50 protein-coding genes and 1 rRNA gene (1 of these 51 running past the window's edge) are annotated in these 57,671 nt (G+C 68.7%); 38 read left to right on the forward strand and 13 right to left on the reverse strand.

Going from position 1 to position 57,671, the window contains the following annotated elements; translation table 11 throughout:
- From rrf to recN, 7 genes are all read left to right on the forward strand, one after another.
- Positions 1–115 (forward strand): 5S ribosomal RNA (gene rrf / locus ACWPXK_RS19475); the annotation flags it as partial.
- 798 nt (positions 116–913) lie between these two features.
- Entirely contained in the window at positions 914–1,861 is a 948-nt protein-coding gene (locus tag ACWPXK_RS19480) for a tetratricopeptide repeat protein (RefSeq protein WP_454197582.1), read from the forward strand.
- Between the two features lie 824 nt (positions 1,862–2,685).
- A complete protein-coding gene (locus tag ACWPXK_RS19485) occupies positions 2,686–3,576 on the forward strand; it encodes an HAD-IIA family hydrolase (RefSeq protein ID WP_454197583.1) in 891 nt (296 codons plus the stop codon).
- Between the two features lie 13 nt (positions 3,577–3,589).
- Positions 3,590–3,892, forward strand: a complete 303-nt coding sequence (locus ACWPXK_RS19490; RefSeq protein ID WP_454197584.1) for a hypothetical protein — start codon at positions 3,590–3,592, stop codon at positions 3,890–3,892.
- A 1-nt stretch (position 3,893) separates the two neighbouring features.
- The gene (locus tag ACWPXK_RS19495) at positions 3,894–4,715 is read left to right on the forward strand and encodes a TlyA family RNA methyltransferase (protein WP_454197585.1); all 822 of its coding nucleotides are present in this window, start codon (positions 3,894–3,896) and stop codon (positions 4,713–4,715) included.
- Positions 4,712–5,671: an NAD kinase gene (locus ACWPXK_RS19500; RefSeq protein ID WP_454197586.1), complete on the forward strand. Its 960-nt coding sequence runs from the start codon at positions 4,712–4,714 to the stop codon at positions 5,669–5,671. Before ACWPXK_RS19495 ends, ACWPXK_RS19500 begins: the two co-directional genes overlap by 4 nt.
- Complete coding sequence (recN, locus tag ACWPXK_RS19505; RefSeq protein ID WP_454197587.1) at positions 5,649–7,433, forward strand: DNA repair protein RecN; 1,785 nt, start codon at positions 5,649–5,651, stop codon at positions 7,431–7,433. The genes ACWPXK_RS19500 and recN overlap by 23 nt, the downstream gene beginning before the upstream one ends.
- Before the next feature lie 3 nt (positions 7,434–7,436).
- Here the strand turns inward: recN and ACWPXK_RS19510 are convergent, their stop codons facing one another.
- Positions 7,437–7,856 (reverse strand): SRPBCC family protein, encoded by a 420-nt coding sequence (locus ACWPXK_RS19510; protein ID WP_454197588.1) that lies wholly within the window; start codon positions 7,854–7,856, stop codon positions 7,437–7,439.
- A 241-nt stretch (positions 7,857–8,097) separates the two neighbouring features.
- Here ACWPXK_RS19510 and steA point away from each other — a divergent pair, with 241 nt between their 5' ends.
- The 13 genes from steA to ACWPXK_RS19575 all read left to right on the forward strand — a co-directional run bounded on the left by steA (position 8,098) and on the right by ACWPXK_RS19575 (position 22,364).
- The gene (gene steA, locus ACWPXK_RS19515; protein WP_454197589.1) at positions 8,098–9,309 is read left to right on the forward strand and encodes a putative cytokinetic ring protein SteA; all 1,212 of its coding nucleotides are present in this window, start codon (positions 8,098–8,100) and stop codon (positions 9,307–9,309) included.
- A 13-nt stretch (positions 9,310–9,322) separates the two neighbouring features.
- Positions 9,323–10,267 carry a copper transporter gene (locus ACWPXK_RS19520; protein WP_454197590.1) on the forward strand — a complete coding sequence of 315 codons (945 nt, stop codon included), beginning with the start codon at positions 9,323–9,325 and terminating at the stop codon, positions 10,265–10,267.
- A gap of 231 nt (positions 10,268–10,498) precedes the next feature.
- Positions 10,499–12,220, forward strand: a complete 1,722-nt coding sequence (locus tag ACWPXK_RS19525; RefSeq protein WP_454197591.1) for a CTP synthase — start codon at positions 10,499–10,501, stop codon at positions 12,218–12,220.
- A 75-nt stretch (positions 12,221–12,295) separates the two neighbouring features.
- A complete protein-coding gene (locus tag ACWPXK_RS19530) occupies positions 12,296–12,973 on the forward strand; it encodes an NUDIX domain-containing protein (RefSeq protein WP_454197592.1) in 678 nt (225 codons plus the stop codon).
- 6 nt (positions 12,974–12,979) lie between these two features.
- Positions 12,980–13,933: a site-specific tyrosine recombinase XerD gene (xerD, locus tag ACWPXK_RS19535; RefSeq protein ID WP_454197593.1), complete on the forward strand. Its 954-nt coding sequence runs from the start codon at positions 12,980–12,982 to the stop codon at positions 13,931–13,933.
- Between the two features lie 330 nt (positions 13,934–14,263).
- Positions 14,264–14,728 (forward strand): cupin domain-containing protein, encoded by a 465-nt coding sequence (locus ACWPXK_RS19540; RefSeq protein ID WP_454197594.1) that lies wholly within the window; start codon positions 14,264–14,266, stop codon positions 14,726–14,728.
- A gap of 191 nt (positions 14,729–14,919) precedes the next feature.
- The gene (locus ACWPXK_RS19545) at positions 14,920–15,864 is read left to right on the forward strand and encodes a ParA family protein (RefSeq protein WP_454197976.1); all 945 of its coding nucleotides are present in this window, start codon (positions 14,920–14,922) and stop codon (positions 15,862–15,864) included.
- Positions 15,865–16,448: 584 nt separating this feature from the next.
- Entirely contained in the window at positions 16,449–17,369 is a 921-nt protein-coding gene (locus tag ACWPXK_RS19550; RefSeq protein ID WP_454197977.1) for a segregation and condensation protein A, read from the forward strand.
- A complete protein-coding gene (scpB, locus tag ACWPXK_RS19555; RefSeq protein WP_454197595.1) occupies positions 17,366–18,022 on the forward strand; it encodes an SMC-Scp complex subunit ScpB in 657 nt (218 codons plus the stop codon). Before ACWPXK_RS19550 ends, scpB begins: the two co-directional genes overlap by 4 nt.
- A gap of 9 nt (positions 18,023–18,031) precedes the next feature.
- On the forward strand, positions 18,032–19,105 hold the full coding sequence (locus tag ACWPXK_RS19560) for a pseudouridine synthase (protein ID WP_454197596.1): 1,074 nt from the start codon (positions 18,032–18,034) through the stop codon (positions 19,103–19,105).
- A 35-nt stretch (positions 19,106–19,140) separates the two neighbouring features.
- Complete coding sequence (cmk, locus tag ACWPXK_RS19565; RefSeq protein ID WP_454197978.1) at positions 19,141–19,848, forward strand: (d)CMP kinase; 708 nt, start codon at positions 19,141–19,143, stop codon at positions 19,846–19,848.
- On the forward strand, positions 19,845–21,263 hold the full coding sequence (gene der / locus ACWPXK_RS19570; protein ID WP_454197597.1) for a ribosome biogenesis GTPase Der: 1,419 nt from the start codon (positions 19,845–19,847) through the stop codon (positions 21,261–21,263). Before cmk ends, der begins: the two co-directional genes overlap by 4 nt.
- 342 nt (positions 21,264–21,605) lie before the next feature.
- On the forward strand, positions 21,606–22,364 hold the full coding sequence (locus tag ACWPXK_RS19575) for an acyl-[acyl-carrier-protein] thioesterase (protein WP_454197598.1): 759 nt from the start codon (positions 21,606–21,608) through the stop codon (positions 22,362–22,364).
- Between the two features lie 2 nt (positions 22,365–22,366).
- Here the strand turns inward: ACWPXK_RS19575 and ACWPXK_RS19580 are convergent, their stop codons facing one another.
- Positions 22,367–23,815, reverse strand: coding sequence for a mannitol dehydrogenase family protein (locus ACWPXK_RS19580; RefSeq protein ID WP_454197979.1), 1,449 nt, complete (start codon positions 23,813–23,815; stop codon positions 22,367–22,369).
- A gap of 222 nt (positions 23,816–24,037) precedes the next feature.
- A complete protein-coding gene (locus ACWPXK_RS19585) occupies positions 24,038–25,066 on the reverse strand; it encodes an NAD(P)/FAD-dependent oxidoreductase (protein WP_454197599.1) in 1,029 nt (342 codons plus the stop codon).
- A gap of 256 nt (positions 25,067–25,322) precedes the next feature.
- Here ACWPXK_RS19585 and ACWPXK_RS19590 point away from each other — a divergent pair, with 256 nt between their 5' ends.
- The 3 genes from ACWPXK_RS19590 to ACWPXK_RS19600 are packed head-to-tail and all read left to right on the forward strand — an operon-like array spanning position 25,323 to position 27,071.
- Entirely contained in the window at positions 25,323–25,802 is a 480-nt protein-coding gene (locus ACWPXK_RS19590; RefSeq protein ID WP_454197600.1) for a Dps family protein, read from the forward strand.
- Complete coding sequence (locus ACWPXK_RS19595) at positions 25,802–26,242, forward strand: anti-sigma factor (RefSeq protein WP_454197601.1); 441 nt, start codon at positions 25,802–25,804, stop codon at positions 26,240–26,242. The genes ACWPXK_RS19590 and ACWPXK_RS19595 overlap by 1 nt, the downstream gene beginning before the upstream one ends.
- Positions 26,232–27,071 (forward strand): RNA polymerase sigma factor SigF, encoded by an 840-nt coding sequence (locus ACWPXK_RS19600; RefSeq protein WP_454197602.1) that lies wholly within the window; start codon positions 26,232–26,234, stop codon positions 27,069–27,071. The genes ACWPXK_RS19595 and ACWPXK_RS19600 overlap by 11 nt, the downstream gene beginning before the upstream one ends.
- 2 nt (positions 27,072–27,073) lie before the next feature.
- Here ACWPXK_RS19600 and ACWPXK_RS19605 read toward each other — a convergent pair whose 3' ends face one another.
- Positions 27,074–27,313, reverse strand: coding sequence for a hypothetical protein (locus tag ACWPXK_RS19605; RefSeq protein WP_454197603.1), 240 nt, complete (start codon positions 27,311–27,313; stop codon positions 27,074–27,076).
- A gap of 295 nt (positions 27,314–27,608) precedes the next feature.
- On the opposite strand from ACWPXK_RS19605, the gene ACWPXK_RS19610 reads away from it, so the two are divergent.
- A complete protein-coding gene (locus ACWPXK_RS19610; RefSeq protein ID WP_454197604.1) occupies positions 27,609–29,723 on the forward strand; it encodes an AMP-binding protein in 2,115 nt (704 codons plus the stop codon).
- 77 nt (positions 29,724–29,800) lie between these two features.
- Here the strand turns inward: ACWPXK_RS19610 and ACWPXK_RS19615 are convergent, their stop codons facing one another.
- Both ACWPXK_RS19615 and ACWPXK_RS19620 read right to left on the reverse strand, forming a co-directional pair.
- Positions 29,801–31,165 (reverse strand): WS/DGAT/MGAT family O-acyltransferase, encoded by a 1,365-nt coding sequence (locus ACWPXK_RS19615; RefSeq protein WP_454197605.1) that lies wholly within the window; start codon positions 31,163–31,165, stop codon positions 29,801–29,803.
- 195 nt (positions 31,166–31,360) lie between these two features.
- The gene (locus ACWPXK_RS19620; protein WP_454197606.1) at positions 31,361–31,963 is read right to left on the reverse strand and encodes a DUF6968 family protein; all 603 of its coding nucleotides are present in this window, start codon (positions 31,961–31,963) and stop codon (positions 31,361–31,363) included.
- A 302-nt stretch (positions 31,964–32,265) separates the two neighbouring features.
- Between ACWPXK_RS19620 and ACWPXK_RS19625 the strand changes: the two genes are divergently transcribed.
- Positions 32,266–32,778, forward strand: a complete 513-nt coding sequence (locus tag ACWPXK_RS19625; RefSeq protein ID WP_454197607.1) for a hypothetical protein — start codon at positions 32,266–32,268, stop codon at positions 32,776–32,778.
- 54 nt (positions 32,779–32,832) lie between these two features.
- On the opposite strand, the gene ACWPXK_RS19630 is transcribed toward ACWPXK_RS19625, so the two are convergent.
- Together ACWPXK_RS19630 and ACWPXK_RS19635 are read right to left on the reverse strand one after the other, a co-directional pair.
- On the reverse strand, positions 32,833–33,594 hold the full coding sequence (locus ACWPXK_RS19630; protein WP_454197608.1) for a hypothetical protein: 762 nt from the start codon (positions 33,592–33,594) through the stop codon (positions 32,833–32,835).
- Between the two features lie 161 nt (positions 33,595–33,755).
- Complete coding sequence (locus tag ACWPXK_RS19635) at positions 33,756–34,130, reverse strand: helix-turn-helix domain-containing protein (protein ID WP_454197609.1); 375 nt, start codon at positions 34,128–34,130, stop codon at positions 33,756–33,758.
- A 348-nt stretch (positions 34,131–34,478) separates the two neighbouring features.
- On the opposite strand from ACWPXK_RS19635, the gene ACWPXK_RS19640 reads away from it, so the two are divergent.
- The 4 genes from ACWPXK_RS19640 to ACWPXK_RS19655 are packed head-to-tail and all read left to right on the forward strand — an operon-like array spanning position 34,479 to position 39,166.
- A complete protein-coding gene (locus ACWPXK_RS19640; protein WP_454197610.1) occupies positions 34,479–35,030 on the forward strand; it encodes a nuclear transport factor 2 family protein in 552 nt (183 codons plus the stop codon).
- A 5-nt stretch (positions 35,031–35,035) separates the two neighbouring features.
- The gene (locus ACWPXK_RS19645; RefSeq protein ID WP_454197611.1) at positions 35,036–36,310 is read left to right on the forward strand and encodes a hypothetical protein; all 1,275 of its coding nucleotides are present in this window, start codon (positions 35,036–35,038) and stop codon (positions 36,308–36,310) included.
- Between the two features lies 1 nt (position 36,311).
- Positions 36,312–37,937, forward strand: a complete 1,626-nt coding sequence (locus ACWPXK_RS19650; protein WP_454197612.1) for an acyl-CoA synthetase — start codon at positions 36,312–36,314, stop codon at positions 37,935–37,937.
- 2 nt (positions 37,938–37,939) lie between these two features.
- Entirely contained in the window at positions 37,940–39,166 is a 1,227-nt protein-coding gene (locus tag ACWPXK_RS19655) for a cytochrome P450 (RefSeq protein WP_454197613.1), read from the forward strand.
- A 50-nt stretch (positions 39,167–39,216) separates the two neighbouring features.
- Here ACWPXK_RS19655 and ACWPXK_RS19660 read toward each other — a convergent pair whose 3' ends face one another.
- The gene (locus ACWPXK_RS19660) at positions 39,217–40,578 is read right to left on the reverse strand and encodes a cytochrome P450 (RefSeq protein WP_454197980.1); all 1,362 of its coding nucleotides are present in this window, start codon (positions 40,576–40,578) and stop codon (positions 39,217–39,219) included.
- 226 nt (positions 40,579–40,804) lie between these two features.
- Between ACWPXK_RS19660 and ACWPXK_RS19665 the strand changes: the two genes are divergently transcribed.
- The gene (locus ACWPXK_RS19665; RefSeq protein WP_454197614.1) at positions 40,805–42,025 is read left to right on the forward strand and encodes an IS110 family transposase; all 1,221 of its coding nucleotides are present in this window, start codon (positions 40,805–40,807) and stop codon (positions 42,023–42,025) included.
- 241 nt (positions 42,026–42,266) lie between these two features.
- Positions 42,267–43,397 carry an MCE family protein gene (locus tag ACWPXK_RS19670; RefSeq protein ID WP_454197981.1) on the forward strand — a complete coding sequence of 377 codons (1,131 nt, stop codon included), beginning with the start codon at positions 42,267–42,269 and terminating at the stop codon, positions 43,395–43,397.
- A 63-nt stretch (positions 43,398–43,460) separates the two neighbouring features.
- Here the strand turns inward: ACWPXK_RS19670 and aztA are convergent, their stop codons facing one another.
- Positions 43,461–44,144, reverse strand: a complete 684-nt coding sequence (gene aztA / locus ACWPXK_RS19675) for a zinc ABC transporter ATP-binding protein AztA (protein WP_454197615.1) — start codon at positions 44,142–44,144, stop codon at positions 43,461–43,463.
- 56 nt (positions 44,145–44,200) lie between these two features.
- Between aztA and aztB the strand changes: the two genes are divergently transcribed.
- The 4 genes from aztB (at position 44,201) to ACWPXK_RS19695 (ending at position 50,265) form a co-directional block, all read left to right on the forward strand.
- Entirely contained in the window at positions 44,201–46,210 is a 2,010-nt protein-coding gene (gene aztB / locus ACWPXK_RS19680) for a zinc ABC transporter permease AztB (RefSeq protein ID WP_454197616.1), read from the forward strand.
- On the forward strand, positions 46,207–47,124 hold the full coding sequence (gene aztC, locus ACWPXK_RS19685) for a zinc ABC transporter substrate-binding protein AztC (protein ID WP_454197617.1): 918 nt from the start codon (positions 46,207–46,209) through the stop codon (positions 47,122–47,124). The genes aztB and aztC overlap by 4 nt, the downstream gene beginning before the upstream one ends.
- 24 nt (positions 47,125–47,148) lie before the next feature.
- Positions 47,149–48,309: a zinc metallochaperone AztD gene (aztD, locus tag ACWPXK_RS19690; RefSeq protein WP_454197618.1), complete on the forward strand. Its 1,161-nt coding sequence runs from the start codon at positions 47,149–47,151 to the stop codon at positions 48,307–48,309.
- 108 nt (positions 48,310–48,417) lie between these two features.
- On the forward strand, positions 48,418–50,265 hold the full coding sequence (locus ACWPXK_RS19695; RefSeq protein ID WP_454197619.1) for a hypothetical protein: 1,848 nt from the start codon (positions 48,418–48,420) through the stop codon (positions 50,263–50,265).
- Here ACWPXK_RS19695 and ACWPXK_RS19700 read toward each other — a convergent pair whose 3' ends face one another.
- The gene (locus ACWPXK_RS19700) at positions 50,266–51,213 is read right to left on the reverse strand and encodes a hypothetical protein (RefSeq protein WP_454197620.1); all 948 of its coding nucleotides are present in this window, start codon (positions 51,211–51,213) and stop codon (positions 50,266–50,268) included.
- A gap of 644 nt (positions 51,214–51,857) precedes the next feature.
- A complete protein-coding gene (locus ACWPXK_RS19705; protein WP_454197621.1) occupies positions 51,858–52,310 on the reverse strand; it encodes a MarR family winged helix-turn-helix transcriptional regulator in 453 nt (150 codons plus the stop codon).
- Between the two features lie 102 nt (positions 52,311–52,412).
- Between ACWPXK_RS19705 and ACWPXK_RS19710 the strand changes: the two genes are divergently transcribed.
- From ACWPXK_RS19710 to ACWPXK_RS19720, 3 genes are all read left to right on the forward strand, one after another.
- Positions 52,413–53,717: a Dyp-type peroxidase gene (locus ACWPXK_RS19710; RefSeq protein ID WP_454197622.1), complete on the forward strand. Its 1,305-nt coding sequence runs from the start codon at positions 52,413–52,415 to the stop codon at positions 53,715–53,717.
- 1,059 nt (positions 53,718–54,776) lie between these two features.
- Entirely contained in the window at positions 54,777–56,408 is a 1,632-nt protein-coding gene (locus tag ACWPXK_RS19715; RefSeq protein WP_454197623.1) for a sigma-54-dependent Fis family transcriptional regulator, read from the forward strand.
- Between the two features lie 153 nt (positions 56,409–56,561).
- Positions 56,562–56,771, forward strand: coding sequence for a hypothetical protein (locus ACWPXK_RS19720; protein ID WP_454197624.1), 210 nt, complete (start codon positions 56,562–56,564; stop codon positions 56,769–56,771).
- Between the two features lie 242 nt (positions 56,772–57,013).
- On the opposite strand, the gene ACWPXK_RS19725 is transcribed toward ACWPXK_RS19720, so the two are convergent.
- Positions 57,014–57,671: the 3' portion of an extracellular solute-binding protein gene (locus ACWPXK_RS19725; RefSeq protein ID WP_454197625.1), read on the reverse strand. The gene runs 614 nt beyond the window's last position; the window shows 658 of its 1,272 coding nt (coding positions 615–1,272); its start codon lies beyond the right edge, outside the window; it ends in the stop codon at positions 57,014–57,016.

Consider the following 57,671-nt stretch of genomic DNA (forward strand, 5'->3'; position numbering starts at 1 on the left):
CGGCGGCCATAGCGGCGGGGAAACGCCCGGTCCCATTCCGAACCCGGAAGCTAAGCCTGCCAGCGCCGATGGTACTGCACTCGACAGGGTGTGGGAGAGTAGGACACCGCCGGAACATCCTTCACGATAGGGGACCCAGAATCTGGGTCCCCTATCGTCGTTTGAGCACCGGATAGTGCTCGCACGAAATTGCCGTGCCCGCGTCCCACAGCAGGTACGTGATTGAATTTGTGGGTCCAACAGATTTTCCCGCGAAATCCAGAAAGGGAGCACCGTGCCGGAACAAAACGACGATCGGAAGCCCTTCCGGCGTGGCGCTCCCGACTCCGGGTCCGGCCGGCGAGGCGACAGCGACGATGCGAGCCGACGGGGCGGTGGATTCAAGCGCCGGGGCGATTCCGGTGACCGCGGCGGCTTCACACGACGAGGAGAGTCGGGCGGCTACGGTCGGCGCGACGATTCCTCCGACCGTGGTGGTTCCGAGCGACGCGACACCTCGGGCGGGTTCGACCGCCGGGGTGAGTCCGGTGAGCGCGGCCGCCATGACCAGCGCGGCAGCTCCTCCGGTGGATTCCGACGGCAGGGGCCCGGTGACCGTGGCGGTGAGGGCGGCGCCTACCGCCGCGGAGACGATGGGCCGAGGCGAGGCGGATTCGAGCGCCGCGACGATTCCGGTGCGCGGGGCGGCTTCACCGGCCGCGGCGGGTCAGGAGATCGTGGTGATTTCAAACGATCCGAGGACTCCGGAGAACGTGGCGGCTTCAAACGCCGGAGCGATTCCGGTGACCGGCGCGACGAGTCCCGCGGCGGCTTCCGCTCGGGTGAAAAGCCCAGTCCTCGTGGTGATTCCGATCGAGGTGAGGCTCGGGGTGGATTCCGCCGTCGCCGCGACGATACCGGCGACCGGAGCGATGTGCGCCGTGGCGAGCCCGGTGGAGGCGGACGCCGTGGTGCCTCCGATGCGTCCGGCGATGCCGGGCGGCGCGGCGAGTCGGGCTTCCGGCGTCGGGATGACGCGGATGATCGGCGCCGCCCGAGTACGGATCGGGGCGCCGATGCGCGCCGTAGTGGGGCCGATCGTGACGACTGGGCATCGCGCGGCGAGGGGTCGCAGGACCGTCGTCGTGGCGGCGAAGGCGCCCATGCCGGCGGCGGTCGGTCGTTCGACCGGCGTCCCCCGCGTCCGGAGGAACCCGATCTGCCGGACGACGTTCAGGCCGCCGATCTCGATCCGGCCGTCCGGCGTGACCTGCTCAGCCTGGACAAAGGCAATGCCGAGACGGTTGCACGCCATCTCGTGATGGCCGTACGACTCGTCGACGACGAGCCGGGTCTGGCGCTCGCGCACGCGCGGGCGGCCCGGCAGCGTGCCGGCCGGATCGCGGTGGTGCGCGAGACCGCGGGGGTCGTGGCCTACCACGCCGGTGAATGGGCGGAGGCGTTGTCGGAGTTGCGGACGGCCCGCCGGATGTCCGGTGGTTCCGGCCTGCTGGCCGTGATGGCCGACTGCGAACGCGGTCTCGGCCGACCGGAACGCGCGATCGAACTCGGCCGTAGCGACGAGGGGCGTGCCCTGCGCGGCGACGAGGCCACCGAACTGCGCATCGTCGTCGCGGGCGCACGGATGGACCTGGGCCAGTACGACCAAGCGGTCGTAACCTTGCAGACCTCGGACCTCGACCCGTCCCGCACCGGTTCGGCCGCGGCCCGCCTGTTCTACGCCTACGCCGACGCCCTGGTCGCCGCGGGACGGACGGATGAGGGCCTCACCTGGTTCCTCAACGCCGCATCGGCCGACTTGGACGGCGAAACCGACGCGGAAGAACGCGCCGCCGAACTCACCGGCGACATCGATCTCTGACCGACGAGCCGGGCAGCACGCCCGATCGCAGCGAGCATCGGTTCGCGTCGGCGGGCGGTCACGGCACCGCGGTACGACCACACCCGGGCGACCCGGCAAGGAACCAGCAGCACGGGTGCGGTCTGCGCGGTGCTCGGCGCCGCCCTGCTGGCCGATGATGAAGCCGCCGTCCGAGGTCAATTAGGAGCGGTCGGCTCTGGCCGCGTGCGCGATCCCGTGCTGCGGTCCGAACCGGTGTGCACGGTCGCGGCGTTGCCGGATGGACCCGGCAGCGGGCTGCCCACGACGCCGAGGTGACCCCAGCACGCTGCGGGCTGGCGTCGTGCTTGCCGTGGGGCTCGCCTCAGGCGCGCCTCGAATTGTGCTCGCTGTTGCGAGCGTTGGTGGCGACGGCGACGCCGTCTCGAGGATCGAGTCGGGTCCGCTGCGTCGCGCGATTTCCGCGGTCCGGGCGGTAGCGGTGGGCACGGTCGCGGCGGCCATCGGACGGATCCGGCAGTGGGCTGGCTGAACGGGGCCGTGCGACGGCCCGGACTCGCCGCAGCCGGCATCGCGAAGGTAGTGGCCGCGGCGATGAGGCTCGAGTTGGGCTGGCGTCAGCCAGCGGTGTGGCGCCAGCCCGGTGCCGCCCTCCGTGTGGTGTATGTGGATTGCGTGACGGCGCTGGGGATCCGGCTTGGCGAGTGGCTGACGCCACGTCATTCGGGTCAGCCGTCTGGCGTAATGTTCGAGTGTCTCGGACTCGCCGAGCGGCTGTGCTGCCGGAGAGCCCGGCGGAATGCGAGTCGGCACAGCGCCGATCGGTGACATGGAGTGAGAGTGGTGTGAAGCGACTACGGGATCGCTACCGAGCCCTGCTGCTGGATCTGGACGGCACGCTGTATCGCGGACACGAGGTGATCGAGGGCGCGCCGGAGGCGTTGACCGCGAGCGGTGACGCGGCCCAGCGGCTGGTGTACGTCACGAACAATGCCAGCCGGGGACCGGCGATAGTGGCCGCGCATTTGGCCGAACTCGGCTTTCCCGCGTCCGCCGATGACGTGGTGACCAGCGCCCAAGCGGCCGCCCGGCTGCTGGCCGAGCGACTCGACCCCGGCGCGCCGGTGCTGGTCGTCGGCACCGACGATCTGGCCGCCGAGGTGGACGCGGTCGGGCTGCGCTCGATCCGGCGTTTCGACGGCGCCGCGCCGGCCGCGGTGGTACAAGGCCATTCACCCCATACCGCGTGGCCGGACCTGGCCGAGGCCGCCTACGCGTTGCGCGCGGACGCACTGTGGGTCGCGGCGAACACCGACAAGACTTTGCCGAACGAACGTGGCCTCGCGCCGGGCAACGGCGCGATGGTCGCCGCGCTGCGGGCCGCGTCCGACCGGGAGCCGGTCGTGGCGGGCAAGCCGTACGCGCCCCTGCTGGAGGACGCGCTCATCCGGGCGGACTCCCGCAGCGCACTGGTGGTCGGCGATCGTCTCGACACCGACATCGAAGGCGCCAACCGTGTCGGCCTCGACGCGCTGCTGGTGCTGACCGGCGTCAGCACCCTGGACGAGCTGCGCGAGGTACCGGACGAGCGGACCCCGACCTATGTCTCCGATTCGCTCGACGCTCTCAACCACGCACCCATCCACCTCGACCCGGATACCGACCTCGGTGAGGCCCTTCGGCGTAACCCGGGACGAGCTGTGACGGTCCGCGCGTCCGGTTCGGAAATCCGATAGCGTTGACGCCACGATGACTACTCCTACGCCCCGTCCGAACGTTCCCGGAACGCCCGCTGGTGGGCATGGTCCCCGCCCCGGGGTCCCATTGCCCGGTCAGCATCCGGGTGCGCATGGGCGCCCGGAGCCGGCCGACCCGGATCGGATCCGCGACGAGGTGGACAGTCTGCTCGCCGAGCTCGAGCGACCCGGCTCGAGCGCGGCGCCCGCTACCGACAGCGCCGAAGCCGGAGTCGATATCACCCGGCGCGCTCGCATCCTGGAGCAGGCACATGACGTGCTCGTACAGGCACTGGCCACGGTGGACAAGATCTGAGGTGGCCAGGCGCACGCGGGTGGACGCGGAACTGGTTCGCCGCGGATTGGCCCGATCGCGAGAGCACGCGGTCGAGCTGATCGGTGCGGGCCGCGTCCTGATAGCCGGAACGGTCGCGGTGAAGGCGGCGACCGCTGTCGAGGCGGGCACGCCGCTGCTGGTGCGCGAGGAGCCCGACGAGGTCTCCTGGGCCTCACGCGGGGCACACAAGCTGCTCGGCGCGCTGGAGCGGTTCGAGCCGGAGGGGTTGTCCGTCCCGGGCAAGCGCTGCCTGGACGCGGGCGCGTCCACCGGTGGTTTCACCGACGTGCTGCTCAGCCGGGAGGCGCGGGAGGTGGTCGCGGTCGACGTCGGCTACGGCCAGCTGGTCTGGCGCCTACGCAACGACGAGCGCGTGCGGGTCTTCGATCGCACCAACGTGCGCAACCTGACGCCCGAAACAATCGGCGGCACGGTCGAACTGGTCGTGGGGGATCTGTCCTTCATCTCGCTCGGCTTGGTGCTGCCCGCGCTGGCAGCCTGCACGGCGCCGGGCGCCGACCTGTTGCCGATGGTGAAGCCGCAGTTCGAGGTCGGCAAGGAGCGCGTCGGCTCCGGCGGCGTCGTGCGCGATCCGCAGCTGCGTGCCGACGCGGTGTGCGCGGTCGCGGCCTCCGCCGCGGGCCTCGGCCTGCGTACCGTCGGCGTTGTGGCGAGCCCGCTACCGGGTCCCTCCGGCAATGTCGAATACTTCTTGTGGCTGCGCAACGACGGGCAGTTCGAATACGACCGCGAGCTGGTGGCGGCGCTGGTCGAGCGTGCGGTTGAGGAGGGTCCACAGTGAACGCGCCGGCCAAGCCCTGCGGCCGGGAGATCTTGCTGGTGTCCCATCCGGGGCGGGCGGAAATCATCGAGACCGCCCACCGGGTGGCGAAGATCTTCGCGGACGCGGGCATCTGCCTGCGAGTGCTCGCCGACGAGGCGGACAGCACCCGATTCGAGGCCGAGCCGGGTGGCTATCCGGTTCGCGTGGTCGAGCACGGCCCGGAAGCGGCGGTCGGCTGCGAGATGGTGCTCGTGCTCGGCGGCGACGGAACCTTCCTGCGCGCCGCCGAGTTGGCGCGTCCCGCTGCGGTGCCGGTGCTCGGGATCAACCTGGGGCGCATCGGGTTTCTGACCGAGGCCGAGGCCGAGCACTTGGACGAGGCGCTCGCCCAAGTGGTCCGGCGCGATTACCGGATCGAGCATCGGATGACCATCGACCTCACCGTCCGGGTCGACGACGAAGTGGTCGAGAGCGGCTGGGCGCTGAACGAGGCGAGCATCGAAAACGCCTCGCGCATGGGTGTGTTGGAAGTGGTGCTCGAAGTCGACGGACGGCCGGTGTCGGCGTTCGGCTGTGATGGCATTCTGATCGCCACGCCGACCGGATCGACCGCCTACGCCTTCTCCGCGGGCGGCCCGGTGGTGTGGCCGGAACTCGAAGCGCTGCTGGTCATCCCGAGCAACGCCCACGCTCTGTTCGCGCGGCCGCTGGTGACCAGCCCGAATTCGCGGATCGCGGTCGAATCGGTGGCCACCGGACACGATGCGCTAGTTTTCCTGGACGGCAGGCGCACGCTCGCATTGCCCAGCGGCGGCCGAGTCGAGGCGGTTCGCGGCGCCGAACCGGTGCGCTGGGTGCGGCTGGACTCCGCACCGTTCGCCGACCGGATGGTGCGCAAGTTCCAATTGCCCGTGACCGGCTGGCGTGGCCGACGGCGAACGGAGAGCACACGTGCTGACAGAGATCAGGATTGACGGCCTTGGCGTCATTTCCACGGCGACCGCGCAGTTCCATGCCGGACTGACCTGCCTGACCGGTGAGACCGGCGCGGGCAAGACCATGGTGGTGACCAGCCTGCATCTGCTCAGCGGTGCGCGCGCGGACGCGGGCCGGGTCCGGCTTGGCGCGTCCCGTGCCGTGGTGGAGGGCCGATTCACCGTCGAAGACGTCAACGAAGCCGCCCGGGCCGAAGTCGCGCGAGTGCTGGAATCGGCCGCGGCCGAGCAGGACGACGACGGCAGCATCATCGCGATCCGGACGGTCGGCAGTGACGGACGTTCCCGTGCGCATCTGGGCGGGCGCGGCGTGCCCGCCTCGGTGCTGGCCGATTTCACCGCGCCCTTGCTGACCGTGCACGGCCAGAACGACCAGCTGCGTTTGCAGCGTCCCGACCAGCAGTTGTCCGCGCTGGACCAGTTCGCCGCCGACGCGGTGGGCCCGCTGCTGCGGAAGTACCAGGCGCAGCGCCGATCGTGGCTCGACGCGCGCGCGGAACTGCTCGAACGCACCGCGCGCAGTAGGGAGTTGGCGCTCGAGGCCGAGCGGCTCGAGCACTCTTTGCGCGAAATCGACAGCGTCGCACCCGAACCCGGCGAGGACGTGCGCATCGTCGACGAGGTGCGCAGGCTCAGCGATCTGGACTCGTTGCGCGAGGCGGCGGCAACCGCACACGACGCGCTGGCCGGACCGGCCGACACGCCCGAAGACGGTTCCGGCGCCCTGGAATCGCTCGGCGCCGCACGTGCCCGCATCGAAGCGGCCGACGACCCCGCGCTGGCCGCTCTCGCACCGCGCCTGGCCGACGCCATCGCGGTGGTGGTGGATGTCACCACCGAGCTGAGCGGTTATCTCTCGGATCTGCCTTCCGATCCGGGCGCGCTGGATTCGCTGCTCACCCGGCAGGCCGAGCTGAAGACGCTGACCCGCAAGTACGCACCCGATATCGACGGCGTGCTGGCCTGGGCGGAGGAAGCACGCGCGCGGCTGGGCTCACTCGACGTCTCCGAGGAAGCGCTGGCCAAGCTGGCCGCCGAGGTGGATACCGCCGCCGGGCGGGTGCGCGAGACGGCGAAGAAGCTGAGCGCGGCGCGGACCAAGGCGGCGGGCAAGCTGGCGGCGGCGGTGAGCGCCGAGCTGGGTGGTCTCGCGATGGGTAAAGCGCGTCTCGAGGTCGACGTGCGGCCGCTGCCCGCCGGACCACAGGACTCGGCGCCGCTCACCGTCGACGGGCAGGAATTGCATGCCGGTCCGGCGGGCATCGACGAGGTCGAGTTCCGTCTGTCCGCGCATTCGGGCGCCCAGTCGCTGCCGTTGAGCAAGAGCGCGTCCGGCGGTGAGTTGTCCCGGGTGATGCTGGCCCTCGAGGTGGTGCTTGCCAGCTCCGATCATGGGGCGACGATGGTGTTCGACGAGGTCGACGCGGGTGTCGGCGGCCGGGCCGCGGTCGAGATCGGTCGCAGGCTGGCCCGGCTGGCGCGTACCCACCAGGTCATCGTGGTGACCCACCTGCCGCAGGTCGCGGCGTTCGCCGATACCCATCTGGTGGTCGACAAGTCCGATGACGGGAAGGGCGCCGTCAACAGCGGCGTTCGCGCGCTGACCAACGATGAGCGGGTCATCGAGCTGGCCCGCATGCTGGCCGGTCTCGACGACACCGAGACCGGCCGGGCGCACGCGGAGGAACTGCTGGCGACGGCACGCGCGGAGAAAGCGGGCGCGGCGCCGGTGACGCGCTGACGATCAGCGCACCGCTTTCCGCGCGCCCTGCATGAACACGCCGATCAGGTTCTTCAGGCCGAGCTCCACCACCTTGGCGGGCACGGGAAGCATGGGGTCGGATTCCATCGTGTAGGAGACCAGGGTGCCGCTGTCGGCATCGGTGAAGGTGACGATGCCGACGTGCCGCTTTACCGGCGCGCCCTTGACGACCTTGTATTCCATCCGCTCACCGGGCACCAGCTTGGTGATCTCCTCGGTGACGCCGACCGGGCCGACGCCGATCAGGTGCTGGGCGCCGACGCCTTCGCGTTCGGTCAGGCCGGGCTTGGTCAGCTTGACCTGGACCGGCAGATAGGGGCTGATGCTCTCGCGGTCGGCGAAGAGCCGGTATACGACCTCGCGTGGGGCGGCGATAACGGCGTCGACGGTGGTGCTGGCCATGGTTCTCCTCTTCGAGTTACCTGTGACGGGCAGCATATAGGTACTCCGTCCGGCGCTCGGTGATCGTGTTGTCCGGGTCACAAATGGCGCCGATGCCGTCGGGGCTGGCTGCGTATGCAACTCGGAATACTGGCCCGAGGTTGGCTATGGCCGAGGCTCGAACTGTCCGAGTGGGTAGCTGCTCATTCGCTGCCCGGCGCGCCTCCACCAATGGTTGAGGGTTTGCCGCCATCATCGGCGCATGAAAATGCTGGCGCTGTTGTCGAGGAACACCGAAACGCTGCCGGGTCTGACCGGGACAGCCCGGGTGGATCGCAACACCCGCCGATTGCTCGGGCGCGTCGGCCCCGGTGACATCGTCGTGCTCGACGAGATGGACCTCGACCGGATGACCGCCGACCGGTTGGTCGAGGCCCGTGTGGGCGCGGTGATCAACACCTCGCCGTCCATTTCGGGCCGCTATCCCAACCTGGGTCCGGAAGCGCTGGTGGCCAACGGAATCCTGCTGCTGGACACGGTGAGTTCGGATGCGTTCAGCAAGATCAAGGACGGCGTGCGGGTCCGGATCGACGAGGGTGTCGTCTACGCCGACAAGCTGATCAAGAAGGAGCCGGAGGTCCTCGTCGAGGGCATCGAGCTCACCGAGTCCGCCATCGCGGAGCGGATGATCGAGGCGCGCAACGGTCTGGCCGATCACCTGGAGGCGTTCGCGGGCAACACCATCGAGTTCATCCGCACGGAGAGCGCGCTGCTCATCGACGGCTTCGGTGTGCCGGAACTGGATCTGGTGCTGAAGCAGCGGCACGTGGTCGTCGTCGCCGACGGCCCGGAGCACGCCGAGGACCTGCAGCGGCTCAAGCCGTTCATCAAGGAATACGCCCCGATCCTGATCGGCGTCGGCCGTGGCGCGGACACGCTCCGGAGGCGGGGCTACCGCCCCGACATCATCGTCGGCGACCCGGACGAGATCACCTCCGCGACCATGAAATGCGGCGCCGAGGTGATCCTGCCCGCCGACACCGACGGCCACGCGAAGGGACTCGAGCGCATCCAGGATCTCGGCATCGGCGCGACGACCTTTCCCTCGTCGGGTTCGGCCGCCGATCTGGCGCTGCTGCTGGCCGACCATCACGGTGCGGCCCTGATCGTCGTCGCGGGCGCTCCGGCCTCGCTCGACGACTTCTTCGATCGCGGCCGCCGCCACAGCAACCCGGCCACGTTCCTCACCCGGCTCAAGGTCGGGACCAAGCTGGTGGATGCGAAGGCCGTGGCCACGCTCTACCGCAACCGGGTGTCCGGGATCGCCGTCGCGCTGGTGGTGCTCGCCGCGCTGGTCGCGTTGATCGTCGTGCTGCTGGCCTCCAACAGCGGCGCGGATGTCATGGACTGGGTCGTCGACAACTGGAACCGCTTCGCGCTCTGGGCGCAGGCGCGCACCGGTTCGTGGGAATAGCCGAGGGAGAACGATGATTACGTTGCGCCAGCACGCCACCTCGATCGCCGCGATCTTTCTGGCGCTCGCCATCGGCGTGGTGCTCGGCTCGCAGACGCTCGCCGCCGATCTGCTGTCCGGCTTGCGGGCGGACAAGACCGATCTGCGCCAGCAGGTCGACACGCTGACCGAACAGAACCGGCGGCTCGCGGACCAGGTCATGGCCGCCGACCGGTTCGTCGCCGGGTCGTCGGGCCGCATCCTCGGTGGCGCCCTCGCCGACCGCGGCGTCGTCGTGTTCACGACACCGGACGCCGATCCCGGTGACGTCGACGCGGTGACGAAGGCGCTGGAGACCTCCGGCGCGGCCGTGACCGGCCGGATCGCGTTCACCGACGCTTTCGCCGACGCGACCGAGGGCGACCGGATGCGCACCGCCCTCACCAACGTGATCCCGGCGGGGGCGCAGCTGCGTACCGGCGCGGTCGATCAGGGCAGCATGGCCGGCGATTTGCTCGGCCTGGTCCTGCTGCTCGATCCGGCCAATGGGCAACCTCGGAGCACTCCGCAGGAGCTCGGGCTGGTGCTGGAGACTTTGCGCGGCGGCGGCTTCCTCGCCTACGGCGATACGCCGGTTCGTCCGGCGCAGCTCGCCGTGGTGATCACCGGAAACGGCGTCGACGCCGCCCGGGACAGCGTGGGCGCGAATACCGCTCGGTTCGCGGGCGCCCTGCGTGGCCGCGGTTCCGGCGTGGTGCTGGCCGGTCGCGCCGGCGCCGCCGAGGGAGAGGGGCCGATCGGCGTCGTCCGCACCGACGCCGCGCTCGCCGCCCAGGTCAGCACGGTCGACAACCTCGAAAGGGACCTCGGTCGCGTCACCACGGTCCTGGCGCTCGGCGAACAACTCAACGGCGGCGCTGGCCGCTACGGCACCGGTGCCAAAGCCGCGTCGCTGACGTTGGCCGCCCTGCCGGGTTGAGTAGCCGTTGCGCCGCGTGCCCGTCCGCAGCGGTCGACGTCCTCGCGCCGACTTCCGCTTCGATGGGTTGTTTCCGTGCAGGGCGGCGGCGCGGGACAATGCGCTCGCGGCCCCTGCCGCGACATGCTTCACAGTCGGGGGGGTCAGGCTCTGAAATACAGCCCGGCGATCGGTGGGCAAACGGGCGTGGCATTCGAACTGACGGGCGGATCCGTGTTACCGTGAAGACCCGTGGGTCAAACACGGATTCAGGCGCGAACGGCCACGAAGCACATCTTCGTCAGCGGTGGTGTCGCCTCCTCATTGGGTAAAGGTCTTACCGCCTCCAGCCTCGGGCAGCTGCTGACGGCGCGTGGGCTGCGCGTCACGATGCAGAAACTCGACCCGTACTTGAACGTCGATCCCGGCACCATGAACCCCTTCCAGCACGGCGAGGTGTTCGTGACCGAGGACGGCGCGGAGACCGATCTGGACGTCGGCCACTACGAGCGCTTCCTCGACCGGGACCTGTCCCGGGACGCGAATGTGACCACCGGGCAAATCTATTCGTCGGTCATCGCCAAGGAGCGCCGCGGCGAGTACCTGGGTGACACGGTGCAGGTGATCCCGCACATCACCGACGAGATCAAGAACCGCATCCTCGCGATGCGCGGTCCGGATCTGCAAGGGCAGACGCCGGACGTGGTGATCACCGAGATCGGCGGCACCGTCGGCGACATCGAATCGCAGCCGTTCCTGGAGGCCGCCCGCCAGATCCGCCACGACGTCGGCCGGGACAACGTCTTCTTCCTGCACGTGTCGCTGGTGCCCTACCTCGCCCCCTCCGGCGAGCTGAAGACCAAGCCGACCCAGCACTCGGTGGCCGCGCTGCGCAACATCGGTATCCAGCCCGACGCGCTGATCCTGCGCTGCGACCGGGAGGTCCCCCAAGCGCTGAAGAGCAAGATCGCGCTGATGTGCGATGTCGAGGTCGATGCCTGCATCTCCACCCCGGACGCGCCGTCGATCTACGACATTCCGCGCGTGCTGCACCGCGAGGGCCTGGACGCCTACGTGGTGCGCAGGCTCGGCCTGCCGTTCCGCGACGTGGACTGGACCGTGTGGGGCGACCTGCTCGAGCGGGTGCACTCACCGCGCGAGACGGTCGAGGTCGCGCTGGTCGGCAAGTACGTCGACCTGCCCGACGCGTATCTCTCGGTCACCGAGGCGCTGCGCGCGGGCGGGTTCGCCTCGCGCGCCAAGGTGAACATCCACTGGGTGCCCTCCGACGCGTGCGAGACCCCGACGGGCGCGCAGCAGGCACTGCGCGACGTCGACGCCGTGCTGATTCCCGGCGGATTCGGCATCCGCGGCATCGAGGGCAAGGTCGGCGCGATCCACTACGCGCGCACCCGCGGCATCCCGCTGCTGGGTCTGTGCCTTGGTCTGCAGTGCATGGTGATCGAGGCCGCCCGCTCGGTCGGTCTGGCCGAGGCCAACTCGGCCGAGTTCGAGCCGGACACCCCGCATCCCGTCATCTCCACGATGGCCGACCAGGAACAGGCCGTGGCCGGTGAGGCCGATCTCGGTGGCACCATGCGTCTCGGTGCCTATCCCGCGACGCTGGCGAAGGGCTCGGTCGTCGCCCGGGCATACGGCAGCGAGCACGTCTCGGAGCGGCACCGTCATCGTTACGAGGTGAACAACGCCTACCGGGACAAGATCGCCGAGAGCGGTTTGACGTTCAGCGGCACCTCGCCGGACGGACATCTGGTCGAGTTCGTCGAGCTGCCCGCCGAGGTGCACCCGTTCTTCGTCGCCACCCAGGCGCACCCGGAACTGAAGAGCCGTCCGACCCGGCCGCACCCGCTGTTCGCGGCGCTGATCTCGGCGGCGCTGAAATACAAGGCGGCCGAGCGGCTTCCTGTCGACATCCCCGACGACGAACTCGCAGGTGCGACGGAAAAGGCGTAGCGGCATGAGGGTCGGGCCCGCAAGCGGCGGCTCTCGTCACCGGGGAGTGTCCGCTCCTGCCGATAAGGTCGGTGCATGACCGACGACCGGGCCACGCTCACCGGAGGCGCTGCCGAACCGGGCAGCCACGAATTCGAGATCGTATCCAGCCGGACCGTCTACAGCGGCGCCATCTTGGCGTTGCGGCTCGACCAGGTGTCGATGCCGGGCGGGCGGGTCGTCGAACGCGAGGTGGTCGAGCATCACGGCGCCGTCGCCGTCGCCGCGATCGATGCGGACGACAACGTGGTGCTGATCAACCAGTACCGCCACCCGATCGGGGCGCGGCTGCTCGAGCTGCCCGCCGGTCTGCTCGACGTGCCCGGCGAGGACCCGCTGCTCGCCGCGCAGCGGGAACTGGCCGAGGAGGCCGGGCTGGCCGCGCGGGAGTGGTCGGTGCTGGTGGATGTGATGCTCTCGCCCGGTTTCACCGACGAGGCTTTGCGGGTGTACCTGGCACGGGACCTGTACGAGACCGACCGGCCCGAGCCGGAGCTGGAGGAAGCCGACCTGGAAGTGGTCCGGATGCCGGTCGACGCGGCCGTGCGGGCGGCGCTGGCGGGGCAGATCGTGAACGCCACCGCGGTCGCGGGCGTGCTCGCGCTGGCGGCCGCGCGGGTCGGCGGCGCGGAGCTGCGTCCGCCGGACGCGCCGTGGCCCGGACAGCCCACCGCGCTTCTTCGCCGCCAAGCGGCGCGGAAGTCCGAAGACTGAGCGGTCGTGCTCGCCCGCGAGCTCGACGCCTACCTCGACCACCTCGCCGTCGAGCGCGGTCTCGCGCCCAATACCCTCGCCGCGTATCGGCGCGATCTCGGCCGCTACCTCGACTTCCTGAGCGGGCGCGGGATCGGCTCGCTCGACCAGGTCGGCGAGTCCGACGTCGCCGAGTTCACCGTCACGTTGCGCTCGGGCGGCGGCGGGCACCCGGCGCTGGCGGCCAGCTCGGCGGCACGCGCGTTGATCGCGGTGCGCGGATGGCATCGCTTCGCCGCGGCGGAGGGGCTGACCAGCACCGACGTCGCGCACGCCGTCAAGCCGCCCACGCCGGGCCGCAGGCTGCCCAAAGCGCTGCCCTACGACCAGGTACTGAAGTTGCTGGAGGCCGCGGGTGGTGGATCCGCGGACAACCCGGACGCCGCGGCGGGCGCGGACGGGGGACCGCGCGGCCTGCGCGACCGGGCGCTGCTGGAAATGCTCTACTCCACCGGCGCCCGGATCTCTGAAATGGTCGGGTTGGACGTCGACGATCTGGACACCGGGGAACGGGCGGTGGTGCTGCGCGGCAAGGGCGGCAAGCAGCGCGTGGTGCCGATCGGGCGGCCCGCCCTCGCCGCCGTGGACGCCTACCTGGTGCGGGGGCGGCCGATGCTCGCCTCGCACGGGAAAGGAAACGCCGGAGCGCTGTTCTTGAACGCGCGCGGCGCCCGCCTGTCCCGGCAGAGCGCGTGGCAGGTGTTGCAGACCGCCGCCGAACGCGCGGGTATCGCGGCGGCGGTGTCGCCGCATACGCTGCGCCACTCCTTCGCCACCCACCTGCTCGACGGCGGCGCGGACGTCCGCGTCGTGCAAGAGTTGCTCGGTCACGCGTCCGTGACGACGACCCAGATCTACACGCTGGTCACGGTGACCACACTGCGCGAGGTCTGGGCTACCGCCCATCCCCGAGCCCGCTGAGCCGTCGGGCGCGGTCTTCCCGGGTGCAGATTTTCCGGCGCGTGCGGTGCCAGTGGACGCGGCGGAGTCGCTGGGGCTCCGGGCGCGTTCGGCCGCCCAAATCGTGGTGTATTCGAACACGCCGGGCCGACGCAGGATCCCGACGATGCGATGACGAATCCCCATGGAGTCAGGGTTACTTCGGCTGGCCGGCGGACGTATCTGCGAACGCGGTAGGGGACCGTACAGTGCGCGGAACAAACGGGACCGTGGTCCGGTTGTTCTGTGGTCGGAGTCCGCGTGCTGCGGACGGCCGCAGCCAGAATCGGTGCACAACGCGAGGTGAGTTGCATGGGAAGGTCTTTCATCGTCCACGAAGCCGACGTCGAAGCGGTGCCGCTGCCCGGCGGCGGGTCGTTCCGGCTGCTCGAGGACAGCGAGAAGTCCGAGGGGCTGTTCGGCGCCAATCGGCTGACGCTCGCCGCGGGAGCGGACGGCACTCGGCCGCATCACCACACCGAATCGACCGAGATCTTCTACGTGTTGGACGGGACGATGGAGTTTCTCGTCGATGGCGAACTGAGCAAGGTTAGCAAAGGCGGCTTGGTGGTGATCCCGCCGAATGTCGTGCACGCCTTCGGCGCCGACGCGGACGGGCCCGCGGAGTTCCTGGCCGTCCTCACACCGGGTATCGTCCGCTTCGAGTATTTCCGGCAACTCGGCCGGATCGCACGCGGGGAGGCGGACTGGGACAGCATGAACGACTTGCACGACCGGTTCGACGTGCATTTCGACGGTGGCCCGCAATGGCGCTGACCAGCGCGGGGCGAACACGCCGCGCGCAGGCGCGGCACTCGAGTGCCGTCAAGCGGTAGCGTCTATCGAGAGCTGGACCGTACGAAAGCGAGGTCGGGCACTGATCGGCCTCGCTACGCTCGGCGAGGCAACCGGCAGGAACGTATAAGGAGCAGCGGATCGTGACGACAGCCGGCGCGGCAGAGCCGCCGATGGGTGCTGGGGCGGAGCCGCTCAAGGGCCCGCGCCCGGGTCCGTACTCGGACGCCGCGGCGGAAACGCTGTGGGGCACCGGGGCAGAGCCGGTCCCGGATGACGCGACGCTCGGCCCGACGGGCCGGCCGTTGCGGCTGGTCCCGGACCCGCCGCCGGTGGGGCAGCACGGCGACGCCCTGATCGTCGCCATGTGCAACCAGAAGGGCGGAGTCGGCAAGACGACCTCCACCATCAACCTCGGCGCCGCGCTGGCCGAATACGGCCGCCGGGTGCTGCTGGTCGACCTGGACCCGCAGGGCGCGTTGTCGGCGGGTCTCGGCGTGGCCCACCACACTCTTGACCAGACCGTGCACAACCTGCTCATAGGCTCCAACGTGTCCATCGACGACGTGCTGATGCAGACCCGCGTCGCGAACATGGACCTGCTGCCGAGCAACATCGATCTGTCCGCCGCGGAGATCCAGCTGGTCAACGAGGTGGGCAGGGAGCAGTCGCTCGGCCGCGCGCTCGCGCCGGTGCGCAACCGCTACGACTACATCCTCATCGACTGCCAGCCCTCCCTCGGCCTGCTCACGGTCAACGCCCTGGCCTGCTCGGACGGCGTGATCATTCCGATGGAATGCGAGTACTTCTCGCTACGCGGGCTCGCGCTGCTCAACGACACCGTGGAGAAAGTGCGGGACCGGCTGAACCCGCGGCTGAGCCTGTACGGAATAGTGGTCACCATGTTCGACGCTCGACTGCTGCACTCTCGCCAGGTCATGGCGCGAGTGGTCGAGGTGTTCGGTGACCTGGTCTACGACACCGCGATCGCGCGCACCGTCCGTTTCCCGGACGCCAGCGTCGCGGGCGAGCCCATCACCACGTGGGCGCCGAAATCCAGTGGGGCCGAAGCATACCGGTCGATGGCTCGGGAAGTCATCCACCGGTCGGGCCGGTGATCGGCCGCTCCGGCCCCTCGTCTGCGTCCACCGACAACTCATCCGGCCAGGGGTCTTCCGCGGCCGGTGCCACTCCTCCGCTCGACGACCGTGCGCGCGATGCCGATGCGCCGCACGCCGCCGAAGAAACCACCGTTGGTTCCGGTAGCCCTCCTGCGCTCGGAAACGCGGCCGCCGCGTATATCGCCGCTGGCCGGGGCGCGGCGGCGCAACGCCCGAATCCGGCCGTGGTCGGGGGTATCACCGGCGGTACGGAGTCGGAGGATTCCGCAGCGCCTGTTCAGGCCGATACCGGCGCGGACGAATCCTCTGTGACCTCACCCGCAGTGCGCACCGAGGCGGCCGCGGCCGACATCCCCGCGGAACAAGGCAACTCGTCCGCGCCTGCGCCGGAAACACCCGAGGGTCCGGCAAGCGCCCCGCCGGGGAACCTCTCGCGGGCGGCCGGGAACGTCACGCCGGGTGATCGGGCGCAAGCCGACGAACCCGCCGTCGCGGCGAGCGCCGCGCCGGGGGTGCGGCAAGCTAGCGATCCACCCGAGGTCGAAGTGGTTGCTTCGCGGCAAGTTGCCGATCCACCTGAGGTGCCGGGGAGCGCCGCGCCGAGGCAGCGGCCGGCAGGCGACCCGGACGATCCAGGGGCGAGTGCCCCGCCGGGGGATTCTTCCCAAGAGACAGCGCAGCCGTCCACATTTCGCTTGCGCCTGAGCAACTTCGAGGGTCCTTTCGACCTGCTGCTCAGCCTGATCAGCTCGCGCAAGCTGGACGTCACCGAGGTGGCGCTGCACAAGGTCACCGACGAGTTCATCGCCTACACCAAGGCGCTGACCGCGAACGCGGCCCGGCAGAACACCTTGCGCGCGGACAAGATTCTGGACCAGACCACCGAGTTCCTGGTCGTCGCCGCCACGCTGCTGGATCTGAAGGCGGCACGCCTGCTGCCGTCCGGGGAGATGACCGACGCCGAAGATCTCGAACTACTGGAGGCGCGCGACCTGCTGTTCGCCCGGCTGCTGCAGTACCGCGCGTTCAAGCAGGTCGCCGAGTTGCTCGGCGAGCTGGAGGCCGCGGCGCTGCGCCGCTACCCCCGCGCGGTCGGTCTGGAGGAGCGTTACGCCGATCTGCTGCCCGAGGTTACGCTGGGTGTCGGGGCGGCGGAGTTCGCCGCGATCGCCGCGGCGGCCTTCCGGCCCCGCCCGGTGCCGAAGGTCGGGCTCGACCACTTGCACACGCACGCGATCTCGGTGGCCGAGCAGGCGGCGCTGGTGCTGGAACGGCTCAAACAGCGCGGCGCGGGTGCGTGGACCTCGTTCGGCGAGTTGGTCGCCGATTGCGAAGTCCCCATCCAGATCGTCGCCCGCTTCCTGGCGCTGCTCGAGCTGTATCGCGGCAAGACGATCGAGTTCGACCAGCCCGATCCGCTCGGTCCCTTGTCGGTGCGCTGGATCGGCGACGACGCGGCGGAACAGGCGGACGTCGTGACTATCGAGGAGGACTACGGGTGAACGAGGCGGTGACGGATCTCACTACGGAACCACTCGAGGACGCCGAATTCCGCTCGGCGCTGGAGGCGATGCTGCTCGTCGTCGACACTCCCGCCCCGGTGGACCAGCTGGCGGCCGCGCTGGGCGATACCGCGCAGCGGGTGGAGAGCACCTTGCGTGCGATGTCGGCCGAACTGACGGCACGGTCCAGCGGCATCGATCTGCGTTTCGTGGGTGACGGTTGGCGCTTCTATACTCGCAGCGAGTACGCGCCGTATGTGGAGCGGATGCTGCTCGACGGCTCCCGATCGAAACTGACCCGGGCGGCGTTGGAAACACTGGCGGTGGTGGCATACCGTCAGCCGGTGACCAGGACCAGGGTCAGCGCGGTACGCGGCGTGAACGTCGACGGGGTGATGCGCACGCTGCTGGCCAGGGGACTGATCGCCGAGGCGGGCGTCGACCCGGAGACCAACGGGACGCTGTACTGCACGACCGAGCTGTTCCTGGAACGGATCGGGCTCCCGTCGCTGAGCGACCTGCCGCCGTTGGCGCCCCTGCTTCCGGGCGTCGACCTGATCGATGAGATCAATGAAAGCCTGGAGACGGACCCCCGTTACACCAGATTGAAGAAACCCGCCGAGGCCGACTTGGACCTCGGCACCGAAGAGTGACAGGACACGATGAATACGCCCGCTCGCCGAGATGGCACACCGGATCGTAGAAAACGCGGCGCACAGCCCGAACGGGGCACGAGCCGCAACACGAACTCACGCGACGCACGTACGGCTCAACGGGGGAGCACCGCCCGCGGTGCCCAGCAGGGGGGCGCGAGCCGCGGTGCGACGCAGCGCGCGGCCGCGGCGGCCCCGAACCCGCGGCACGCGAACCCGGGTGGCAAGAAGAAGCCGAAGCCGCAACGGCAGGCCGCGCAGCCGCCGCTGCTGAGCAACGCCAAGCCCGCGCGCCACCAGAACGTCGAGCCGGCCGAATCCGGAGGGCACACCAAACTGCCGTGGGGAGAAGGCGAGCGGCTGCAGAAGGTCCTCGCCAAGGCGGGCGTCGCCTCGCGTCGCGCCGCCGAGGAGATGATCGCGCAGGGCCGCGTCGAAGTCGACGGCATGATCGTGCGCGAGCAGGGGCTGCGCATCGACCCGCAGCACGCGGTGGTGCGCGTCGACGGCACCCGCGTGGTGGTGCGTGAGGAGCTGGTGCACGTCGCGCTGAACAAGCCCAAGGGCTGGCAGTCCACCATGTCCGACGATCTGGGCCGTCCCTGCGTCGGCGACATCGTGGCCGAGCGGATCGCCGCCGGTCAGCGCCTCTTCCACGTCGGGAGGCTCGATGCCGATACCGAGGGGTTGCTGCTGCTGACCAATGACGGCGACCTCGCCCACCGGCTCATGCACCCGTCCTTCGAGGTCTCCAAGACCTACCTGGCGACCGTGCACGGTGAGGTCAACAACCGTGCGGTCGGCAAGCGGCTGAGGGAGGGCGTCGAGCTGGAGGACGGCCCCGCGAAGGTGGACCGTTTCCAGGTGCTCGACCTGGGCGAGGGACGTTCCCTGGTCAAGATCGTGTTGCACGAAGGGCGGAAACACATCGTGCGCCGCCTGCTGGACGCGGTCGGCCACCCGGTCATCCGGCTGGTGCGCACGAATATCGGTCCGGTCGCACTCGGCGACCAACGGCCCGGCACACTGCGCGTGCTCGGCCGCGATGAAATCGGCAAACTCTACGAGGCGGTGTCGTTGTGAACGGTCTGGAGATCCCGGTGCAGGCGCCGGCGCGCATGTCCGGTACGAGCCCGCTGGTGATCGCCATGGACGGGCCGTCGGGCACCGGGAAGTCGAGCGTTTCGCGGCGCCTGGCCACCCGGCTCGGCGCGCAGTACCTCGACACCGGCGCCATGTACCGTGCGGCGACGTTGCGCGTGCTGCGCGCGGGCATCGAGCTCACCGACACCGCGGCCATCGCCGCCGCGGTCAAGGAGCTGCCGCTGTCCATCGGCACCGAGCCCAGCCGCGAGGTGATCGAGCTCGACGGCGAGGACGTCGCGTCGGAGATTCGCGGCGACGCCGTCACCAAGGCCGTTTCGGCGGTCTCCGCGGTGCCCGAGGTGCGCGAGCTGTTGGTCGCGATGCAGCGCGACATCACGGCGGTCGCGCGCCGGATCGTGGTGGAGGGCCGCGACATCGGCACCGTCGTGCTGCCTACGGCGGAGGCCAAGATCTACCTGACCGCCTCCGCGGAGGCGCGGGCGCACCGGCGCAACCAGCAGAACATCGCCGAGGGCCGGGGCGACGACTACGCGGGCGTGCTCGCCGACGTGCAGCGCCGCGACACCCTCGACTCGACCCGCAAGGTGTCCCCGCTGCGCCCCGCCGCGGACGCGGTGCTGGTCGACACCAGCGAGCTGTCCATGGACGAGGTCATCGACGAGCTGTACCGCGTTGTGGCACAGCAGCTTTCGGCGCTCCCGGCCGGAGGTGACCGGTGAACGGTGAGGTACTGGCCGGTGACGGCGTCTGGAGCGACGAAGCCGACTGGGAGCTGGCCGATCTCGAGGGCGAGTTCGAGGATCAGGCGCACGTCGCGATGCCGACGCTCGCGGTGGTCGGCCGCCCGAACGTGGGCAAGTCGACGCTGGTGAACCGGATTCTGGGCCGCCGCGAGGCGGTCGTGGAGGACATTCCCGGGGTGACCCGCGACCGCGTGTCCTACGAGGCGAACTGGGCGGGTCGCCGCTTCCTCGTCCAGGACACCGGCGGCTGGGAGCCCGACGCGAAAGGGCTGCAGCAAGCGGTGGCCAGGCAGGCCGAACTGGCCATGCAGACCGCCGACGCGATCCTGCTCGTGGTCGACGCCGTGGTCGGTGCCACCGCCACCGACGAGGCGGCGGTGAAGAAGCTGCGCCGCTCCTCGGTCCCGGTCATCCTGGTCGCCAACAAGGTCGACGACGAGCGGGTGGAAGCCGAGGCGGCGGCGCTGTGGTCGCTCGGTCTCGGCGAGCCGCGCATGGTCAGCGCCGCGCACGGCCGCGGCACCGGTGACCTGCTCGACGACGTGCTCCAGGTGCTCCCGGAGACTCCGCGCGAGGGGACCGCAGGCACCGGTCCGCGTCGCGTCGCTCTGGTCGGCAAGCCCAACGTGGGCAAATCGAGCCTGCTGAACAAGCTGTCCGGCGACGAGCGCTCGGTGGTGCACGATGTCGCGGGCACCACGGTCGACCCGGTCGACTCGCTGGTCGAATTGGGCGGGAAAGTCTGGAAGTTCGTCGACACCGCCGGGTTGCGCCGCAAGGTCGCCAACGCCAGCGGCACCGAGTTCTACGCATCGCTGCGCACCAAGTCCGCGCTGGAGGCCTCGGAGGTGGCGATCATGCTGATCGACGCCGCGCAGCCGATCACCGAACAGGATCTGCGGGTGATCAGCATGGTCGCCGATTCGGGGCGTGCGCTGGTGCTGGCGTTCAACAAGTGGGATCTGGTCGACGAGGACCGTCGCCTGCAGTTGGAGCGCGAGGTCGACCGTGACCTGGTCCGGGTGCCGTGGGCGCAGCGGGTGAACATCTCCGCGCATACCGGCCGTGCGGTGCAGAAGCTGGTACCGGCCATGGAAACCGCGCTGGAGTCGTGGGACAAGCGCATTCCGACGGGCAGGCTGAACACCTGGCTGAAAGAAGTGATCGCCGCGACCCCGCCGCCGATGCGGGGCGGCCGGTTGCCTCGGGTGCTGTTCGCGACCCAGGCGACCACCCGGCCGCCCACGTTCGTGCTGTTCACCACCGGCTTCCTGGAGGCGGGCTACCGCCGCTTCCTGGAGCGCAGACTGCGCGAGGAATTCGGCTTCGACGGTTCGCCGGTCCGCATCTCCGTGCGGGTGCGCGAGAAGCGGGATCGTTCCAGGAAGTAGAGACGACCAAGGCGATGAGGTGCGAGAGTCCCGACGCGGGGCTTCTCGCACCTATCCCCGAGTCGAGTCGAGGACCCATTGCCGGTAGCCGGGGTGGTTGTCCACCACGGGGTCGTGGATCCGGACTTCCCAGCGGCAGATCGACCGGATGCCCGGGATGATGTTGCCGCACGCTGCGGCCAGCTGCGATCACGCACGGGGGCCAGTTGGCGAATATTCAGCGATTGCAGTGAACATCTGGAGCGGCAGGTATATCTGCGATAGAACAGCGCGTTTGTTTCGTATGTGTTATGTGACGTGGTTGTCAGCGCGTAGGTAGCAAATATCTGGCATCATTCGGTCATGGTCATTCCCAGCGTTCTGCCGGAAAGCCGAGCCCACGTGCCTGTGTTCGAGACGGGATGGCCGGTGCGCCTCGGCGATACCGGCGGTGACCAGCGCCTGCGGCTGGACGGCGTCGCGCGGTACCTGCAAGACATCGGCTACGACCACCTCGAGGTTCTCGACGACGGCGACATCCATCGCCTGTGGGTGGTCCGCAGAACGGTGATCGACGCGATCAAACCCATCGAGTTCGGCGAGTGGGTCACGCTGCGGCGCTGGCCCTCGGCGACATCCACCCGCTGGTGCACGATGCGCGTCCAGATCTGCGGCAGCGGAGGCGGCCTGGTGGAGACCGAGGGCTTCCTGATCCACTTCGGCTCCGAATCCGGCGTCCCGGCCCGGATGAGCGACCGCTTTCTGGCGCCCATGCTGGCCTGCACGACCGAACACCGGCTCCGGTGGAAGGCGGAACTCACCGACCCGATGCCGCAGGCCGGCGAACCCGGGGTGCGGATCTGCCCGTTCCCGTTGCGCGTCACCGACATAGACCTGCTCGATCACCTGAACAACGCGGTCTACCTGACCGCACTCGAGGAAGTTCTCGCCGATCACGCCGAACTGAAGTCCAACCCGCACCGAGTGGTGATCGAGTACGGCAAGCCGGTGCGGTCCGGCGAGGATCTCCGGCTCGTCTCCCGCCGCGCCGGCTCGCGCCTCGACGTCTGGTTCGCCGTCGGCGCGGACTCGCGCGCGGTCGCCCGCGTCACGCCGCGATGATGCTAATGCGCCAAGGCCTCGACCGTGGCGTGGGCGCCTTTGGTGTGCAGTGAATGCAACGCCGCCAGGTACGCGGTCACGAACCGAGGCCGGTCGATCAGATCGCCGAATACCGAACGCTGGCCGAGGAATGCGGTGGGTTGCTCGCGCTCCCGCCGCGCGAGCGGAATCAGCTGGTCGCGCAGGCGGTCCACGACCTCGATCGGCGCACCCTGCTCGTCCATGCCCTCGGCATAGCGCGCCCAACTCGCGACAACCGCGGCCGCGCAGTCGATCTCGCCGCCGGAGTCGAGCTGCGCCCGGATCACCGGTAGCAGCCACTTCGGGATGCGGTCGGAGGATTCCGCGCACAGCCGGGCGATGGTGTCGCCGATCGCGGGGTTGGCGAACCGCTCGAGCAGCGTCCGCTTGTAGCGATCCAGGTCGACGCCGGGCACCGCGCGCAGCGTCGGCGTCGCCTCGGCGTCCATGTAGCGCAGCAGGAATCGCCGGAAGGCCGGGTCCTGCGCGGCCTCGTGGACCAGCCGATAGCCGCTCAGATGGCCGAAGTAGCACAGCGCCTGGTGGCTGGCGTTGAGCAGCCGCAGTTTCATCAGCTCATAGGGCGTGACGTCGTCGACGAGCTGGACGCCGACGTCGTCGAAGGCGGGGCGGCCGAGTCCGAACGAATCCTCCAGCACCCACTGCGCGAACGGTTCGGTCAGGACCGGCCAGCGGTCGGTGATTCCGTAGCGTCGCTCGATCTCGCCGGTCGCGGCCGGCGGCGTCACCGGGGTAATCCGGTCCACCATCGAATTCGGGAAACGCACCCGTTCGGCCACCCAGGCTCCGAGTTCGGGATCGCGCAGCGCGGCGAACGCGCCGAACATCCGGCGCGCTACGTGCCCATTGCCCTCGATGTTGTCGCAGGAGAGCACGGTGAACGGCGCGATACCGCGCGACCTGCGCCGCACCAGAGCCTCGGTGACAAGCCCGAACACTGTGGCGGGCGGTGCGTTGCCTGCGAGATCGGCACGCACGCCGGGGTCGTCGGCGTCGAACTCCCCGGTGTCGGCGACGACGCGGTAGCCGCCCTCGGTGATGGTGAGCGAGACGATCCGGGTGGCCGGATCGGCCAGCTTCTCCACCACCGCCTCGGGATCGTCCGGCGCGTACCGGTACTCGACGATCGAACCGATGACCCGCGTGGCCCAGGTGCCGTCCGGCGCGACCGTCGACAGCGTGTACAAGCCGTCCTGCGCCGCTAGGACGTCGCGCATTCGACGATCGCCGGGTAGCACGCCGACCCCGCAGATGCCCCAGTCGTGCGCAAGGCCGCGTTCGAGCAGTCGGTCGACATACATCGCCTGATGTGCGCGATGGAATCCGCCGACGCCGAAATGCACGATGCCGGTGGAGATCCGGGATCGGTCGTAGGTCGGTGTCGAAACGCGACCGCTGAACTCCGGCATCGTCGCCGCCCGCAAGGGGGTCGCCGAATCCTCTGGCATCCCGCACCTCCCGGTGTTGTGGAGATCACATTCTAGGGCAGGGGATCGGCTTCGTGGCCGTCGACATCCGGCCGCGGCCCTGGAAACCGCGCGACTGCCGCCGCTTTTCGATGCTGGCACCGCCGTCGCAGGTCCGGCGCGGGCGCATGCTCGCTGATCGAGTTCGCGGCAAGTCGAATTCGGTCAGCTCGGCGGCGTCGGCAGCAGCGAGTCCAGGCCGTGCCGCCGCGGGCCGAGCACCCGCTGCGAGTTCACGCGCTCCAGATCCGCGGAGAATCCTGTCGCGCGCCACCGATCGACGGCCTGCCGCGTGTCCTCCTCGATGAGATCGGCGTTGATCGCCGCACCGGCCGTGACGCCACTGGCGGCGGCCTGCACCACCCCGGCGGCGATGTCGGTGACGTTGCCCGCGACCCAGATTCCCGGAACCGAGGTGCGTCCGCCGGCCTCCGTGGCGACATATGTGCCCGAGCCCGAAGGGTGCTCGGCTGTTTCGACGCCGAGACCGAGCAGGAGGGTGTCGCGGGCCACCAGTCGCGGCGCGATCGCCAGCGCGGCGATCGGTACCAGACGGCCGGAGTCCAGCCGGGCACCGGCGAGGCGATCGTCCACGATCTCGAGTGCGCTGACCACGCCGTCCACGACGGCGATGCCGCGCGCCGCGAGCCGCTCGGCCTGCTCGGTGCTCGGCGGAGGCGAGGAGTGCCGCAGCAGCGTCACCTGCGTGCTCCACTGCCGGAACAGCAACGCGTGGTGCACCGAGCCCAGTACCCCGATCGGCCGGTCGCGGATCTCCCAGCCGTGGCAGTAGGGACAGTGCACCACGTCGCGGCCCCACCGTTCCCGCACACCGGTGATCGGCGGGAGCTCGTCCACCAGCCCGCTTGCCACGAGTAACCGGCGACCGCGAAACGATCCGCGATCGGTCTCCACCACGAAGCCGTTCGGCGTCCGTCGCGCGGATTCGGCGCGCCCGTAGACGATCCGCCCGCCGTACTGCTCCACCTCGCGCGCACCGACCGCCACCAGCGCGGTAGGTGGCATGCCGTCGCGTGTCAGCCATCCGTGCACACCCGCGGCGGGACCGTTGCGCGGCTCGCGGGCGTCGACCACGACCACCGAGCGGCGCGCCCGCACCAGGGTCAGCGCCGCCGACAACCCGGCCGCTCCGCCACCGATAACCACTACATCGACCTGCGTTTCATCAGCCATACCCCACGGTGCCGTGGAAGTAACAGATTCAGCAAATATTGTTGCTACTTCGGCAATTACCCCGTCAGCACGACGTCCACGGCATCGCCGCCCGCCGCATCAGCGGTCACGTCCGGGCCGGTGTCCTCCGCGGACGTGGCGCACTGCCTGCCGGAAGGTGCGGACCTCGGCGGCCTGCGACCCTACCGGGAGGTTTATCGCGGCACAGCTGGGTAGACCGTCGATGACCAGCATCAACGCCAGAAAGGTAGGAGCGATGTCGGAACCCATCACGAGCACTCTGGACCCCGAGCAGCAGCGCATCGCGGGGGAGGCGCTGCGCGGGACCGTCGTCGACCTGATCGACCTGTCGCTGATCGCCAAGCAGGCGCACTGGAACGTCCTCGGTGCCAATTTTCGGTCGGTCCATCTGGCGCTGGACGAATTGGTCACGGCCGCACGGGAGTTCACCGACGCGGCCGCCGAACGCGCCACCGCCGTCGGCGTCAGCCCGGACGGACGCGCGTCGACGGTGGCCCGGGACTCCGGCGCGCTCGGCATCGGCGAAGGCTGGCAGCAGGACACCGACGTGATCGACGCGATCGTCAGCAACCTCGCCGCCGTGATCAAGCGACTACGTGAGCGGATCGCCGCGACCGAGAAGGCCGACCCGGTGACCCAGGATCTGTTCCTGGACATCGCCGCGCGGCTGGAGCAGTTGCACTGGATGTGGCAAGCCCAGCTCGCCACGGTCTGATGAAAGTGATCACCTGCGCGTTCGGCGCGCATGCCGCCGAGACCACCACGGTCGCGGTGCGGATTCCCGCCGACGAGCGGCATCTGTCCCTGATCCGCGGGATGGCCGACACCGTGTGCCTGGTCGCCGATCTGCCGCTCGGCGCGGCCGCGGACATCCGGCTGGCGATCAACGAGATCGCCACGATGCTGGTCGCGGGCGCGGTGCCAGGCTCGATGCTCGGCTGTGAGTTCACCTACGGCACCGATCGCATGAGCATGCGCGTCGACGCGATCGCCGCGACCGAGGACGAGGTCGGCGGCGATCCGCTGAGCTGGGAACTGGTCCGGATGCTCACCAGTTCCCTGTCGATTTCCCGTGACCCTTTTGACGCGGATGTTCGTGGGTATCCGACCGTCATCGAATTCAGTTGGGAACGAGGACCATTTGATGACACGTGAGTTCACGACCGACCGGAACGACATGGCTGGGCGCACGCGCGGAGGCGACAGCTACGACAACATCGAACCGTGGTTCGAGAAGCTCGCCGCGGTGGAGGAGACCGACCCGCACCACGCGGAGCTACGCGAAGAGGTGGTGCGGCGGTGTCTTCCGCTCGCGGAACACATCGCGCGCAAATTCGCCGGCCGCGGCGAATCCTTCGACGACCTGCTCCAGATCGCCCGCGTCGGCTTGGTACTGGCGGTGGACCGTTTCGACATCACCCGGGGCAGTTCGTTTCTCGGGTTCGCGGTTCCCACCATCATGGGCGAGGTGCGCAGGCATTTCCGGGACAACACGTGGTCGCTGCGGGTGCCGCGCCGGCTCAAGGAGATCCAGTTGCGCATCGGCCCCGCCACCGAGACGCTGTCGCACCGCCTGGGGCGGATGCCGACCGCCAGGGAGATCGCCGCCGAGCTGGACGTCGAGCTCGGCGAAGTCACCCAGGCGCTCATCGCGGGCAACGCCTATCAAACCAACTCGCTGGACTCCGCCAACCGGCACGACGACGACGGGACGCCGCAACCACTCGCGGATACCCTCGGCGCCGACGAACCGTGCTACCAACTGCTGGAGCAGGCGATGGCGGTGCGCCCGCTGATCGCCGAGCTGCCGCCGCGCGACCGCCACGTGCTGATCCTGCGCTTCTTCGAATCCCGGACCCAGGCCCAGATCGCGGAACGGCTGGGCGTCTCCCAGATGCAGGTGTCCCGCATCCTGGCCCGGATTCTCGGAGAACTGCGCGAGCGCGCGCTCGGGACCGAGGACGGAGCGTCCCGGGCCGCGTGAGCTCAGGTCACGTGCGGGGGACGGGTGCCGGAGTCGGTCATCGGCGGTGACGAGACTTCGCCCGTCCACCCGCACGGCAGCGCGCAGCCGGCGATCACCTTGGTCTCCATGTCGCCGTTGTCGTAGCGCAGCGTCGTAGTCTCCGCGTAAGCGGGATAGCCGCACGCACGGCATTTGCCGAAGAAATCGAGGATCTCTTCCGCGCGGGAATGCGCGAGTCGTCGGGTGGGCTTGTGGTCCATCACCTCTCCAGCCAGCGTATTGTCCTGCCGAGCAGGCGCCTGCGACGTTAGGAGCGCTGGTCGGCTCGGCGCCCGGATTCCGGCGATCATTGGGCGGATTCACAGGTTTCGCCCCGCTCGATTGGATCCGGTCCCAGGTGCAGGTGAATGCCGGGCAATCGCAGGGGTTTTCGTGTGTTTTGCTGGTAGCGGCGATAAGACCCGAGATACTTGACCTCGCTTGTGACTGACGTTACAAAGGAGCTACCCGCCGACCCGAAGTTCTTCGAACCGGCCGACGAGAAGTGCGCCAAAGTTGGTTACCGATGTCATCGATGTAGTCGCGGAGTTCGCGATCGCCCGCAAAGCCATCTGGGATCTGCTGCTCGAACCGCAGACCTATCCGCGCATGTTCACCGGTATCGGCGCGTGTGAGCAGATCCAATCGGCCGACGGCAACGTCGTGTGGCAGATGCGGGTCGGCACCCACGAGACCGGTATCCGCACGCACCAGATCCGGCTGAGCGTGGGCCGCTGGTACGAAAGCTTCGAAATGCAGTACGCCGCGCTGGGCAGCTTCGCGTCGGTGCGACTGCACGGCGACGAGGAGCGCACCAAGGTCACGGTCACCTACTTCGCGCCGAGCCGGGTGCACCCGCGCGTCGCGGACCTGTCCAACGTGGCCATCGCGGACTGGACCAAGAGCGGATTGCGCCGGGTGGCCGATGTCGCCAAGGGCGCGCGGACGTCGCTGATCGTCAACGGCGAGGATTCGCCGATCCGGCGCAACGCGGGCGTCGCGCGGCAGATGGTGGCCTCCGGGGTCGTGCTGCCCGTGCGTCTGGATCGCAGCTTCAAACAGCTGCGCTCGCTGGCCAAGTGGGGATTCAACCTGGCCGGTGGGTACGCGGCGGGCGCGGCGTTCGCTCCGGAGCGGACCGCGATCATCGACCACCGCGGCACCCGGTCCTTCGCCGACATGCACGAGCGGACCAACGCGCTCGCCGCGGCGATGGCCGCGCTCGATCTCGGCCCCGGCGACGCCATCGGACTGCTCTCGCGCAACCATGCTGGCATGGTCGAATGCATGGTCGCCGCAGGCAAACTCGGCGTGGACGTGGCCCTGCTCAACTCGGGCTTGGCCGGTCGCACCATCGAGGAGATCGTGCAGCGCGACCGGCTCTCGGCGCTGTTCGTCGATGGTGATCTCGAGCAGTTGGTGCAGTACCTGCACGCCGACATCCCGCGCTACAACACCGACGAGCGGCCCCCCGTGCCCGACCGGATCACCGTGAACGATCTGGTGGCGCAGGGGCACCGCACGTTTCGCACACCAGCACAGCCGGGACGGCTGATCGTGCTCACCTCCGGGACCAGCGGGACGCCGAAGGGTGCGCGCAGGCCGCATCCGAAGGGCTTCGGGTCCATCGCGGCACTGCTGTCGCGCATCCCGATGCAGATGAACGAGACCATGCTGATTCCGGCTCCGCTGTTTCACACCTGGGGGCTGGCCGGGCTGCAACTGAGCACCGCGTTGCGCGCGACCGTGGTGCTCGCGGAACGGTTCGACGCGGAGGACTGCTTGCGCAGCATCGCCGAACACCAGGTCAGCACGGTGATCGTGGTGCCGACCATGGTGCAGCGCATCCTCGATCTGCCCGCGCACGTGCGCGCGCGGTACGACACCTCCAGCCTGCGCCACGTGGTCAGCTGCGGCGCACCGCTCGCGGGTGCGACCGTCGAGCGCTTCATGGACGCCTACGGCGACGTTCTGTACAACGTCTACGGCTCCACCGAGGTCTCCTGGGCCACCGTCGCCACCCCGGAGGATCTGCACACCTCGCCGACCACGGCGGGCCGCCCGCCATTGGGCACCAAGATCGCCGTGCTCGGGCCGGATCATCGCAGGTTGCCGATCGGCGCCACCGGGCACATCTTCGTCGGCAACCACATGCTGTTCGACGGCTACGTCAACGCGTCGCCGCCGGACGAGGCGCACGGCATGCTCGACACCGGCGACCTCGGATACCTCGACGCCGCGGGGCGGTTGTTCATCGCGGGCCGCGACGACGAGATGATCATCTCCGGTGGCGAGAATGTCTTCCCGCGCCCGGTCGAGGAGGCGCTCGCCCACCTGCCGCAGGTCAGCGACGTCGCGGTGGTCGGGGTGCCGGACCACGAATTCGGCCAGCGGCTGGTGGCCTTCGTGGTCAAACGCGAGGGGGCCGGGCTTGATTCGGACATGGTCCGTACCTATATCCGAAACCGGTTGAGCCGCTTCTCCGTGCCACGTGAGGTCACGTTCCTCGCGGCACTCCCACGCGGTGACACCGGCAAGATCCTCAAGCGCCTGCTGGCCGGTCCCGGCGCGGCGCCACAGCAGTTGCCGCCCTCGATCAACGGACTCGGCACGGCAGGCTCGACGTGGTAGCGGAACAGGGGCGCACCGGCCGGTGAGTCGAGCGCCGGGCAGCCCGTCCGCTTCATCGACCGACCGCGGTGGGCCCTTCAGTAGGCGGTGTCTTCCAGATCGGACAGTGCCGTCTCGAGGTGGTCGAGCAGCGTGGCCACGTCCGGCACGCTGCGGCGGCAGGCGACGATGCCGATGTCGAGGCTGTCGGCATTACTGGTGAGCGTGATGTTCACCGCCTGGCCGTCGAGCGGGATGGACAGTGGGTAGCCGGCATCGAGGCGGGCGCCGTTCCAGTACCGAGCTTCGTGCGAGCCGGGAACGTTGGAGATGACGATGTTGAACGGCGGGTTGGTCAGGGCCGTCGTGGCGGGAACGAGCAGCGCCAGCGCCAGCGGGCTCAGCGTCAGCGCGGACAGCGAGACCGCCTGCACCGGGGAGAGCTCGCGATAGATCTCTTTGCTTCGGCGCATCGAAGAGCTGATCGCCGCGAGCCGCTGCGCCGGATCGGCCAGATCGGTGGCGAGACCGCACAGCAGCGCCGCCACCGCGTTGCCGCCGGTGTGGCCGTCGTCGGACTCCGGGCGCAACGAGACCGGCACCATCGCGACCAGCGGTTTGTCCGGCAGGGCGTGATGGGCGATCAGGTAGGAGCGCAGCGCGCCCGCCGCCATGGCCAGCACCACGTCGTTGAGGGTCGTGCCGGTCATCTTCTTGACCTGGCGGAGGCGATCCAGCGGCCAGGAGCGCACGGCGCAGCGGCGTGCCCCGCCGATCGGGACGTTGAACAGGGTGCGCGGCGCGGCGAAGGGCAGCGTCAACTGCTGCTCCACGAGCGCGGTGCGGGCAAGGCGCAAGATCGCCGGCGCTGAGCCCGCCGCGGCGAACATCGCCCGCGCCGCCCCACCGAGCGTGCGCGACCGCGACGGTTTCTCGCCGCGTCGGTCCGAAGGCGGTAGATGCCAGGGCACCAGCGCTTCGCGGGAGTCCGGGTCGCTGGTCAGCGCGCGCTGCAGCACGCGCTGGGCGGTGACGCCGTCCATGAGGGCGTGGTGCATCTTCGCGTACAGGGCCACGCGGTCGCCGGCGAGCCCTTCGATGAGGTGTACTTCCCACAGCGGCCGATGGCGGTCGAGCAGGGTGCTGTGCAGTCCGGCGACCATCTCCACCAGCGGGTCGGGGGCCCCGGTTTCCGGTAACGCCCACCGCTGTAGGTGGTAATCGAGTTCGATGGTGCGCTCCACCGTCCACGCCAGCTGCGGTGTGCCGAACAGCCGGGCCGGGCGCCTGCGGAAGGTGGGGTGGAAGTTCTCCTCGGCCGCCAGCGTGGCGTACGCGCGCCGGGCGAACTCCGGTCCCGTGCTGTCCATCGGGTCGAAGATCTGGAGTGCTCCGACGTGCATCGGGTGCTCGCGTGATTCCGCGATGAGGAACAAGGCGTCCAGCGGCGAGATGAATTCCATGGGCGGTTCCCTCCTGACGACGCCGCGGCGTCGCCACGGTCCGGTTCGGCGCGGGGAGTGTCGGCGACGGGCGTGCCGCGGGAGCTCATGGCGCCGGAGGGAACTGCGCCGGTCGAACGACAATCCACCAACCGATGATTCGATGCCGAATCCGGACCGGCTGGGCGGTTCGCCGTGGATTGTTCCGCGGGAGGCTCAGGACAGGCGGCTCACCGGCCAATCGGCCGGCAGCTCCAGGCGCTGGCTGATCAAGTGGATCGCGCTGTGCAGCGCCTGGATCTCGTCGACGCCGCTGGCCACCGAGGCGCCCTGCTCGCTGATGTGGAACCGGCACAGATGGTGACGCCGGTCGGCCGCCAGATAGGGCCTGCCGATGATGATCGACAGCGAGCTGTCGGCATCGCGCAGCGAGCGCGCCGCGATCAGGGCCTGCCGTTCGTGCGCGGCGGTCGTGGCGGCACGCGACGGGCGGGTGGGAGTGGCGGGGAACCGCGGATCGGACGGCTCGGTCACCTCGAAGTGCGCGCCCCGGCTGTTCGCCTGTCGCAGCTCGTCGGCGATCTCCTGAAACGCGCGGTACAGCGCCGCGATGGAATCGGCGCCGTGCGCCCATCGCTCGCCGATGCCCTGGATGCGGAATCCGCACACCACGCCGGTGTCACCCGGCGCCATCTGTGGTTTGCCGACCTCGATCGACACTTCCCGCGCCGCATCGGCGACGGTACGGGTGGCGATCACCTCCCTGATGCGTCGCCATTTGGTGTTCGCGATCGCACCGCCGTGTTCGGACTCGCGCATTTCGGGCGTGGTCGTGTCCCCAGTGACCCGCGCCGGTATCGCTCTCATAGGAAGGGGAGTACCCAACTCCCTCGCCGGTTATCCTGCGGATCGAGGTGACCTGGACCGCAGAGCCGGTTCGGGACCATAATCGCCGGATGGTCCGGTGTCGGCGGAACCGGACCTGGCCGAAGTGGGAAATGTGATCTCCAGACACGCCGGAATCGAAAGAGGGCTACCGGGTAGTTAACGTGCTGCGGGTTTGGCAGGCTGTCGTCCAGATGTGATGGTGGGGCCCGCAACGACGAGGAGGGGCGGACGAAGTGGTAACGATTGCGCAGTTACGAGCGGTTCTGTCGATTCTCCGGGTCGACCCGGACGAGGTCGGTGCGCAGCTGGGAGACACCGGTCTGCGCGGTCCGAACGCGGAGCGTGTCCTTTTGGTCGGTTTGCTACACCGCGTCGCGAGCAGCGAACTGCGGCAGGTCATCACCACGACCATGGACGAAGAGGGTGCCGCCCGCGCCGCCGCGGTGAGCACCCGTCCGGTGGACGGCGAGAATCCCACGGAACAGGCACGTTTCGACGCGCACTGGTTGCACGACCGCATCGGCGCACTGGCGGCGGGCACCACCGTGGAACCGGTTCCGGTCCTGCTGGACGCCGCCGCGCGTTCGACGGACGCGGCCGAGGCACTGCTTCAGCTCAGCCACAACCCGCGCGGCTACGAGGCGGAGATTCGATGGGAGCGGGCGCTGGACGACTTGGGTCGCGCCTACCACTTGATCAACGACGAACGGGTGGGACGCTCGAACACGACGACCGCGCCGCTGTAGCGACGGTTCGAGGCGTTCGTCCCGGCGGCGCCGTGTGCGCCGCCGGGACGGAAGTCACTTGGGTTGTGCCGGGGCGGATTGCGCGGGCTTGTCGGCGAAACGTGTGGTGCCGTCGGCCGCCTGCAATGTGGTGAGCAGGTCGACGCCCGCCACGACGAGGGTCGGGCCGCCGACCGCGATGGTTCCGAGGATCCCGCCGAGACCCGCGCCGGTCATCAGACCGGCCACACAACCGACGGCGATGGTGACCAGACAGCCGATCGTGGCGCCGATGGCCGTGCCGATGAAACCGCCTACGGCGGTGGCGAGCCCGAATTGACTGGCGAATTCGTCACGAGCGCGCCGGTTCTCGGTCATCGACGCGATCGGCGTGGCGACGAGCGTTTCGGTGATCGCGACGCCCTCGGGACGGGTCGGCGTCAGCTCCAGCACCGTGCTGTCCTTCTTCAACTCCGGCCGCACCGGGATCGCGGTGCCCGCCACCCGGAAGTCCAGCGGCAAGGTCATGGCGACCCGGCCGTCGCGGTCGCGGATATCGACCACATCGATCACCTGCGCGACGTCGGCGCGGGCGCCGTTGCGGTCGACGAGCGCACCGTCACGCTCGGTCAGTCGGGCGTTCGCGTCGGTTGCCCGGTCGCGTAGCGCCCTGGACAACTCGAACGTTCCGCCTCGAAGGGCGGCGACCACCGTCCGATCGACGAGCTCGGCCGAGTAGGTGATGTCGGGTGCCGGTTCGGCGTGCGCCACGCCGGCGCCGATGATCAGCGAGCCGATGACCGGTATCGCTGCCGCAGTGATGCCGCGGAGTTGCATGATCTGTCCATTCCTTCACCAGGATTCACCTGCGTCCCGCACGGCCGGACCCGCGCACTCCGGCGGCGCAAGAGCAGTCGCTGAGGGGTCGCAGAGCAGCATAACGGCACGGCCGGTCGGAGTTCGAAAGACGCTCCGACCGGCCGGTTTCGAACCGTTGATCAATGTGCCGCGGCCAGCTCGCCCGCCACGCCGTCGTGCAGGATCGTCGCGCTGGTGCCCGGCGGCCAGCCGAGCCCCGCGTCCAGCTTGTCCAGCACCTCGGCGCTGGGGTGCGGATTGCGGGACCGCTCGATCTCGCTGAGCGCTTTGGCCGGCGGGCCGCCGTTACCCGCCACGTCGGCCTGCGTCCACTTCATCTCGCGGCGCCGCGCACGCACTCGCGAGGCCAGAGCGTCCAGCTCCAGCGCGGCGTCGACCTCGACGGTTTCCGTGCGTTCCGGCGCCGGGTTCGCCGAATCGCCGGGCTCTCTCGTTTGCTGTTTTTCGCGCAGGATCCCGTTGGTGATCAGCCTGGATCGCTTCCGCCTACCCATTTTCGCCACACGCTCTCCCATCCTCGGTCGAGTCGATCTATTGCGGCGCACGGCGTCGGCGCCGGGTGGCGCCCACCGCGCCGATGAACGCTGAACATCATGGGGGAGCGCGGTTGCCGACCCGTTGCGACGCGCCGGGCGCAGGCCCTGCCGCGACGAATGCGCTGACACCCGATGTGGAGGGTGTTCGGCCGTTCAGGGATTGTCCGCCCAAAACCTCAGTGGTACCGTCCAGACACATGTCCAGCTAAGTGTCTCTCGGGAGCGTCACCCGGTGATCACGGCCCTCACCAAGGCTTGTCGATTGCCGGCGCCGGCGAGACCGCCCCGGCCCGAAAGGTTCGACTGATGCCAGGTTTCGAACGCGCCGAACTCGACGAAATGATCCAGCGCTGGATCGTGGAGAATCAGCGCTGCGAAGAGAAGGGTGACTGGAAGCCGCTCGCGCAGATGTACACCGCCGACGCCACCTACGGGTGGAACTACGGTCCCACCCAGGAGTTCATGGCCGTCGGCCGCGACGAGATCCGCGCTCTCGCCCTCGGCCAGGAGATGGCCGGGCTGGACGGCTGGACCTACCCGTACCAGGAGTTCGTCGTCGACGAGCGCACCGGCAGCGTCATCGGTTTCTGGAAGCAGATCAGCGCGGCAAAACGCCCGGACGGGCGCAACTATTCGCCCGAGGGCATCGGTGGCAGCTGGTTCCGCTACGGTGGCGACTTCCAATGGTCCTGGCAGCGTGACTTCTTCGACTTCGGCAATGTCTCCGCGCTGTTCCTGGAGATGATCACGAACAAGGCGCTCACGCCCGGCATGCAGCGGCGCATCGAGCGCTCGGTCTCGGGCGAGCCTCTGCCCGGGTGGTATCGGGTCGGCGAATCGCCCGTCGCGCTGTGGTGACCGCTATGGCCGCACCACCCAGCCGATTCGCCGACCTGGATCGGACGACCCTGGCCGCCCTCGTTCCCGAACTGCTCCTGTGCGGCCACCTCATCGACCGCTCCGGCATGGCGCACTCCATCGCCGCGTTCGGCCGGGAGGGCATGACCGCGGTCGCGATCGAGGAGTGGCAGGTGGCCAGCCCCGTCTACACCCGCCGCATGCAGCGCGCGCTCGGCTTCGCAGGCGACGGTGTGGAGACCATCTTCAAAGCGCTGCAACTGGATATCGGCGCGCCACCGCAGTTCATGGATTTCCGGTTCCGGGTCGACGATCACCGTCATGGCGAATTCTGGCTCGACCACTGCGGCGCGCTCGCCGACGTGGAGCCGATGGGCGAGGACTTCGTCGTGTCGATGTGCCACGACATCGAAGACCCGACGTTCGACGCGACCGCCCTGGCCACCAACCCGCACGCTCAGGTCCGGCCGATGCACCGACCGCCGCGGCGGCCCGCCGACCGGAAACCGGTGTGCGCCTGGACGGTGCGCATCGATCCCGCGCACGTGCCACCGCCGGTGCCGCCCAACGCCGAACGCGTCGCCGGGTCGGTGGCGGCGGGGCTCGAACTGCCCGCGATCGACCGCGATGACGAAGGGCGGCCGGACTATTCGGGGCCATTGCTCAGCGATGTGCGCTTCGCCGACTTCTCGCGCTCGGCGCTGGTGCGCATCGCAGAGGAGGTCTGCCTGCAACATCACCTGCTCACCCTCGGGTTCATGATCGCGGTGCGGGCACGGCTGGACGCGCCCGCGGCACTGGAGATCGGGCGCAAACAGTTCGCCGGGATCGCCGGGCTCACCAGTGAGCGCCTGCGCGCCTGCCTCGGCCGCGCCGATGACGCCGGTGCGCTGGCGACGGTACTGCGCTTGCATCCCGCTCTGAACCCGCTGTGCTACACGGGAATCGAGGTCGACGAAGCCGGTAGCCGCGTCCAGCTCACGTTTCCGGCGGTCAGTGGCGCCCACATCGACGGAACCTGGCCGTCGATGCTCGACCCCCACCACCTCGGCCCACTGAACGCACTGGTGCGTGGCGTGAATCCGCGTTTCCGCGCCGAGGTCGTCGCCGTCACCGACCAGGGCTGGAGCGCCGAGATCGCGCTGGGCGACCGGCCGTTCCGGGAGGCGACGGAGGTCGCGCTGACCCGGTTCAGCACCGGCGCCGCGTTCACCTTCACCGACCGCGGGATACCTCTTCCGCTCACCGTCGTTGGACAGCCCCACCCAGAGATGGAATGACATGGCCAACAATTTCGCCGACCTCTTCGAGCATTCCGTGGACGCCATGCCCGAGCGGGTGGCCCTGATCCAGCACGACCGCCGGGTGACTTTCCGCGAACTGGACATTCGGGCCAATCGGCTCGCACACCATCTGGCGACGGTCGGCGTCGGCGCGGGAACCCACGTCGGTTTCCAGATGCACAACAGCATCGAGACGATGGAGACGCTGATCGCCTGCTTCAAGCTCGCGGCCGTCCCGATCAACGTCAACTACCGGTACCGCGCCGCCGAACTGGCCTACGTCTACGCCAACGCGGATCTCGAGGTGCTGGTGCACCACGCCTGCTACGCCGAGGCCGTCCGCGAAGCACGGATGCGCACGCGCGTCGTACGGCACACGATCTGCGTCGACGACGATTCCGCCTGCGGCGCGGACGATTCCGCGTCGACGCCCTACGAAGCCGCCCTCGCCACCGGAAGCGCGGAGCGTCCGGTGGTCCGGCGTGGCGCCGACGACCTGTTCATGATGTACACCGGCGGGACCACCGGCATGCCGAAGGGCGTCATGTGGCGCCAGGAGGACATGTGGCGGGTCCTCGGCGGCGGCATCGACTTCTACACCGGCGAACCGGTCGCCGACGAGTACCAGCAGTCGCGCACCGGCGCCGAGCGCGATCCGAGCACCTGGCTGGTGCTACCGCCGCTGATCCACGCTGCCGCCATGATGCCGACCTTCACCGCGCTGTGGTCGGGCAACACCGTCGTCTTCGAGCCGCGCTTCGACGCGGACCTGGTGTGGCGGACCGTCGCCAGGCGACGACCGCAGGTCATGGTGATCACCGGAGACGCCATGGCGAGGCCGCTGATCGAGGCGTTCGGTCGCAAGCCGGTGGACGCGTCCTCACTGCTGGCGATCGCCTCCGGCGCCGCGTTGCTGTCGCAGTCGGTGAAGAACACCCTGCTGGAGCTGTTTCCCCGGGCGGTGGTCTCGGACTCCATCGGATCCTCGGAAACAGGCTTCGGGGGTATCGGTTTCGCGCAGAAGCACGACGATCCCGCGCGCGGTCCCAGCGTGCGGTCCGGCCGCGGCGCGATCGTCGTGGACGACGACGGTCGCCCGGTACCGCCCGGTGCGGAGGGCTGGCTGGCCAAGACCGGCAATGTGCCGCTGGGCTACTACAAAGACCCCGGCAAGACCGAGAAGCTGTTCAAGACCGTCGACGGCGTGCGCATGGTCGTCACCGACGACCGCGCCCGCGCCGAGACCGACGGGTCCATCACCCTGCTCGGCCGCGGCAACATGGTGATCAACACCGGCGGCGAGAAAGTGTTCGTCGAAGAGGTCGAAAGCGTGCTGAAGGCGTACGCCGCGATCGACGACGCGGTGGTGCTCGGCGTGCCGCACGAACGCTGGGGGCATCAGGTCGCCGCGGTGGTGTCGCTGTCCGCACCCGGGCCGATCGAGTTCACCGACCTGCGCGCGCACGTGCGTCGCTTCCTGGCCGGATACAAAGTGCCCAAACAGATCTGGGTCGCCGACGTGGTCGTCCGCGCGCCGAGCGGCAAACCCGACTACCGGTGGGCCCAGCAGTACGTCGCCGGTCGGGGACCCGACCACCAGTGGACCGACGTGATCAGGAGGTAGCCATGGCAGCACCGGCATTACCCGCGGGCTTCGACTTCACCGATCCCGCGCTGTGGGCAAACCGAAGTCCGGTCGAGGAATTCGCGCAGCTACGCCGGACCGCCCCGGTGTGGTGGAACGAGCAATCCGACGAGACCTCCGGCGGCTTCCGCGACGGCGGTTATTGGGTGGTGAGCAAGCTCGCCGACATCAAGGAGATCTCGAAGCACCCGGAGCTGTTCTCCTCCCAGCGGAAAGGGGCCATCATCCGCCTGCCCGGTGATGTCACCCCGGAGCAGATGGCGTTGACCGGCGCCCTGCTGGTGAACATGGATCCACCCAAACACGCCAAGATCCGCCGGATCATCGCCAAAGGCTTTACGCCCCGGGCGGTGGAGAGCCTGCGTGCCGCGCTCACCGAGCGCGCCGCCCGCATCGTGCACGAGGCCAAGCGGGCGGGTGGCGGCGACTTCGTCCAACAGGTGGCGTGCGAACTTCCGTTGCAGGCGATCGCCGAACTGATCGGCGTGCCGCAATCGGATCGGCGCAAGCTGTTCGACTGGTCGAATCAGATGCTCAACTACGACGACCCCGAGTACGGCGATCCCGCCGCGGCCTCGGCGCAACTGCTCGGGTACGCCTGGAACCTGGCTGAGCGGCGCCGCGGCTGCCCCGTGGACGACATCGTGAGCGAACTCGTGCACGCCGACGTCGACGGCGAGGCGCTCGGCTCCGACGAGTTCGGTTTCTTCGTCATCCTGCTCGCGGTGGCGGGCAACGAGACCACCCGGAACGCCATCACGCACGGGATGAAGGCGTTCGTGGACAACCCTGAGCAGTGGGAGATCTACCGGCAGCGGCGTCCGCGCACCGCGCCCGACGAGATCGTGCGCTGGGCGACGCCGGTGACGGCCTTCCAGCGCACCGCGACCGAGGATCTGGAACTCGGCGGACAGCGGATTCTGCGCGGACAGCGGCTCGGGTTGTTCTACAGCTCGGCCAATTTCGACGAGGACGGCTTCCGGGACCCGTTCGCTTTCGATGTCCTGCGCGATCCGAATCCGCACGTCGGGTTCGGCGGTACCGGTGCGCACTATTGTGTCGGCGCGAACCTGGCCCGGCTGGAGATCGATCTGATGTTCAACGCGATCGCCGACGTGATGCCGAACCTGCGGCAGGTGTCGGAGCCGGTGCGGTTGCGCTCCGGGTGGATCAACGGCGTCAAGAGCTGGCAGGTGCGGTACGAGTAGGCGGTCTGGTTGCGCGCTCCCCGGCCTCGGAGCCGGGGAGCGCGAGCCCCTTACGCTTCGCTGGGCTTGCGCCGCCGGTAACGAACGGTGCAGGGCTGCGCGAGTTGCACGACCATCTTGGAGTGGTCGTTGCGGTAGCTGTCCGACGGCTGGGTCAGCTCGAACTCCCAGTCCCGCAACAGGAGTGAGAAGATCGCCTTCAATTGCATGAGCGCGAAGGCGGCGCCGACGCAGCGGTGGCGGCCCGCGCCGAACGGAATCCAGGTCCAGCGGTTGACGATGTCCGCCTGGTTGGGGTCGAGGTAGCGGCCGGGATCGAAGGCGTCCGGATCGGGGAAGTCCTCCGGAATCCGATTCGAAATGGCCGGGGTGGCGGCCACATGGTCACCGGGGGAGATGCGATGACCGCGGACATCGAACTCGCCGCGCGCCACGCGCATGAGGATGATCAAAGGCGGGTGCAGGCGGAGTGTCTCCTTGAGAACTGCTTCGAGACAGGGGATTCGGCGCAGCGCGCCGAAGCTGATGTCGGAGCCATCGGCGTAGAGCTCGTCGAGTTCGGCGACGACCTGACGCAATACCTCGGGGTGGCGCAGCAGTTCGATGATCGTCCAGGCCGCCGTGCCGGAGGTGGTGTGGTGGCCGGCGAACATCATGGAGATGAAGATGCCGGTGATCTCGCTCGCGCTGAACCGTGGCAGGCCGTCGTCGCCCGGGATCGAGATGAGCACGTCGAGCATGTCCCGGTCGTCCTTGCCCGTGGGCGGGTTCGCGGCCCTGCGGTCCATGATCGCTTGGACCAGGTCGACCAACTCGGCGCGCGCCTGGTCGCGGCGGCGGAAGCTCTCGATCGGGGCATACGGGTCGACGTAAGCCAGTGCGTCGGTACCGCGTTCGAGATCGTGGTAGAGGCGGGTGAAGCGGTCGTCGAGTTCGTCACGGAACTTCACGCCGATCAGGCAGGCCGAGGAGGTGTAGATGGTGAGCTCGGCGAAGAAGTCGAGCAGGTCGATCTGCCCTTCGTCGCCCCAGCGCGCCAGCATCCGCTCGACCTCGCGGGCGATGGTCGCCGCGTGCCCGCGCATGTGCTCGGCGCGCAATGCCTGGTTGTGCAACATCTCCTTGCGGCGTTCCGGGCTGGCGTCGAAGACGACCCCGTCGCCGAAGATGGGCTTCATGAACGGATAGGCGGCGGCCTGGTCGAGGTCCTCGTCACCGGAACGGAAGAAGAATTCGTTGGCCTCCGCCCCGGACAGCAGGATGACCTGTCGGCCCGCCAGATCGAATGCCCCGACGTCACCGCACTCTTCGCGGACCCGGCGCATCAGCCCGATCGGATCGACGCGGAACTCCTCCAGATGACCGTGCTCGTGGTCGCCTCCGGATACCCGCCGCGGTGTCACCAGCGTCATGTGGAAATCCCTAAGTTGTAGGTGTCTGGGGTTGGTGCCCTGGATGCCCAGGACGGTGGGGTGTAGCTGATGTGGCGCTTGCTTCTGTTGTGGCTGGGAAGGAATGGCTGCCCCGCCGTGCTGGACGCTCCGGCCACTGATTGAGATCTGATGCGGTTCGTCGCTGGTTAGGGACCTGATGGCGGGGTTGTCCACGGGCTTCGGTTGGGTGAACTGGAGTGTGAGAGTGGCGCTGCGCCAACGGATCTGGGTCGGTATCGATGTCGGCAAGGCCGGCCACCATGTGTGCGTGGTCGATGAGAACGGCAAGGTGTGCTGGTCGGGCAAACTCGCCAACGATCAGCGGGCGATCGAGGCGGTGATCGACCGCGCTCGCAAGACCGGGATCGAGTTGCGGTGGGCGATCGATCTGACCAGCCCACTGGCCGCGCTGCTGATCACGGTGCTGCTGGCCGCCGGTGAGTCGGTGGTGTACGTGCCCGGCCGCATGGTGGCCACCATGACCGGCATCTTCCGCGGTGAGGGCAAGACCGACGCCAAGGACGCCCGCGTCATCGCCGACACCGCCCGTATGCGCTCGGATCTGCAACCGGTGACCGCACCCGACGAACTGATCGCCGAGCTGACCCAGCTGTCGAGCTACCGCACCGACCTGATGGCCGAGTGGGTGCGTGGAGTCAACCAGCTGCGCGCCATGCTCGCCGCGATCTTCCCAGCGTTGGAGGCCGCGTTCGATTACTCGACGCGTTCGCCGCTGATCCTGGTCGCCGGACTGTGCACCCCGGTCGAGATCCGCAACGCCGGAATCAACGGTGTCGCAACGCATCTCACCGACAATGGGGCGTGGCGCAAAGGTATCTCCGCGATGGCCGCAGCGGCTGTGGCCGCCGCCGAGACCCAGGACATCGTGGTACCCGGCGAAGCCACCACCGCCACACTGATCAAGCGGCTCGCGGCAAAGCTGCTCGACATCGACCGCGAGATCAAAGACCTCGACAAGCAGATCACCACCCGCTTCCGCGAACATCCGCAGGCGGGGATCATCGAGTCGCTGCCCGGCATGGGCCCGCACCTGGGCACCGAGTTCCTCGTGAGCACCGGCGGTGACGCCCTGGCCGAGTTCACCACGCCGGGCCGGTTGGCCTCCTACGCCGGGCTGGTGCCGGTTCCGCGCGACTCCGGCCGGATCAGCGGCAACCTGCACCGGCCCAAACGCTACAACCGCAGGCTGCGGCGTGTGTTCTTCATGGCCGCCTTGTCCTCGATCAAGAACGAGGGGCCCTCGCGAACGTTCTACCAGCGCAAACGCGCCGAACGGCTCATTCATACCCAAGCCCTCCTAGCGTTGGCCCGACGCCTGGTCGACGTGCTGTGGGCCCTGCTGCGCGACAACCGCCCCTTCGACACCAAGCCCCCGAGCATCAACCAGGTCCCCACTGCGGCTTGACATCGTCATTGAGATTCCTTCCCCGAATCGGTGCCCGAGATCTATCATGGACACGTGTCTGGACAGTACTACGGCTAGGAAGCGCCGGGCAAGGGGACCGACCCGCCGCCGTCACTCGGGTCAGGGCCTCGCCACACAGCCCCGCAGTAAGAGGTGATCTGTGCATCCGAAGCAAGATTCCAGCGAGCCGTCGGTGCTGGTCGTGTGGCGGGTGATTCGATGGAAAGTCGCTGGGGCGGCGATGCTTCTGCTGATCACCGCGGTCATCGTGCTCGCCGTCTCGATGTACGCGGGGCGGTTCCGGTCCACCGCGACGATCACCGTCGAGGCGCCCCGCTCGGGGTTGGTTCTCGATCCCGATGCGAAGGTCCGGATGCGGGGAGTGGAACTCGGACGGGTGAGCGCGGTGGAATATCGCGACGACCGGGTGCGCCTGCGGCTCGCGATCGATCCCGAGTTGCTGCGGCTGGTGCCCGCGAACGCGACGGTGAACATCCGCTCCACCACGCTGTTCGGTGCCAAGTACGTCACCTTCGTCGTGCCGCGCACGCCGTCGCCGTCGCCGATGCGACCGGGCGCGACGATCCGCACCGACGCCGTCACCGTCGAGTACAACACGCTGTTTCAGCGGCTGAGCGACATCCTCGCCGAGGTCGAACCCGGCAAGCTCAACGCCACGCTGACCGCGCTCGGCACCGCGCTGCACGGTCGCGGCGATCGACTCGGCGATCTCCTCGCCCGCGCCGACGACTATCTACGGCAGATCAATGCGAGCTTGCCCGCGCTGCGACGGGACCTGTCGGCTGCCGCAGATGTCGCCGGGCTGTATGCCGACACTTCGCCCGATCTATTGCGCACCATGGACAACGCGACCGTGACGAGCGAGACGATCACCACCGGTGCGCAAGCATTGGATGCCCTGCTGCTCGAGCTCATCGGTTTGGCCGGCACCACGCGGGCGGTGCTCGCCGAGAACGAGCACGGTGTCGCCGCGGCGGTGGAACTCCTGCGCCCGACCAGCTCCCTGCTCGACAGGTACTCACCCGTGCTGTACTGCGTGGTCGTCGGTATCGCGAAGGCGATCCCCGCGGCCGAAGCCATCATCGGCGGAACCGTGCCGGGCGCCATCTTCAATGCCGGTTTCATGTACGGCGCTCGCCCCTATACCTACCCTGACGACCTGCCGAAGGTGAACGCCACCGGCGGCCCGCGCTGCGACGGGATCCTCGACCGCGTCCCCGGCAGCCACGCCGACTATGCCGTCACCGACACCAACGAGGGCGCGCCCTATGTCCCATCGACGGCGGTCACGTTCGACGCTCCCAGTGTCTTTCGGATTCTCTTCGCTGGAATGCCAGGAGTACCACGCTAGGTCGGTTCGCCAGCGATCGCCCGCCGTCGCGAAATGCCGAGAGGCGGCCCGCTGGGCGGCACTTCAGGCCGGTTCGGTGGTTCGTTCGCGGTGCAGGACGGTGTGCGGGTCTCCCTGACCGGCTATCCGTCCATCGCGCAAGAGGAGACAGTGGTCGGCGCGCAGTGCGTCCTCGCGGCTGTGTGTGGCGTGCACGACCGTAACGCCTTGATCGCCGACGCGGCGGATCGCGTCGGAAATCTCCTGCTGTGCAAGCGAATCCAACCCGGTCGTCGGTTCGTCGAGCAGGAGTAGGCCGGATTCCTGGGCGAGTGCCTGGGCGAGCAGTGCGCGCTGGCGCTGGCCGCCGGAGAGGGTGTCGAGCCGGCGGTCGGCAAGGTCGGCGATGTCCATGCGGTGGAGGTATTCGCGCACCATCGTGCGATCCCGCCGGGTGAGGCGGCGCCATGCGCCGCGGTGCGCCCAGCGGCCCATGGCGACGGTTTCGCGGACCGTGATCGGCAGGGTCGCGGGGACGCTGCTCTGTTGCACGACGAATGCCGGTCGGGCATGTTCCGGGCTGATCGTTCCCGCCGTGGGCGTGATGACGCCGGCGAGGACGCCGAGCAGGGTGGATTTGCCGGAACCGTTCGGTCCGACGAGTGCGGTCACCTGTCCGCCCGGAATCGTGACGCTGAGCTCGTGCAGCACGGGACGTCCCCGGTATCCGGCCGTCACCTCGGCGATACGGATGTCTGGCGGCGGCATCGCGCACTCCGATCTTTATTGAAATGATAATCGTTGTCATTGTAGAGTGCTGCGTCATGGAGTGGTTGGTCGCCCCGTTCGAGGTTTCCTTCGTTCAGCGGGCCTTGTGCGGCGGGCTGCTCGTGTCGTGTCTGTGCGCCATCGCGGGAACCTGGGTTGTCCTGCGCGGCATGGCTTTTCTGAGCGACGCGATGGCGCATGGAATGCTGCCGGGTGTCGCGATAGCCGCCCTGCTGGGCGGAAACCTTTTGCTGGGCGCGGCATTCAGTGCGGCGGCTATGGCGGTCGGGGTTTCGGTGCTCGGCCGCGGCACCAGATTCGCGCCCGACACCGGCATCGGGCTGTTGTTCGTCGGGATGTTGTCGGTGGGTGTGATCGTCGTGTCGCGTTCGCCGTCGTTCGCGGTCGACTTGACCGGATTCCTTTTTGGTGACGTGCTGGCTGTCGGGGAACGCGATCTGTGGTACTTGGCGGCCGCATTGGTTCTCGCGGCCGTCGTTGCGGTGCTGGGCCACCGAGCGTTCCTCGCGCTCACCTTCGATCCGCGCAAAGCGCACACCCTCGGGCTGCGACCCCGTTCCGCACATGTGGCGCTGATCGGTCTGGTGACCCTGGCGATCGTCGCGTCGTTCCATATCGTCGGCACTCTGCTGGTCTTCGGCCTGCTCATCGCGCCGCCCGCGGCCGCGGTCTACTGGGTGCATCGCATCCCGTCGATCATGCTCACCGCCGCGGTGCTCGGTGCGGTGGCCACGGTGGCCGGACTGGTGATTTCGTGGCACGCGGGCACCGCGGCGGGCGCGACGATCGCCGCGACCGCCGTCGCCCTGTTCTTCCTCTCCACGCTGTCGGCCTGGCTGCGTGATCGAGTTCGCTCGGCGGGTCCGACGTCGAAACCGCTGGCATCGGTGCTGATCCTCGCTGCGATCGCGCCTCTGCTCGGCTGCGGGGCGCGCGGGCCGTCCCAGCCGGTGGAGGCGACACCGCACGGCTACGTCGAGGGTGCCGAGGAGACCGCGGACGCGCAGCCGCGACTTGTCGTGGCCGACAAGGAGACCGGCGCCGTGCGGGTTGTCGATCTCATCACCGGGGACGTCATCGACCTCGGCCGGACGGAAGGTGTCGACGGTATCGGCGGCGACGGCCGTTTCGCGTTCCTGTCCGGCCGTGGCCGGGTGCGTACCGTCGACGCGGGCGCGTGGACGGTCGACCACGGCGACCATGTGCACTATTACCGGGCGCCTGCGCGGGATCTCGGTGCGTTCCCCGGTGGTGCGGTGTCGGCCGCGCACGGCGACGGCAGTGTCACGGCAGTCGCTTTCGAAACCGGTGGCACGACTCTGCTGGACCGGTCCGCACTCGGCACCGGATCGCTGCACGAACGCGGCGTGATCACGGACGGGGCGGCCGTGCCCTACGCCGAGCACCTGCTCGTGTCCGTGCCTTCGCGGGGAGCCATCGAGGTCCGCACCCGGGACGGTGTACCGTCCGCCGTCGTCGCGGAGCGGTGCCCGGCCCCGCGCGGCTCCGCGGTGACGCGGCGCGGCGTCGTCTTCGGTTGCGCCGATGGGGCATTGGTGGTGACGGCGCGAGACGCGGTGTTCACGGGTGCGAAGATCCCGTATCCGCACGCTGTCGCCGACGGTGACCGTGCGGTCGAGTTCTTCCATCGTCCCGGGAGCGCGACGCTGGTGGCCAGGGCAGGGCGGCGCGGAGTCTGGCTGCTCGACATCATGCGCGGGACATGGACCTTGCTGGAGACGGGTCCGGTGGTCGCGGTGAACACGGCGGGGGAGGGCACCGCGGTGCTGACCCTCACCGAGGACGGCCTGCTGCATGGTTACGACCCGGCGTCCGGGCGCGAGTCCACCGCGGGGCGACCACTGATCGCGCCGGTAGCCGCCGATGCGGAAGCGCCGGTGATCCTCGTCGACGACCACCGCGCCTATGTCAACGATCCTGCGGCACGGGTGATCCACGAGATCGACTACGCGGACAACCTCCGCGGCGCACGAACATTCCCCCTCGGCATCAGCCCGACGATGATGGTGGAGGTCGGCCGATGAAGTCCGCGATCCGGCTGTGCGCACTGGTCGCCGCGGCGCTGCTGGCGTTGACCGCTTGCCTGAATTCCGGCGCCGACCGCGACGGAATCATTGTCACCACCAATATTCTCGGCGACCTCACCCGGTCCATCGCGGGCGACGCGGTCGAGGTCACCGTCCTGATGCAGCCGAACGCGGACCCGCACTTCTTCGCGATATCCGCCCAGCAGGCGGCCCAGCTCGAACGCGCGAGCCTGATCGTCTACAACGGTCTCGGCCTCGAGGAGAACGTGCTGCGCAACGTCGAGGCAGCCGAGAAGTCCGGGGTCGCGACCGTCGCGGTCGGCACGGAGATCGATCCGATCCGCTACTCCGCCGACGAGGCGAACGGTCGGCCGGATCCGCACTTCTGGACCGACCCGCGTCGCGTGCGCAGGGCCGTCGAGGTTGTCCGTGATCGGATCATCGATGACGTCGACGGCGCCGACGCCGCCGCGATCCGCGCGGGGGCCGACCGCTACCTCGCCGAACTCGACCAGCTCGACCGCTGGATGACCGATCGGTTCGCCACGATCCCCGCCGAGCGACGCAAACTGGTCACCAACCACCACGTCTTCGGTTACCTCGCACAGCGATTCGGCTTCGCCGTGGTCGGCGCCGTGATTCCGGGCGGCACCACGCTCGCCTCGCCGAGCCCGTCGGATCTGGCCGCGCTCGCCGGAACGATCCGGGCCGCCGGGGTCAGCGCGATCTTCGCCGATTCCTCCCAACCCGATCGCTTGGCCAGGGTGCTCGCCGAACAGGCCGGGGTGCACGCGCGGGTGATCCCGCTGTACTCGGAATCGCTCACCGAGCCGGGCGGCGGCGCGGGCACCTACCTGGACATGATGCGCGCCAACACCGAGGCCATCGTGCGCGGTCTCACCGCCGGTTAGCGCCCGACCAACAGAAGGAAACCCATGCAGTTACGATCGCGAACCACGAAATCGGCGGCCTTGGCCGGCCTGATGACCGCAGTGCTCACCGTCGCCGGTTGCGGCGCCGATACGCAGGCAGACCAGCGAAAGCGCATCGCCGATCCGATCGCGCTCACGCATGACAGTGGAATCTACGTGCTCGACGGAACCACTCTGGAACTCGCGGGCACGGTCGACCTCGACGGCTTCAACCGGCTCAACCCGGCGGGCGACGACCGTCACCTGATCGTCTCGACCAAAGACGGATTCCGCGTTTTCGACGCTACCGCCGCCGAATTCACCGGCGCCCAGTTCCCGGGCCCCGAGCCAGGCCACGTGGTGCACCACGCCGGGCGAACCGTGCTCTTCGGCGACGGCACCGGTGAAGTCACCGTCTTCGACCCCGCCGATCTCGCCGAGGGCACACCGAAGACCTCCACTTACCGGGCCGCCGCCCCGCACCACGGCGTCGCGATCGAACTCGCCAACGGCGAACTCGTCGTCACGCTGGGCACCGAAGAAAAACGGACCGGGATCGCGGTACTCGACAAGAACCGCACCGAGAAAGCGCGCAACGAGGACTGCCCCGGAGTACACGGCGAGGCGACCGCCGCGGGCGAGGCCGTCGTGATCGGCTGCCAGAACGGCGTGCTCGTCTACCGCAACGGCACGATCGGCAAAGTGGTCAGCCCCACCGAATACGGCCGGATCGGCAACCAGGCGGGCAGCGCGACCTCGCCCATCGTGCTCGGCGACTACAAGCGTGACAAAGACGCCGAACTCGAACGGCCACAGCAGATCTCGCTGATCGACACGGTCACGGGCACGCTGCGCCTGGTCGATCTCGGCACCAGCTACACCTTCCGCTCGCTGGGGCGCGGCCCGCACGATGAGGCCCTGGTCCTCGGCACGGACGGCCGTATCCACGTGATCGATCCGGTCGCGGGCGCCGTCGTGCGCACCATTCCGGTCACCGGACCGTGGCAGGAACCGCTGCAATGGCAGAAACCGCGACCGGCTTTGTTCGTCCGCGGCGGCACGGCGTACGTCTCGGATCCCGCCACCAAGCAGGTGCACCGGATCGATCTGGAGACCGGAGCGAAAACAGCAACCGTCACGTTGCCCGGCACGCCGAATGAACTGAGTGGCGTCATCGGCCACTGAGTTCGGGCACGTGGTCCCCTGGGTCCGGCGGTTGCGTAGGACCGCGGGGAAACGCCGCTGCGAACGAGGGATGGGTTCCGGAGCCCGCCGGCGCTACCGTGGGATGGCATGGACACTGCCGCGCTCGTCGTGCCGGAGCCCGTGCGCGTCCCTCGGCCGCCCTCGTCGGCGAAGTTCCGCTTTCCTCGGCGGATTCGGTATGCGCGGCCGGTGGTCGTCGCGGCCGGATGTCTCCTGGTGGTGCAGCTGGCGATCCGCGGGTGGGTAGCCGACAGCGGCTTCTTCTATTGGGACGATCTCATCCTGGTCGGCCGGGCGGCCCGATTCCCGCTGTGGTCGGCGGATCTGCTGCTGTACAACCACGACGGGCACTTAATGCCGTTGGCCTTCGCCACCGCGTGGGCGGTGACCGCGATGGCGCCGCTGGCCTGGGCCGGGCCGGTGGTCGTACTGCTGGTACTCCAGCTCGCGGCATCCGTGGCCGTACTGCGGATGCTGATGGTATTGGTGGGTGCGCGGTGGATGATCCTGCCCCCGCTGGTCTTCTATCTGTTCTGCCCGCTGACGCTGCCGGCATTCGCGTGGTGGGCGGCTGCCCTGAACGCGCTGCCGCTGCAATTCGCCGTCGCCTGGGTGATCGGCGATGCGATTTTGCTGGTCCAGAGCGGTCGGCGCCGGTACGCCCTCTCGGGCGTCGCGGTGTTCGCGGTGGCGCTGTTGTTCTTCGAGAAGTCGGTGATCGTGCCGTTCGTCGCGTTCGCGGCCGTGGTCCTCGCGCGCTATGTCGACGGTGGCCAGGCCCCGGTTCGCGTGGTCGCGCGACGCGGTGCGGCACTGTGGGCCGGTTCCGGCTTGGTGCTGGCCTGCTGGCTGATCGGCTATCTCGCGGTGGTCGGCGGCCCCGCCGGGCCTGACGACCTGCGCGAACTGCGGGATTTGCTGCCGGGCGCGGCATCACTTGGCATCGTTCCGGCATTGTTCGGCGGCCCGTGGGTCTGGGAGCGGTGGTTACCGTCCGCACCGTGGGCGGATCCGCCGGGCTGGGCAGTGGTGTCGGCTTGGCTCGCGCTGGCCGCGCTGGTGGCCTTGTCGGTCCGTGCCCGGCAGCGGGTGGCTCCGGTCTGGCTGGCGATCGCGGCCTACATTCTGGTCGTCCAGATAGCGGTGGCGCTGGCCCGCGGCGGACCGAATACCGCGGCGGAACTGATGCAGTCCCTGCGCTACTTCGCCGACCTGGCGGTGGTGCTGGCTGCCGCGGCTGCGCTGATGGTGCGTGCCCGACCGAGACCGTCACGTGCAGCCGCTTCGTTCCCCGGCCGCCGTGTGGCGGTCGCCGCGCTGGCGGTGTTCCTCGTGAGCAGTCTCTGGTCCACGCACACCTTCGTGCGATCGTGGCGTGTCGGCCCGACCAGAACCTATGTGACGAATGTGAAGTCGGAACTGAACGAGTGGGACGGTGCACCGCTACTCGAACAGGAAGTGCCGTGGCATGTGCTGAATCCGCTGGCTTATCCCCAGAATCTGACCAGTCAGGTGCTCTCGCCCATCGCCGCTCCCGGCACCTTCGCCGACTCGACGCCGCAGCTGCGGATGATCACCGATACCGGCCGGATCGTCGAAGCGGAGGTCTGGTGGAATCGAATCATCCTTCCTGGTCCCCAGCCGAATTGCGGGCACCGGATCAACGGCGGCACGCCGGTCCCCCTGCTCCTCGACGGACCTATGTTCGAGCATGAATGGACCGCGCAACTCAACTACTTCGCCAACCAGGACGGCCGGATAACTGTCGGCTTCGAACACGGGAAAGCCGTCGCGGCTCCGGTCCGGAAGGGGCCGAATACGGTATTCGTTCGTATTGTCGGAAGTGGGTCCTCGCTCAGGATTTCTTCTCGCACAACAGGACTCGATCTATGCGTTGGCGTCGGACCGGTCGGCGTCGCGTCGTATGACAACTGATCACGGGTGCCGTGCGATGTCGATTCGGATGTTGTCGCTCGTGTCGATGATGAAGACGCGGTCGCGCTTGGCTTTCCAGTCATAGGGGATCAAGAAATAGCGATCCGGGGTCCGGACGAGCAGGGTCAGACCGCTGTAGACGTAGCGAAACTTTTCGTCGGGCACGGAGATCGGGTCGACGCGGGAGGCGCCGCCTTCGATGGCGAGCCGGTCGACGCTGAACAACAGCACCAGCGGGCGGTCGTCGAAGTGCGTGGCCTCCGCGGTCCGGGCATCTTTGTTCGCCTGTGCCGCGGCATAGCCACCGACCGACCACATGGCTCCGAGGAAGCCGATGGCCACAAGCGCAAGCACGGTGACCCAGGGTAAGTCCGTTGCGCGCTCGCGGCTTCGGCGTCGTCGGGGGCCGAGTTGGACGGGATACCACATCCGGAGCGCTATCGCGTAGCCGAGCAATGCCGCGCCGACGATCAGCATGAGCGGCAGATAGCGACTCGTCGCCGCTGGCAACTGCTCACGAATCAGGATCCCGACCGCCACCCCAGCGTGCAAGCTCGCCCCGAGCGTGACGACGAAGACGAACCAGCGGCGCAACGTGCGTCGTGGTCGCCGAGTTCTGACCGCGACGAGGATCGGGATCGGACGAAGCCCGGCGAGCGCCACCGCGGCCAGCAACGCCAGCAAGGCGGGCCAGTAGGCGCCGTTGACGCTGCGCACGACATAGTCGGGAATCGAATAGCCGAGCATGCCCACGTCGATCCCGAAGTGCGCGAACCAGGTTCGCGTGTACACCTGTCCGAAGTAGTACAGCATCGCTGTCACGACCAGCGCTTGCGAGGTGATCGCACCCGCGGCCGACAACACGACACGGAGCCCGTGCGGAAGATCCGAGTGCTGCCCGTCGGCATGGCCGGCGTGGTCGGTCTGCACAAGGTGGGTGGCGATCACCGGTTCTGCTCCGGTGCGGAAGTCGTCGGGGGAGGCGCGGTCTTGGCCGGCGTCTGGGTAGGTGTCCCGCTTTCGATTCCCGCGCCTGGTCGGGGAACGCCGGGGATCACCGGTGGCGTCGTTGGTATGACCGAGACCGTACCCGTCACCGTGGGCGTGTTCGCTGGCGGAATGGTTGGCCCGGTCGCTCCCTGCTCTCCGTTCTGCTGCGCTGCTGGAGGTGCCGCGGTCGGAGGAATAATCCCCGTCGCACGGTAAGACCCCGTCGCACGGTAAGACGGCGAGGGTGTCTCAGCAGGTGCCTGGCCCGAGGTCGCAGGCTCGCTCGACGTGCCGGCCTGCACGGTGTTGGCGGGTGGAATATGCGGCGTCTCCGGATGGTGTGGACTACAACCACAAAGAACTCCGGAACCCATAGCGCCGATCGCTACGACCATTGCGGCGAAACGCATCAGACCCCCTGGCCAGACCACCCGATTGCACAGAATCGTGCCACAAATCCCAAGGGACACAAGATATCCCATGACGGGACCACGTACCGGTCAGTTGGCCACATGGTGGGCGTCGGGCGGACCCGGCGTCGGTATCCGAGTCCCGCGAACTTGCACCGGCATTCCTCGGGCGGGCGACGTCACGGCACCGAACTACGAGCCGGAAATCCGATTCTCCGAGAAGGCGTGCACAATCGCGGCGCCTATTGTCCGTTGGACCGGATCCGCCTCCGCTCCGAATAGGCGCTCGTCGAGCTCGGAGACCACCTGCTGTGCCTCCTGGAGTAGGCGGGAACCCTTGGCGGTGAGCTCGATGGTCGACGCGGATCCGGCGCGCGCCGTGCGATCGCGGACGAGTCCAGTGCCGATGAGGGCCTTCACCGCGGTATGGACGCCCTGGACGCTGATGCCGGACATCCGTGCCAGATCGCTGAACGACGCCCCGGGCACGCCGGCGATATGACCGAGGAGACCGAGCCGGGCGACGGTGAGATCCAACGGCGCGAGCGCGGCCGCGAGTTCGGCCTCCACGCGACGCGCCAGCATCAGCACGATGATCGAGGCGCTGGTCGCAGGAGGGCCGGGGCGGCCGTTGTCGGTGGTCACCGCTTCAGTCTCTCGCACCGGCTCGGTCAGCCGATCCGTGCGGGCGGGGACAACCTTCAATCTGATTGAAGATCGCTCGAAGCTCGAGTATGCTCGGCGAGCATGGGTGAATCTACTACCGAGCGTAGTAAGAATGCTGACTCGTCCTGGCGTATGTCGCGGCGCGGTCTTTTCGGTTCGGCGCTCGCTGCCGCCGGTGCGGCGACGGCGGGAGTCGCGGCGGGCCGGATGGGCGACGCGGAGCCTGCCGACTCCCATGTCGAGGCGTTTCATGGGCCGCGGCAAGCGGGTATCGCGACTCCGGCGCAGTCGCACGCGCTGTTCTTGGCCTGCGACATCGCCCGGCCGGATCGCGCGGCGCTGCGGGATCTGCTCGCCGGATGGACGACAACGGCGGCCGCGCTCGCAGCGGGTGACCCTGCTCCCGAAAAGCCCGGCACACCACCGGGATTCAGTGCGCACACCGACTTCGCCACCGGCCTCGATCCGGCACGTCTGACGGTGACGTTCGGTCTCGGCCCGAGCGTCTTCGACGGCCGGTTCGGCGTGGCGGAGCGTCGACCTGAACACCTGCGTCCGCTGCCCGAATTCGCCGGAGATGTTCTGAATCCCGCGTGGAGCGGCGGCGATGTGCTGGTGCAGATCTGCGCCGACGATCCACAGATCGTGAGCCACACCTTTCGCGCCCTCCGGGCACGCATGCCAGGTCTCGCGCGCATGCGGTGGACACAGCAGGGCTTCCTCAGCCGACCGGGTGGCGGAACGCCACGGAATATGTTCGGGCACAAAGACGGTACGGCCAACCCTCGCCCCGGAACGCCGGAGTTCGATCGCGCTGTATGGGCCACGTCTCCCGACGAGCCGGATTGGTTTCACGGCGGAACCTACCTGGTGTTCCGCAAGATTCGGATGAAGACCGCGGAGTGGGACCAGCTGCCGATCGCCGAGCAGAACCGCATCATCGGCCGCCGACGCGACAACGGCGCCCCGCTCGGCGGGCACGCCGAATTCGACTCGATCGATTTGTCCGCACGGTCCGCGAACGGGGATCTCGATATTCCCGCCGACGCTCACGTGCGACTCGTCCACGGCATCCCGATGCTGCGCCGCGGCTACAACTACGACTACGGCGTCCTGCTGGCCAGCTCCTCGGAACCTACGCAACCGCACGAACACCCCGCGGGCACCGATCCGAACCACACCCACGGCGGTCACAACCAACTCGACGCCGGCCTGCTGTTCGCGGCCTACATGAACAACCCGCCGAATCAATTCATCCGAGCCCAACACGCCCTGGCCGCAACCGACCGGCTCAACGGCCTCATCCAACACACCGGCAGCGCCATTTTCGCCATACCACCCGGCGCCGCGCCGGACGAGCCCATCGCGGCAGCTCTCGGCGTCTGATCGTGGGACGATCGCGCTATTCCGGGCCGGCCTCGGGGCTGAGCTCGAGAAGGCTGTCTACGAGGGTGCGCACGTCGGGAAATCCCAGGACACGAGCAGCGATGCGGAGATCGTCGAGAGTGAACGGATTCGTATCGGCTGCCGGTACCCAGCGTCTGTGCGGAAACCGGCCGCTGTCGGGGGAGCGAGAGTGCATTCCGGCATACGGCAAAATGGACCACTTCTCTTTCCGGTGAACTGCCAGGACCGGCCATTGGTCGCGTCGTGCACGATCGGCGGGTTCAGCGCTTCAGGTGCGGTGGTCACGCGACACAGCTGGTCGCGATCCGTGCTCCTGGATCTTGCGGACATGGTCGGGCGTTCGGGACGTCAGGAGAGCGACCGCCGTGTCCGAATACGGGAGTCGTCGGTGACCGGCTGTCACTCTCCTGACGCTCCCGGCGCCATTGCCGGGAAAACTCGGCGCCATTGCCGGTCCGATCGCCTGGTAACGACGCTATAACGCTGCGACGCCCAGGTGCTGTTCAGTTTTTGAACAGCGTTGCGACGAAAGTTCGGACCGGTCATCACGACCATGCCGTCCTTGCCGGCAGCGTCGGATGCCTCGGAGACGATCCGCTGGGTGACCAGTGTCGTAGGCGACCGCTGCCTGGGTCTTCATGCCTTCGTCCTGCGAGTGGACCTCCGTTGGCCGCGTCCCGATGACGGATCTCGACGAGGCGGCGGAGTGTCCAATTTCTGAACACTCGACTGCGGCTGGCGTCACGCATCATTATCCGAGTCGCCACCGCCGCGGCTGCGCCATCGTCCGGCTCGCCGACCCGCTGACCCCGCGATTCGTACGCGTCGACGCGGTGGGCAGCCGTGGCGGGCGCCGTAATAGCCGACAAAAAGCAGATGTGATGTGAAACACGCATGATGAGTACTCTGGACTTCGCACATGGCAATGCCACGCGAGGCGCCCATGGATCCGATCTCATGTCGGAGTCTGTGACAGCCTGGAGGCAGGACGCGAGGAGTAAGGTGTCGTCGGCTCGCGACCCCGGAACCGGAGCGTCGGTGACGCGACCGGAAATCGAACTGTCGTGGAAGCGTTCGAAGCTCAGCGGCGTAGCGCCCGAGTTCGACGGTTTCGCCGATCTCCCCGTGGCTGAATTCGATCCCAGCGGCCGTCTGGTCGAAGCCGCCTCGGTGGTTCTGGAGCGCATGGCCGACGCCCTCGCGGGCACCGCGTTCAACTTGTTGCTCGTCGACCGCGACTGCCGTCTGGTGTACCGCTGGTTCGACGACCCACAGTTCGAAGCGGCGCTGGAAAAGCTCGGCATCCGGGACGGGGTCTGTCTGGCCGAGGAGACGATCGGAACCAATGCGCTGGGCACGGCGATCGAAACCCAGCAGGGGATCATCGTTCATGGCGCCGAGCACTACATCGAACCGTTCAAGGCGTTCACCTGCTACGGCCACCCCATCCGGCATCCGGTGACGCGGCGGTTGGAGGGCGTCCTCGACATCACCGGCTCCTCCTCGGTGGTGAATCCGCTGCTGGCTCCGTTCCTCGTGCGGGCCGCGGAGGACATCGAACAGCGGTTGCTCGACCAGGCGAAGGCATCGGAGCGCGCGCTGCTCGCCGCCTTCCAATCGGTCTCCCGGCAGCGTCGCGCGGTCGCCGCCGTCGGCGACGACATCGTGCTGACCAACAAGTCGGCTCTCGATCTGCTCAATCCGGCCGATTACGCCGTGCTGCGGATGTTGACCGACGATTTGGACCGCGGCTCCCGCACCACCGACATCACCCTCGCCTCCGGCATCGTGGTCCGCGTTCGTCTCGCACAGATCGCCGGAGCCGGCGGCGGCACGCTGTTCCACTTCGAACCGATCGACGCGCACGGTGCCCGCCCCGTGCTGCTCACACCGCGGCGCGATGTCGCGGCCACGGCGCCCACCGGGCCCGTCCTGATCGCCGGTGCCCGCGGTACCGGGCGCAGCACCGAGGCGCGCAGGCTCGCCCGAGAGGACACGGTGGAGTTCCGCAGCGGCGCCGATGTCGCCGTCGAGGGCGAGCGAACATGGGTGAAGCAACTGCGTGATCGGTTGCGCCAGCCCATCGGCACGCTGTGCGTGGACAATATCGACCTCCTGCCGGAACCGCTGGTCGACGTCCTCATCGAGGCTGTTTCCGCTGGCCGCGGCCCGCGGCTGATCCTCACCTCGCCGCCGCTGTCCGAGCTGCGCGGTGCGCATGCCGCGTTGGCCGCGGTTTGCCTGCAGCGGGTGGAATTGCCCCCGCTGCGCAACCGGGGACCCGAAATCGCGACGATCTCGGAACGCCTTGTGCGGCATTTGGACCCCACCGCCCATCTACGACTGTTGCCGAGCGTGATCGAAATCCTGGCCGCCCAGCCATGGCCGGGGAATCTGCACGAGCTCAAGGCCGTGCTGGCGCATGTGGTGCGGCATCGGCGCGAAGGCGACGTGACCGTCGGCGATCTGCCGGAGCCCTATCGCATGGCTTCACGCGTGCGGCGCCTGTCCGGCCGGGAGCGTGCCGAACTCGAGGCCATCATCGAGGCCATGCGTCGCCACAACGGGAACAAACTCAAGGCTGCGCGCGATCTCGGCATCAGCCGCACCACGTTGTATGCCAGGCTCAAGGCATTGCGGATCACCGACGGCGGATTGTCCATTTCCTGAACAGTTCGCAGCCGCGTTGCGGCTCTAGCGTCGATGACGAGTATCCAGCCTTGGAGATTTCGGAATGCGCCCTCGCCATGTTCCCGCTGATCGCCATGGGCTGCGCGGGATCGCATCGAGCGCCGCCGCCTGCCTTCCCCGGACGAGCAGCCTGTGAGCGGCATGCGGCCGCCGAGGCGAATCCGGCGGATCACGATCCAGTTCGGAGCCCTCGAGTTGGCTTTTCGCGCGTCGGATGACCATGCCAGGAGCGTCTCGGAGGCACTGGAGCGTGCCTATCCGCATCTGAATTTGGTCGTCACCGTCGATGACGAGGTGGATGATGAGCTGCCCCAGCTGCCGTGCGCCGCGCTGTGGGAATAGCGTCTTCGGTTCGGACTGGCCTTCAGCGCCCTCACCCTCCCGCAGACCGGCACGCACGATCCGGCTCCTGGACTCAGCGACATCTTCGACGCCGACCAGCGCATGGAGGTCGAACGGCACAACCCGCTGCGGCAGCTGCCCCGACTGGCCGAAGCGGTCGGCGCGTGAGCAGCTGATCCAGCTGACGACCGGAGGAGCTCGGTGCCCATCGGAGTGACCGGCCTGCGGTCGCGCTACCTGCGTCAGTTCTGTGCGACCGCGGCCTCCGCCGCGGCGCGGGCGCGAGAGAGTGCCTGTGGCACCGGGATTCGGCCCAGATACATTTCGGCAAATACCCGGTCGATGGCGCGTAGCGCGGCCGGAAAGCCTGGGCCGCCGCCAGAAGGGATACGTGGTCCGCTCAGCACGTCGAAGAAGGGCGAGACGTCGATGCCCTTCCGCGCCCAGTAGTCGCGGTAGGCCTGCTGTTCGGAGATGACCGCGGGAATGGTGGCGCCGTCGCGGGCCAGATATCGGTTGCCCGCACCGCTGCCGAGCCAGGCGAGTACCCGCCGTACGGCGTCCGGGTGCCGGGTCGCGGCGTTTCCAGCGACACCGATCGCATTGTTGGTGCTCACGCGCCCGGACGGCCCGTGCGGCAGCGGCGCGACGCCCCACGCGAAGCGAGCTTGCTGGGCGATCTGCGCGAGGTTGAACGTCCCGGACTGCAGCAGCGCCAGTTTGCCCTGCAAGAAGGCGTTCTTCGCGAAGTCGGGGTTGGTGTTCGTGTCGGCGGGGGCGGGCGTGAGCCGGTCGGCGATCAACCGCACCAGATAGTCGAACGCCGCGCCACCCTGCGGGCTGTCGAAGACGAAGTGATCGCGGTCGTCCTGAAACCGTGCTCCGGCCGAGCCCAGATAG

This window comes from Nocardia sp. Marseille-Q1738 (genome assembly GCF_965283145.1).

What these genes read in the sequence shown, in the direction of transcription:
- ACWPXK_RS19490 (WP_454197584.1), top strand. Translation starts at nt 3,590, where the DNA reads ATGACTACTCCTACGCCCCGTCCGAACGTTCCCGGAACGCCCGCTGGT.
- ACWPXK_RS19510 (WP_454197588.1), bottom strand. Translation starts at nt 7,856, where the DNA reads ATGGCCAGCACCACCGTCGACGCCGTTATCGCCGCCCCACGCGAGGTC.
- steA (WP_454197589.1), top strand. Translation starts at nt 8,098, where the DNA reads ATGAAAATGCTGGCGCTGTTGTCGAGGAACACCGAAACGCTGCCGGGT.
- ACWPXK_RS19520 (WP_454197590.1), top strand. Translation starts at nt 9,323, where the DNA reads ATGATTACGTTGCGCCAGCACGCCACCTCGATCGCCGCGATCTTTCTG.
- ACWPXK_RS19530 (WP_454197592.1), top strand. Translation starts at nt 12,296, where the DNA reads ATGACCGACGACCGGGCCACGCTCACCGGAGGCGCTGCCGAACCGGGC.
- ACWPXK_RS19540 (WP_454197594.1), top strand. Translation starts at nt 14,264, where the DNA reads ATGGGAAGGTCTTTCATCGTCCACGAAGCCGACGTCGAAGCGGTGCCG.
- ACWPXK_RS19545 (WP_454197976.1), top strand. Translation starts at nt 14,920, where the DNA reads ATGGGTGCTGGGGCGGAGCCGCTCAAGGGCCCGCGCCCGGGTCCGTAC.
- ACWPXK_RS19560 (WP_454197596.1), top strand. Translation starts at nt 18,032, where the DNA reads ATGAATACGCCCGCTCGCCGAGATGGCACACCGGATCGTAGAAAACGC.
- cmk (WP_454197978.1), top strand. Translation starts at nt 19,141, where the DNA reads ATGTCCGGTACGAGCCCGCTGGTGATCGCCATGGACGGGCCGTCGGGC.
- ACWPXK_RS19575 (WP_454197598.1), top strand. Translation starts at nt 21,606, where the DNA reads ATGGTCATTCCCAGCGTTCTGCCGGAAAGCCGAGCCCACGTGCCTGTG.
- ACWPXK_RS19580 (WP_454197979.1), bottom strand. Translation starts at nt 23,815, where the DNA reads ATGCCGGAGTTCAGCGGTCGCGTTTCGACACCGACCTACGACCGATCC.
- ACWPXK_RS19585 (WP_454197599.1), bottom strand. Translation starts at nt 25,066, where the DNA reads ATGGCTGATGAAACGCAGGTCGATGTAGTGGTTATCGGTGGCGGAGCG.
- ACWPXK_RS19590 (WP_454197600.1), top strand. Translation starts at nt 25,323, where the DNA reads ATGTCGGAACCCATCACGAGCACTCTGGACCCCGAGCAGCAGCGCATC.
- ACWPXK_RS19595 (WP_454197601.1), top strand. Translation starts at nt 25,802, where the DNA reads ATGAAAGTGATCACCTGCGCGTTCGGCGCGCATGCCGCCGAGACCACC.
- ACWPXK_RS19600 (WP_454197602.1), top strand. Translation starts at nt 26,232, where the DNA reads ATGACACGTGAGTTCACGACCGACCGGAACGACATGGCTGGGCGCACG.
- ACWPXK_RS19605 (WP_454197603.1), bottom strand. Translation starts at nt 27,313, where the DNA reads ATGGACCACAAGCCCACCCGACGACTCGCGCATTCCCGCGCGGAAGAG.
- ACWPXK_RS19615 (WP_454197605.1), bottom strand. Translation starts at nt 31,165, where the DNA reads ATGGAATTCATCTCGCCGCTGGACGCCTTGTTCCTCATCGCGGAATCA.
- ACWPXK_RS19620 (WP_454197606.1), bottom strand. Translation starts at nt 31,963, where the DNA reads ATGCGCGAGTCCGAACACGGCGGTGCGATCGCGAACACCAAATGGCGA.
- ACWPXK_RS19630 (WP_454197608.1), bottom strand. Translation starts at nt 33,594, where the DNA reads ATGCAACTCCGCGGCATCACTGCGGCAGCGATACCGGTCATCGGCTCG.
- ACWPXK_RS19635 (WP_454197609.1), bottom strand. Translation starts at nt 34,130, where the DNA reads ATGGGTAGGCGGAAGCGATCCAGGCTGATCACCAACGGGATCCTGCGC.
- ACWPXK_RS19640 (WP_454197610.1), top strand. Translation starts at nt 34,479, where the DNA reads ATGCCAGGTTTCGAACGCGCCGAACTCGACGAAATGATCCAGCGCTGG.
- ACWPXK_RS19645 (WP_454197611.1), top strand. Translation starts at nt 35,036, where the DNA reads ATGGCCGCACCACCCAGCCGATTCGCCGACCTGGATCGGACGACCCTG.
- ACWPXK_RS19650 (WP_454197612.1), top strand. Translation starts at nt 36,312, where the DNA reads ATGGCCAACAATTTCGCCGACCTCTTCGAGCATTCCGTGGACGCCATG.
- ACWPXK_RS19655 (WP_454197613.1), top strand. Translation starts at nt 37,940, where the DNA reads ATGGCAGCACCGGCATTACCCGCGGGCTTCGACTTCACCGATCCCGCG.
- ACWPXK_RS19660 (WP_454197980.1), bottom strand. Translation starts at nt 40,578, where the DNA reads ATGACGCTGGTGACACCGCGGCGGGTATCCGGAGGCGACCACGAGCAC.
- ACWPXK_RS19670 (WP_454197981.1), top strand. Translation starts at nt 42,267, where the DNA reads ATGCTTCTGCTGATCACCGCGGTCATCGTGCTCGCCGTCTCGATGTAC.
- aztA (WP_454197615.1), bottom strand. Translation starts at nt 44,144, where the DNA reads ATGCCGCCGCCAGACATCCGTATCGCCGAGGTGACGGCCGGATACCGG.
- aztB (WP_454197616.1), top strand. Translation starts at nt 44,201, where the DNA reads ATGGAGTGGTTGGTCGCCCCGTTCGAGGTTTCCTTCGTTCAGCGGGCC.
- aztC (WP_454197617.1), top strand. Translation starts at nt 46,207, where the DNA reads ATGAAGTCCGCGATCCGGCTGTGCGCACTGGTCGCCGCGGCGCTGCTG.
- aztD (WP_454197618.1), top strand. Translation starts at nt 47,149, where the DNA reads ATGCAGTTACGATCGCGAACCACGAAATCGGCGGCCTTGGCCGGCCTG.
- ACWPXK_RS19695 (WP_454197619.1), top strand. Translation starts at nt 48,418, where the DNA reads ATGGACACTGCCGCGCTCGTCGTGCCGGAGCCCGTGCGCGTCCCTCGG.
- ACWPXK_RS19710 (WP_454197622.1), top strand. Translation starts at nt 52,413, where the DNA reads ATGGGTGAATCTACTACCGAGCGTAGTAAGAATGCTGACTCGTCCTGG.